Genomic DNA, 56,214 nt, shown 5'->3' with positions numbered 1-56,214 from the left:
TGGTGCCGGTGGCTCAACTGGACCAGGGCCTCGAAGTACGGCACCGAAACCCGCTGTGGTGCCGAGATGGACACCGCGGCGCGCAGCCGCCCATCCGCCGCGCCGTGCCAGCGGGAGAACAGATACTCGTAGCAGTTCAGCAGGTCAGCGGCCGCCATCGGAGCGGGGGCGTGCACGGCGTCACGCCACGGCGTGGCGGCCGCAATCTCGCCCAGAAAGGGCAGTTTGTCGGCGTCGGGCAGGTCGGGTTGGTCCAGAGCCACCGTCGCCCGGATCCCGCTGTCGGCGTATGCCGCGAGCATGGCATCGATCGCGTCTGGATCCGGGCCTGGCATCAGGAACGCGTCGTCCTGCACCGAGGTGGTGCCGTGGTTCAGCATCTCGATGGCGCCCAGCATGGTGCGCAGGTAGATCTCACGCGGTGTAGGTCGCAGCGCCTCGTCGGCAGGCGACTCGAACAGCATGAAGAGCTCCAGCGGCAGGCTGGGCAGCGAGCCCTTGAGGTGGTTGGCGGGTGAGTGGAAATGCGCGTTGATCAGGCCGGGGATCACCAGATGCCGGCCCGCGCCGGCAACCACGCGCGCGTCCGGCGCGGCAAGTGCACGAGCGTCCGATCCGATCGCCGCGATGAGCGGCGCGTCCACGAGGAGGTCGGTGGGCGCCGGCGTCGGCCCGGCACCGATCCAGAGGTAGACATCGGTGAACAGCGTCTGACGGGTCACCGCCGTCTCACCGTCAGGAAAGCTCACACCGAGAACAGTATACCGTTTGCCGTTTCGGGCATGTTAGAGGCGGTGACGTTTGAGTTTCACAGCAGATCAGACGCCACTTGCTCAGCCCGAGCCTTTCAAACAGTATGCAAAATGACTTATCCGGCCTTCTGCCTTCGTAGCACTTCCTTGCGCAGCCCGTCGGTGGCGACGTCGAGGGCGCCCTTCATCACCTTCTTGAGGATGAATCCGGGCAGCGGGATGGCGAGTTCGACGGTGATGTCGAACCGCACTCGCGTCTTGGGGTCAGTTCCCCCCAAGGGGGCCAGCGTGTAACTGCATTTCTGCGATTTCAGCTGGCTCGCCTTGACCAGCTCCCAGCTGACCTTGTCCGGCTCCCAGGTGTACTGGACGGTCAGTACGTCGGTGATGCCGACCGTCTTGATGGTCTGCTTCACCACGCGGGGGCGGCCCTCGTCGTCGGTGTCGACGACCTCCGCCTTCTGATACTGCGGTGACCACGTGGGGGTCGACTCGACGTCGGCGACGACGGCGAAGATCTCGTCGGGTGTCGCTTCGATGACCACTTCACGGGAGTCACTGGTTGCCATGGGGTGACCATAGCCACCCGCTACCGGCCGGCGGTCACAAATCAGCGCCTCGATGTCGTGCAGAGTTCACAATCTGATGGAAGCATCGGCCGAGTGGCCGCCACCTTGCCAGACAACCCGCAGACCATCGCCTATCCCGCGCCGGGCGCCCGCCCGCATCGCCGCGACGGCGATCCGCTCGAGCCGCACGTCATCGTCCTGTTCGGGGCGACCGGCGATCTCGCCAAGCGCAAGCTGCTCCCGGGGATGGCGTACCTGGACCAATCCGAGCTCGCGCCCAATATCCAGGTGGTCGGGACCTCCCTGGAGGATCTCACCGACGACGAGTTCCGCGCGCTTGCCAAAGAGGCCATCGAGAAGTTCGGCACCCACAAGCTGACCGATGAGCAGTGGGCCAACTTCGCCAAGATCGTGAGCTATGTGCCCCAAGGCGCGGGCCCGGAGGCACTGGCGGCGGCGGTCGCCGACGCAGAAACCAGGCTGGGCGGCAATGCTCAACGGCTGCACTATCTTTCGGTACCGCCCAAGGCCGCGCGTGCGGTGATCACCATGTTGCGCGAGGCCAATCTGGTGGAGCGCTCACGGGTGGTGATGGAAAAGCCGTTCGGCACCGACCTGGCCAGCGCGGTCGCGCTCAACGATTTCGTGCACGAAACCTTCAAGGAACGTCAGGTCTTCCGCATCGACCACTTCCTGGGTAAGGAAGCGGCACAGAACATCCTGGCGTTCCGGTTCGCCAACGGCCTCTTCGAACCGATCTGGAACCGCAACTTCATCGACCATATCCAGATCGACATCCCGGAGATGCTCGGCCTGGACGAGCGGGCCAACTTCTACGAGAGCACCGGCGCGTACAAGGACATGGTGGTCACGCACCTGTTCCAGGTGATGGCCTTCGTGGTGATGGAGCCTCCGACCGCGCTGGAGCCCCGGGCGATCAGCGAGGAGAAGAACAAGGTCTTCCGTTCCATGCTGCCGATCAAATGCAGCGACGTGGTGCGCGGCCAGTTCGCCGGCTACCGCGAACTCACCGGTGTCGCAAGAGATTCGGACACCGAGACGTTCATCGCCCTGAAGGTCGGTATCGACAATTGGCGCTGGGCCGGTGTGCCCATCTACCTGCGCACCGGCAAGAAGATGGCCGAGGGGATGCGCATCATCTCGATCGCCTTCAAGGAGGCCCCGCGGACGATGTTCCCGGCCGGCTCCGGTGTCGGCTCACAAGGACCGGACCACTTGACCTTCGATCTGGCGGACAACTCCAAGGTGTCACTGTCGTTCTACGGCAAGCGGCCGGGGCCCGGGATGAAGCTGGACAAGATGTCGATGCAGTTCTCGACGACGGAGATCGCGACGAACGGCGACGTGCTGGAGGCCTACGAGCGGCTGATCCTGGACGCCATGCGTGGCGACCACACCCTGTTCACCACCGCCGAAGGTATCGAATCGCTGTGGGAGCGCTCGAAACAGCTACTGGAGGACCCGCCCCCGGCCAAGGTCTATCAGCCCGGAACATGGGGCCCGAACGCCATCCACCAGCTCATCGCGCCGAACGCCTGGCGGCTGCCGTTCGAGCGGGCCTGGCGCGAAAAACCCGAGTAATCCCGCCTACCGCCCCGGTGGCACCAGCATCGACTGCCACGTCCGGTTGCCCGGGTTGGCGAGGTCGCCCTGGGTGTAACGCCGGCCGTCGGGGCCGATGTAGTCCCCGGTGGCCGGGTCGTAGGGCACGGCCACCACGGGTGGCGGTAGTGACACTGCGGCCGCACCCTGCGCGGCACCTTCCGGCGTGGACGCCGGTGGCGTGCCGGGCGGGTACTGCGGAATGCTCTGCCCGGACAGCGTGGCGTTCGGATCGCCCTTCCAGTTGTAGCCGTCGTTGAGCGGGACGTACTCCTGGTCGCTCTCGCACATCTCGACCGTCGGCGCCCGCTTCCACGGCTTGGCCTCACATGGGATATTGCGCGCCCCACGGACATTGAGGTCGGAGTCCTGCGGAACCCGGCAGTACAGTTCACCGGCGGTGCGGTCCGGATAGTCCTGCAGCGACGGTGCGCGCTGCTGTTTGACCGGCAGGAAGCCCGTATTGCAGGGCGGCGGCAGGTTCAGGTTGAGGTTGAAGTCCAGATAGATCCCGTTATAGGCCTGCTTGACGTTGGCGTCCGCGGCGGCGATCGCCGACATCACCGCCGTGCCCTGCGGGAACAGCACCAGCAGCTGCTCGATGTCGTTGCGGTAGGTCACCGCGATATCGCCCAGACTGACCAGATTGGCCAGCAGCACCGGCAACGCGGGCGCCACCCGGCCGAAAAGTTGTCTACCTTCGTTCAGCGCCGGGGCGCCCTGCTCCAGCAGATCGGCGAATGCCCGGTCCTGGGCTTTGAACTGGCCGAACAGTGACGCGGTGTGCGCCGCCCAGGTCCGGATCGAATCCGCGGTCTGCACCTGTGAATCCAGCACCGGAGGCGCCTCATCGATGAGCCGGCCCAACTGCTCGGTCGACTTACCGCCCTCGATGGCCAACGCGGTCGAGCCATCGACGATGCGCGACAATTCCGGCCCCAGCCCGCCGACCGCCTTGGCGGCCTCATCGACCACGGTCTTCAGGTTGTCCTGCGGGATCGCCTGCAGCGCACGGTTGGTGGCATCGAGCAGGTGGCCGATATCGGGCGGCACAGACACCTTGCCGACCGGGATCACATCGCCGTCATGAAGAAGAGCCGCCGCGCCCGATCTGTCCACGCCGGGGGTGAGTTCGACGAACTGCTCGCCGACGGCAGAGCGGCTGTGCACCGCCGCGGACACATCGGCGGGTACCGGCGTCGACGACTTCAGGGTCAGTTCGGCCCGCACCCCGTCCAAGGTGGCGTCGACACTCGTGACCCGCCCGATTTCGTCACCGCGATAGGTCACGACCGAACTCTCGTACAGGCCACCCGAGGTCGGCAGATCCAACGACACCGTGTACCGACCGTATCCCAGCAGCGCGGGCACGTTCACGATGCCGAAGGCCATGACGCCCACCGAGATCAGCGTGACGGCAGCCAGGATCGCCAACTGGATCCACACCTTGCGATGCAGGCGCAACATGTCAGTACCCCCCGAAGTGGTAGGGGGCGACCAACGGGTTGCCACCGGTATAGGGGCTCGGCATCTGCCCGATGGTCCGGCCCCACTGCATCTCGAGCTCGGTCAGGTCGCCCTCCCAGCGGGTGCCGGTGAAGATGCTGCTGTCCAGCCGGCTCAGCGTCAGGTCGAGCACCAGGGTGATGTTGGCGAAGTCGCCGCGGAACCACTTGGACAGATTGCTCTTCACCCACGGATAGGTGGACAGGAAGTCCAGTCCCCTGGTCAGCGACGGGCCCGCATCGGCCAGTGAACGCAGCACCGGGCCGATATTGCGCAGGTTGTCCACCAGCGCCTCTTTGCTCTGCCGCACAGTCGAATTGGCGACGGCACTGAACTTGCCAAGCCCGTCGATCGCGTCGGCCAGCTTGGTGCGGGTGTCGGCCAGCACAGCCAGCGCCTGCGGCAGGGTGGTCAGCGCCTTGTCGACGGTCGCGTCGCCGGCGGCGAACTTCCCGGCCAGCGAGTTGAGATGCTCTGTCGCGGTGATGATGTCGTCGGTCTGTGCATTGACCTGGGTGATGAACGTGTCCAGCTGGGTGAGCAGGCTGCGCATGTCGTTCTCACGACCGGAAAGCGCCTTGGCGAAAGTCTGGTTGATCTCCTGCAACTCCCCCAGCCCGCCACCGTTGAGCAGGACCGACACCGAGGCCAGCGTCTGCTCGGTGGTGGGATAGGTGGCCGCCGAGGACAGCGGGATCAGTGACCCGTCGTGCAGCTGCCCCTGCGGCGCTTCGTCGGTCGGCGGGGCCAGTTCGATGTGCATGGAGCCCAGTAGGCTGGTCTGCCCCACCTTGGCGGTGGCGTTGGCGGGCAGGTGCACGTCGCCGTTGATCCGCATGGTCACCAGCGCGTGCCAGTCCTGTACCTCGATCTTGGTGACGTTGCCGACGTTCACATCGGCGACCCGTACCCGGGTGTTCTGCTGGATCACCACGACGTCCGGCAGCTGCGCCTGGATGGTGTAGGAGCCGTCCCCGGCCCCCTCGGTGCCGGGCAGGCTCAGAGAGTTCAGGCCGCGCCATTGGCATCCGGGGATCACCGCCAGGCAGGCCACCAGCAGTACCGCGAGCAGGGGCCGCCTCATGGGGTACCGCCACCGGGGACCATGAGGCCGGGCAGCCCGGCCGCTGGGTCGGGTGTGGCCGTGGGTGGTGCTTCGGCGGCGAGCAGTCCCACCGGGTCGACTCCAGACCCCGTCGCTTCGCTCGCCCCGACCGGGGGCAGAAGCGGATCTCCGGGAGGCCGCAGCCGGTCCTCGCTGTAGGTGATCTCGTTCGGTCGCGCCACGGCGCCCACGAAGGGGTTGCCGCCGATCGGGAAGAAGTTCATCTGGCGGTTCTTGACGATGGGTGCCAGGTACTGCACGCACAGCTTGGCCGACTGTTCGGAGTTCAGCCGTGACGCGGCCTGGACTGCGCTGCAGAGGAATTGGACGGTGTCGGCGAAGTTGACCGGCGCGAGGATGCCGGTGATCGCACTCTGGGCGGGCTGATAGATGTTCACGAAGTTCTGGAACACCGTCGGCCCGATGTGCAGCACCTGCTTGATATCGGTGCGGCTGTCGTTGAGCGCGGTGGTGATCTGGTTGAAGTGGTCGAAGGTGGTGCCCAGCGCCTCGCGGTTCTCGGCGACGAAGCCGCGCAGATCTCCGACAGCATTGTCGAGACCCTTTGTCGCATCGGCGACTTCGTCGGGTGTGTTGGTCAGCACCGTACTGACCTGGGCGAAGTTCTGATTGAACGCAGCCAGTAGGTCACTGCTGGACGACAGGGCGGACACCAGCAGTTGCATGTTGCGCACGGTGCTGAAGATGTCGGTGCTGTGGTCGCCGAGCGCCGAGAGCGCCTGCGACAGTTTGATCACCGTGTCGCGAGCCGTGTCACCCTCGCCGCGCAGGTTGTCGGCAGCGCTGCTGATGAACTCGCCGACCGAATTGGGGCCGCCGGGGCTCTGTGGTTGCAGGGCGGCGGTCAGCTTCTCCAGTTGCTGCCGGAAGTCGTCCCACTCCACCGGGACGGCGGTGCGGTCCTGCGGGATCGACGACCCCGCAGCGAGTTTCGGTCCCCCGTCGTAGGCGGGTACCAACTGGATGGCACGCGCGCTGACCAGCGACGGGGACAGGATGGCCGCCTTCACGTCGGCCGGCACCGGATATTGCGACTCGACGGAGAAGGTCACCTTGGTGGATTGCGGTTGTGGTTCGATCTTGTCGACCGTGCCGACGGCCACGCCCAGGATTCGCACCTCGTCGCCCTTGTACAACCCGTTGGCGTTGGCGAAGTACGCGCTGAAGGTGTCCTTGGCGAGGTGTTTCCACCAACCAGATCCGGCCGGCGTCGCCACCACGCTGATACCGGCGGCCAGAATGACCACCAGCAGAACCCCCGTTAGAGAGCGGGCCTTGGAGTGTGTCACGGCTGACCTCCCGGCTCACCGGGTGCGGGCACCAGGACCGGCGTGGGTCCGGTGTACGGCACCGGCCCGACGATTCCGGGCGGCGCCAGGGCCGGCGGTCCAGGGGGCGGACCACCCGGCGGCGGGGCCGGCAGCGGTTCGCGATAGGGATAGCGCGGATCGCCCGGATTACCCGTGATGGCGTCGGGCAGGAAGAGTTTGGGATCCCCACCCTGGCCGGTGCGCGGGAAGGGGGACGGCAGGGCCGGGGTACCCGGTTGCCCGATCGCGGGGTCGACCAGTTCCGAGGGCAGTTTCACGTTCGGGTCGAGCCCGAGGTCGGAGAAGGCCGAATCGATGAACGGCTGGACGAATTGCCCGGGCAACAGGTTGACCAGGGAGGCCTTGAAGTACGGTCCCGAACCCAGCACCTCGCCGAATGACATCGCGTATCGGCGGAACAGGGCGACGGTGCGCTGCAGTTCCTTCCTGCGGTTGTCCAGGATGGACAACACCCCGTTCACCTTGTCCAGGGCCGGTGTGAGCTGGGTGCGGTTGTCGGCCACCAACCCGGAGATCTGATGTGACACCGCCGTCAAGTTGCCCATGAAGCTGTCCAGGGCGCCTTGCTGGGCCACCAGTTCGGAGAGCAGGGCGTTGGCGTTGACCACGAGCCCGGCGATCTGGTCGCTGCGCTTGGCGAGCACGGTGGTGACCTTGTTGGCGTTGCCGAGCAGGTTGCGCAGCTGCGCGTCGCGCGCGTTGAGGGTGTCGGAGAACTGGGCGACACCGTCGAGGGCCAGCTTGAGGTCGCCCGGGGTCTGTTTGAACGTATCGGCCAACGTGGTCAGCGCCGAGGACAATTGGGTGGTGTCCAGGCCGCTGACGGCGGTGGTCAGGTCACCGAGTGCGGTCGGCAGGTCATAGGGCGAGGTGGTGCGTTCCAGCGGGATGGTGCCGGTGAGGTGGCCGTCGCCGCGCGGGGTGATCTCCAGCATCTTGGTGCCGAGCACGGTTTCGGTCTTGATCGCGGCCTCGGTGCGGTCGCCCAGTTCGACACCGTCCTTGACGCTGAAGTCGACCCGGACCTTGGTGCCGTCGAGGTGGATATCGGACACCCGCCCGACGGACAGGCCCGAAACCCGCACGTCACTACCGGGTTTGATGCCGCCGGCTTCGGAGAAGAAGGCGGAGTAGTCCGATGTCCCCTTGATGAACGGCAGCCGGTCGTAGGAGAACGCGGCGATGACCACCACGATCAGGATCAGGGTGCCGACCACGCCGACGACGATCCGGTTGCGCTCGGCAAGGGGTTTGATGTTGGGGCGCTTCAGTTTCAATGTCATCACCTTCCCCCGTCGCTGCGCTCGCCCTGCTTGGGTGTGCACCGTCCTGTGTCCTGTCCGGCGAGTTTGATGAACACGGGTTGGCCGCCTTTGCCGTTGACCTTGAGAATCGCGTCGCACAGGTAGAAGCCGAAGTAGTCACCGTAGAGCCCGTTGCGCGCCAGGATCTGATAGGCGTCGGGCAGCGTTTTGACCAGGTCGTCCACGTAGGCGTGGTCGGCCTCGATCTGACCGGACACCCGATCTGCCTGTACCACGGCCTCTTTCAGCGGGGGTCGCATATCGGTGAGCAGGTCGGCGACGGTGGCCGTCGCCGCGCTGATGTGCGCCACGCCGTGTGCGATATCGGTCCGGCGGTCCGACAATCCCTGCACCAGTTCCGAGAGTTTGTCCAGACCCGCCGAGAACTGTTCATCGCGTTCGCCGAAGGTGCCCAGCACGGTGTTCAGGTTGGTGATGACCTGACCGATGAGTTGGTCACGGCCCGCCAGCGTGGTGGTCAGTGCCGACGTCTGGGCCAGCACCGAGGAGATGGTGCCGCCCTGGCCCTGGAACACCTTGAGCAGTTCGCCGGACAGCGCATTCACCTGATCGGGGTCCAGCGCCCGGAACAACGGGCGGAACCCGCCGATCAGCGCGTCCACATCCAGAGCGGGTGAGGTGCGCTCCTTCGGAATGGTCTCCCCCGGCGTCAGCCGGTGCACCGACCCCGCACCTTCTTCGAGCGCCAGATACCGGTCGCCGATCAGGTTCTCGTAACGGACCGCCGCGGTGGTGCCCTCGGTGAGGGCGAGGTTCTTGTCGATGGAGAAGTCGACGTGGACGGTGCCGTCCTTCTGCAGCGTCATCGTGCCGACCTTGCCGACCTCGACGCCGGCGATGCGGACGAAGTTGCCCTCCTTGAGTCCCGACACATTGGTGAACACGGCGTGGAAGGTGGCCCGCGAGTCGAACCGGAACTGCCCGAACACCGTCACCAGCGCGAAGAGGAAGACCAGGCACATGGCGGTGAACAACGCCACCCGCACCACCGTGCCGGTGAGGCCTTTTCGTCGCATGAGTCGTCCTAGGGGTTCGCGGGCGGAGGAGGTACGGGTACCGGGTCGGGCGGCGGGGGCGGTCCCGGTGCGAACTGCGGTGGGAACGGTCCAGGTGCGGGCGGGCCGTTGTACCGGATGCTGGGCGGTTCGGGGACCGCCCGGGTGACCGGCAGGTAGTTGGCCCAGCCCGGGAATCCGATACCGGGGTTGGTGCGGATATCCGGCCCGGTGCCGAACCCGGTATCGGTGACCAGGTATTTGACCGGGAAGTTCTTGGTGACGTCGGGCAGCGACCCGCAGCTCGGCCTACCTCCGGGCCCACCCTTGGCGTTCACGATGGGCAGGTTGTCCGGGAAGCGGTACGGGTCGTCGCCGGCGAGCAGCGCGGCGTCCATGATGACGGACTTCCCGTTGCCGCCCATGGCATCCCGGCCGCCGTGTTCCAGGAACCACTGCGCCCCCTGGAACAGGCAGGTATAGGTGGGTGAGTACTTCAACAGCAGGCTGGTGGTCGGGTCCAGGATGTTCATGGCGCGCACCAGGTTCTGCTCATTGCCGCCGATCACGTCGACCCCGGTCTGGGCGAACCCGATCGCCGACAACAGCACGTTGTCCAACGCCTGAGCGTGCGTGGTGATCGTGGCGCTCGTGGTGGCCGCCGAGTCGAGGATCGACAGGATGTCGTCGGCGGCATCGGAATAGGCGGCGGTGGTCTGGCCGAACAGTTGCCAGTCCCGCTGCACCGTGGGCATCCGCGGGTTCACGGTGAGCAGCAGGTTGTCGGCCGACGTGATGGCTTCGCCGATGCGCTCGCCCTTGCCGCGCAAGGACTCCGCCACCGCCGACAGCACGGAGTTCAGTTTCGCCGGGTCGATGGCGTGCACCACCGACTGCAGGTTCTCGAAGACGGTGTTCACCTCGACGGTGACATTGCGGGAGTGCAGCACTGCGCCCGGTTTGAGCGATTCCGGACTGGCGTTGTCCGGCACGATGAGGTCGACGTATTTGGCCCCGAAAGCGGTGCTGGACTTGATCTCTGCTTCGACATTGCTGGGCAGGTACGTGAACGGCCCGGGGTCGAGTTTGAGGTTCAGTGACGCGAGTCCATTATGTGTGCCGATGGCACCGACCTCACCCACCTGCACACCGCGCAGTTTGACCTTGGCGCCGTTCTCCATGACCAGACCGGAACGGTCGGAGATCAGGGTGACCGCGACGAAAGACCGCAGCGTCCCGTTGAACAGCACGGCGGTGAGTGCGATCAGCGCGCCGATCAGGATGAAGAGGATGGGCGCGTACCAGATCGGGTCGATCTTTTCGCGGCGGGCACCGTTGGTCATCCGGGTCAGCCCGAGAGGTGGAAGTTGCCGGACTGTCCGTATACGGACAGCGTGATGGTCAGCAGCACGAACACCGTGGCAGTCACCGACGTGCGGACCGCCCGTCCGACGGCCTCCCCTACGCCGGCGGGCCCGCCGGTCGCGGTGAAGCCGTAGTAGGTGTGCACCACCATGACCGCGGCGGCCATCGACAGGGCGGCGATGAACGACCACACCAGGTCCATCGGGCGCAGGAAGGTGGAGAAGTAGTGCTGATACACACCGTTGGACTGGCCGTAGATGACCGTGGTGCCGAACTGGGTGGCCAGGAACGACATCAGCACGGCCACCGTGTAGAGCGGGATGACCACGACCACGCCGGCCACGATGCGCGTCGACACCAGGTAGGTGATGGCCCGGATGCCCATCACCTCCAGCGCATCGATCTCCTCATTGATCCGCATGGCGCCCAGCTGTGCGGTGGCGCCGGCGCCGATGGTGGCTGCCAGGGCGACCCCCGCGGTGGCGGGGGCGATGAACCGGACGTTGAGGAAGGCCGACAGGAAGCCCGTCAGTGCCTCGATGCCGACGTTGGACAGGGTGTTGTAGCCCTGCACCGCGATCAGCGCACCCGTGGACAGGGTGAGGAAGCCGATGATCACGACGGTGCCGCCGATGACGGCCAGCGCGCCGGTGCCCAGCCCCATGACGGCGATGAGCCGGAGCACCTCACCGGGGTAGCGCCGGATGGCATCACCGATGTGCAGCAGCGACTGGCCGTAGAAAGCGGTCTGCTCGCCGATCACCCGGAGCCGGTCGGCCGGGGTGCGCTTGCCGGCTGTGGCGTCACTCATCAGGGCGCGACCTTCACGCCGAGCGCAGTGGCCAGGATGTTGATCAGGAACAGCGCCATGAACGCGAACACCACGGTCTCGTTGACCGCGTTGCCCACACCGGTGGGGCCGCCGCCCACCGACAGGCCTTTGTAGCAGGCGATCAGCCCGGCGGACAGGCCGAACAACAAGGCCTTCACCAGCGACACGATCACCTGGGGCAGACCGGTGAGCAGGGTGAGCCCCGCGACGAACGCGCCGGGGGTGACGTGCTGAACGTAGACGACGAAGATGTAGCTGCCGGTGAGGCCGACGACAGCAACCACGGAGTACAGCATCAACGCCACGAAGGTGGCGGCGATGACGCGTGGAACCACCAGGGCCTGAACAGGATTGACGCCGATCACCTTCATCGCGTCGATCTCTTCGCGGATGGTGCGGGCGCCGAGGTCCGCGCACATCGCCGTGGCCCCGGCGCCGGAGACGACGATGGCGGTGACGACGGGCCCCACCTGGGTGACCGAGGCCAGCGCCGCCCCCGCGCCGGAGAGGTCGCCGGCCCCGATCTCCAGCAGCACGATGTTGAGGGTGAAGACGATCAACACGGTGTACGGGATGGACAACATGATCGTCGGGAAGATGGACACCCTGGCGACGAATGAGATCTGTTCGAACAACTCGCGCCAGGCGAACGGCCGCCGGAACATGGCAGCGAAGGTCTCGGCGCTGAGCACGACGAACTCGCCCACGGCATCCATGGACCGGGCGGCCTGCCCTGGCAGGGGTCGAGCTGTCATCGCGCGGACGTTAAGGCCACCGAAGTTAGCTGTCAAAAGCAGTGCTCACAGGAATGTCGACGTCAATATCGGATTTTGCTGGTGGACATGACGAGAATAGTTTTGCTCAGCGTGATCTGATCTCATCGATGCAAACGCTTGCCGCACAGTAAGCTCGCCTTATGACACCTGCCGATCCGGAAGCCCAGCCGGACGTCGACCCGAACGCGACACCCAGCGGTACCGGTTGCCTGGAATGCGATGCGGCGGGCGGCTGGTGGGTACACCTGCGCCGCTGCGCCGCCTGCGGGCATATCGGCTGCTGCGACGACTCGCTGTCCCGCCACGCGCAGGCGCATTGGCGTAGCACCGGGCATCCCGTCATCCGCAGCTTCGAACCGGACGAGGACTGGTTCTGGAACTACGACACGAACGAATACTACGACGGCCCGGAACTGGCCGACCCGCAATGCCACCCGCTGGATCAGACGGTTCCGGGGCCGCGCGGGCGAGTGCCCAGGGACTGGATGGCCCAGCTCCAGGCCAGGGGCTAACCCAGCACCGCCTGCGCGGCGTTATAGCCCGGAATGAACGTGATGCCGGGCCCGCCGTGGCAGCCGGCACTGCCGAGGTACAGACCCTCGATCGGAATCGGTTGGTCGGCGTAGCCTTTGGGGCCGGGCCGGTTGGGGCCCATCTGCTCGGGGTGGATCAGCCCGTGGCAGTAGTCGCCGCCGGGCGCGCCGAACATGGTGCCCATATGCCGCGGGGTGAAGGTGGTGTGCCGGGTGATGAGTTGCTCGAAATCCGGCGCGATGCGGGTGATCTTCTCGATCACCCGCCGCCCCATCTCGGCCTTCGATTCCCCGTAGGACGCCGAACCCGCTTCGATCGGAAACCACAGCGCGAACGCCGACACCGCGTGCTTGCCCGGTGGCGCCAGGTCGGGGTCGTGCACGGACGGCATCTGCATGGCGACGGCGGGATCGGCGGGCACGATGCCGCGCCGACTGTCCTCCCACTGCTGTTGCAGTTCCTCGGGAGTGCTGAAAAGCCCGATGGCCGCCTGCATCTCGGGGTTGTTGAGCATGCCGTAGGGCTCGGCGAAGGTGGGGAGTCCGTCCAGCGCGAAGTGCATCTGCAGGTAGCTGCCGCGGTGATCGATGCGGGCGAAGCGTTCCCTGATATCGGCGGGAACGGCGCCGGGGTCGATCAATCCGTTGACGGTGAGATCGGGTGCGATGCCAGAGACGACGACCGGCGCACTCACCACGGTGCCATCGGCCAATCGCACTCCGGTGACCCGCCCGCCGTCGACCAGGATCTCGTCGACCTTGGCTCGCAGGCGCACTTCGCCGCCGGCCGTGGTGAGCCGGCGCACCAGGTGATCGGTCAGCGTCCCGATGCCGCCGCGCAGCTTCTTCATCAGCACGGCATTCTCGTCGGGCACCGCCAGCCCGAACGCCAGCGCCGCGGCGCTGCCCGGGGTGGCAGGACCGCGGTAGGTGGTGTTGACGGCCAGGAAGGACAACATGCCGCGCAGTGCGCCGTGCTTCTCACCGTCGGGCAGATACCGGTCCAGCACGTCGGTGACCGAGCCGAACAACATGTCGCTGATCGCCGCACGTTCGAATTCGTTTGTGGCACAGCCGTACATCTCGTCGAGTGTGCGGGGCGGCTTCCCGGCGTCGAAGCGCCCGAGCGCCCGGGTGGGCGCCTGGCTCCAGGCCATCAGGCCGGCCATACCGTTGACCGCTTCGGCGCCGTGCACCTCGTTGAGGTGGGTGAGCAGCTTCATCGGGTCGGTGTAGTAGATCACCGGCTCGTCGCCAATCCCGCGCAGTGACACCGACATCACGTCGACGTCGACACAGGGCAGTTCGTCGAGACCGAGTTCCGCGCTGACCACCGCGGAGGTCGGGAACTGCAGTGAACCCGCGATCTCGAATTTGTAGCCGTCGAAGAGTTCGACGGTCGAGGCCATGCCACCGGCGTAGAGCTTGGAATCCAGACAGAGGGTGTGCAGTCCGGCGCGTTGCAGCAAGGCGGCGGCGGCCAGGCCGTTGTGGCCCGCGCCGATCACGATGGCATCGAAATCCGTGGAATCCGGCATCAACCGAGGCTGGCAGCCGAGGAATGTTTTGTCAATATTGACAAAACTAGGACGGGAGGAGGCCCGTCTCCAACGAGTTCAGCGCACTGCGGGTCAGCCGGGCCAGTTCGGGAAGCGACCGCTCGCCGAGCATCCACACCTCCATGGCACCGAACACCGCCGCGGCGATACACCGGGCCGCCACCGTCACCCGCAGTCGGGCGTCGGTACCCGGCCGGGGCGGGTAATCGCGACGCAGATGTTCTTCGACGACTTCGGCGAAATCGGCCTCGACCTGCCGGATGTGGCGCACGATCCGGCCGGGCTCCAGTTCCTCGGCGCGCAGCGCGGCGATCTTGGCCACCGCCTCCACGTCGTACGGTGACGCCAGGATTGCCGAGTGCACCGACTCCACGATCGACTCGCCCGAGTTCCGTTCGGCCAGGGCCGCGCGGAACCACTCCAGGCCGGCGTCGTAGTCGACGAAGAGCAGATCGTGCTTGGACGAGAAGTGGCGATAGAACGTCCGCAGCGACACCCCGGCATCGGCGGCGATCTGCTCGGCCGAGGTCTCCTCCACCCCCTGAGCGAGAAATCGCACCAGGGCCGCCTGCCGCAGCGCTTCGCGGGTGCGCTCACTTCGCGCCGTTTGGGCTGGCCGGACCATCATTTCAACGTACCGCAGCGCCCACGTCACACCCCGAGGCTGACAAAGTGCACCGTTTGACATGCTTGCCGGGGTTGCCCACAAAGTCGCCGCTGCCAAGGAGCTTTTTCCCGGCATCGTGCTGGTGTCGCTACCCGGGCACACCCGCGGCCACGCGTGCGTGGCCGTCGACGCGGGGCAGCGCTGGATCCTGCACGCCGGTGACGCGTTCTACCACCACGGGACGATCCGGGGCGCGGCTGTCCCGCCGATGTTGAGCCGGATGGAGAGTTTCGTCTCGTTCGACCGGAACCGCCTGCGGGACAACCATGCTCGACTGGCCGAACTGGCCGGCCGACACGAGCCCGACCTGTTGATCGTCAACGCGCACGACCCGGTGCTCCTCGAACAAGCCCGGGTCAGCGGCGGGCACGCCGGCGGAGCACCGATTCCACCCGGCTCATGACGTCGTAGTAGTACGTCGGCGTGATGCGCGTGAGCGCGTCGAACACGTACGCGTCGGGCCCCACCAGGACGCGGGCCTTCCCGGCCTCCACGCCGCGGTGGATGATTGCGGCCGCCTCGTCGGGTTCGGTCATGGTGAGCGCGGCGAACTCCGCCACCATCTCATCGTGCGTACGCCCCCGGCGGTCGGGGTCCTTGCGGACCCGTGCATTGCGCACGATATTTGTGTTGATCCCACCCGGGTGCACGTTGACCGCCGACACCCCGGTACCGCGTAACTCCTGGCGCAACGCATCGGTGAAGCCGCGCACCGCGAATTTCGCAGCGCAGTAAGCACTCTGGTTGGGCATGCCGGCCAGGCCGAACACGCTGGACGTGTTGACGACGACCCCGCGATCCTGCCGCACCAGGATGGGCAGGAAGGCCCGCGTGCCGTTGACCACACCGTGGAAGTTGATATCCCACAACCAGTTGTCGTCGTCGGTGTTCGCTTCCAGCACACTGGACGACACGGCCACGCCGGCATTGTTGAACACCGCGCCGATCGGTACCGGCGCCCACGCGGCGACCTCGGCCGCGAAGTCGCGCTGAGCTTGGGCGTCAGCGACGTCGAGCACCTTGCGCAGCACCGGACCGGACAGCGCGGCCTCGGTCTCCTTGAGTCCCGCCTCGTCGATATCGGAGATCGCCACCGGACAGCTGTGCGCCGAAAGCCGCTGCGCCAATGCACGTCCGATCCCGGACGCGGCACCGCTGATGACCGCGGTGCGGCCACTGATGGTTCTACGCATGGACTTGCTCACGTTGCTCCTCGTGTGGTGTCTCGGCCGGCGTGCGACGCCGGAAGACCACGGCGCGCCCGCCCGCGCCGGGGGCCATCGCGACGCCGCGCGAATGTTGTGGTTCCCCGGCTGCGGTGGTGGTGCCGAAAGCGAAGTCCTGCAACAAGGTACGCAGCGTCACCGTCATCTCCATGTTGGCGAACGCCGCGCCGATACAACGCCGGATGCCACCGCCGTAGGGAATCCAGGTGTAGTTGTCGGGATTGGAGCCGAGGAACCGGTCGGGGTCGAACGCCATGGCATGGCGGAAGTTGGACTCGCAGCGGTGCGACAGGCCGAAGCTCGCGATGACGGCCGTACCTTCGGGAAGGACCCAGTCGCCCAACCTGATTCGGGTGTCGACGATGCGCGCGGTGAACTCCACCACCGGCCGCGTGCGCTGCACCTCCCAGATGACGGCCTGGAGTAGCTCGCCGTGGTCGTGCTCGAGGCACTCCAGCACCGAAGGATGCCGGCGCAGTCGTTCGATCACCCACGACAGTGTCGTCGCGGTGGTCTCGTGTCCGGCCGCGAGCAGGGTGAGCAGTTCGTCTGCGACATGATCGTCGGCGATCGGCGAACCGTCCTCGTAGCGTGCGCTCAACAGCAGCGCCAGCACGTCACTGCGGTCTTCGAACCGGGGATCGGCGCGGGCCTCGGCGATCAGCCCGGCGATGATCTCGTTGTAGCGGCGCCGGGCCCGCTGCACCCGGCCCCATGGACTCCACGGCCCGAGATCCCGCCGCAGCGCCCGGGGCAGGATCGCCATCTTCGATGCCAGCGGGACCATCGGCGGCAACAGCTCGCGCAACTCGTCCAGCGCGGGGCCCTGTGCGCCGAAGACGGTGCGCAGGATGGCACTCAACGTGATGCGCATCATCGGCTCGAGCGTCGCGAACTCGACACCCTCGGGCCACGTCGCCGTCTCCCGACGCACCTCTTCCTCGATGATGGCTTCATAGGAGGACATCCGCTTGCCGTGGAACGGCGGCACCAGCAGCTTGCGCCGTTCCCGGTGTTCGTCACCGTTGAGGCTGAAGGTGGATCCGGGGCCCAGCACCGAGCCCAGATTCGCCGGCCTGCTGATCAGGTCCGGTCCGGTGGTGAACAACTCCTTGATCAGCGCGCGGTCGCTGATGACGACGGCGGTGCCGAAGATCGGCACTTTCACGGTGAAGGCCGTGCCGTACCGCCGCGCGGCGGTGTCGAGCACCCACCGCCGGGCACTGAGGAACGCCAGGCCCTGCACCAGTGGAGGCAGCCGCGGACCGGGGGGCAGCCGGATCGGGTCGGTCGTCGCTTCGGCCATGTCCACACACCCATCAAGTTGGTACTGCGATGTACCGACTACGGTACGTCCAAGTACCGGGCTCCACAAGAACGTGTCAGGACATCGGCGTGATGAGCGCGATGGTCGCCTCGACCGCCTCCTCGGTGAAATCGCTCATCCGGCCGCCGTTCTCCACCGTGACCGCGGTGAGCTCGCGCAACCCGCCCAGCAGCATGATCAGCCGCTGCCGTGAGATCGGGCCGATCCCCGCCTCGCGGAACTCGGACCGGTCCACCAACTGGTTCACCATGCCGACGAACTGCTCCATGGCGTCACGGACGAGCTGACGGCCCGCCGCCCCCAGCGAGGGGCCGTCGCGTATCCAACTCAACGTCAGGTCGGGCCGGGATTCGGCCGAGGCGATCCAGGCTTCGATGGCCTGGCGGGCTTGCTGTTGCCAGGGCGCCCCGGGATCGACGGCCGCGGCGATCTGCTGCACCTGTTCGGCGTTGGCCTCGGCCAACAACCGCACAAAGCACTCCTCCTTGCTGGCGAAATGCTCATAGAACGTGCGACGCGACGTGCGGGCCCGCCGCACGATATCGGCGATCGTCGTCTTGGCATAGCCAGTCTCGGCGATCGACTCTTCGAACGCCGTGAGCAGTCGCTGACGGAAGTCGGGCGCAGCGGGTTCGGTCGTCACCAGGTCCACCTCATATCGGGCAGTCATCGTACTGCCCGATAACGCGCAGGTGGTGCACAGCAATCGCACGCATACTGGCCGCCATGTCTTTGGCGGTGGCACCGCTGACGCTGTCCACCGCGGTGACATCGTGGACCGTCGATGCGGCTTCGACGGCGCTGCTTGTGCTGGCAGGCAGCGCCTACGCGTGGTGCTGCCGGCGCGCCCACGCTGCCGGGGCGCCGCTGCCGGCCCCCAGACGGGCCGGATTCTGGAGCGGAATCGCGGTCTGGGCGCTGGCCACCATGAGTATGGTCGGCGTGTACGCCCCGGTGTTGTTCTGGGTGCGCGCTCTCCAAGTTCTGCTGCTGCTGTTCGTGGTGCCGATGTTGTTGGCGCTGGGCACCCCGCTGACCGCGCTACGCGCGGCGGGCGGCGCCGCACTCGTCGACAGGGTGCTCGCAGGCAAGGTCGCCCGCGTGCTCACCCATCCGGCCACCACCTCGGTGCTCATGTTGGCCACGCCGTGGCTGCTGTACCTGACACCCTGGTACGTGGCAGCCCTGACCAACCCGGCCATCGAGTCACTCACCCGAATCATCTTGGTACTCATCGGTTTCTGCTACTTCTATGCGCGCATCCAGGCCGACCCGGTGCCGCGGCGGTACCCGCAGATGATCTCGGTCGTGATCAGCATCGCCGAGACACTCGGCGACGGTCTGTTGGGCCTCGTGTTGTGGCTGGGACCGCTGGTCGCCACCGACTACTACCTGGCACTGAACCGCACCTGGGGCCCCAGCATGCGGGTGGACCAGTCGATCGGCGCGGGCGTGTTGTGGATTCTCGGTGACGTGCTCGGTGTGCCGTTCCTGATGGTGCTGATGCGCGCGATGTCTTCCGACGAGAAGGCGCAGGCTGCGGTGCTCGACGCCGAACTCGATGCGGCCGAAGACACCTCCGGTGAACAGACCTCACCCGCACTGTGGTGGGAGGCCGATCCGCAGCTGCGGGACCGCTTCCACCGCCGAACAACCGAATAGGCGTAGATGCTGACCTATCTGCAGGCCGTCGTCATCGGCGCGCTCCAGGGTGTCACCGAACTGTTCCCGATCTCCAGCCTGGGCCATTCGGTGCTTGTCCCGGCCTGGCTCGGCGGGTCCTGGAGTCAGCTTGTGACACAGGGCAATTCCCACGGCCACACCCCGTACCTGGCCTTTGTGGTCGGGCTGCACGTCGCGACGGCACTGGCCCTGCTGGTGTTCTACCGGCGGGACTGGGTGCGCATCATCGGTGCGTTCGTGACCTCGGTGCGAATCCGCAGGATCGAGACGTCCGCGCAGCGGCTGGCCTGGCTGTTGGTCCTCGCGACCATCCCGACCGGGCTGCTCGGGCTGGCCTTCGAACATCCGCTGCGCACGCTGTTCGCCACCCCGCTGGTGGCGGCCGTGTTCTTGACGCTCAACGGTGTGATTCTTGCCATAGCCGAACTGTGGCGAAGGCGGCTGCCGGGCACACGAACCCTCGACGACCTCAGTGCGGTGGAGGCCGGTGGTATCGGCCTGGCGCAGAGCCTGGCACTGCTGGCCGGGATCAGCCGGTCCGGGGTCACGATGGTCGGCGGGCTGATCCGGGGCTTGGACCACGAGGATGCCGCCAAATTCGCGTTCCTGCTGGCCACGCCGATAATCCTGGCCGCAGGCGTGCTCAAGTTGCCGGAACTGGCCGAGCCGGCCAGCCGGGGCATCCTGGGCCAGGTGCTGGCGGGCTCGGCCGTCGCCGCAGCGGCGGCCTACCTCTCCGTACGCTTCCTGACCCGCTATTTCGAGCACCGCACGCTGCTGCCGTTCGCGGTCTATTGCGTTATCGCAGGCGCGGCCTCGGTCGTACACTTCGCCTGATATGCCCGACGCCGCCCGGCACCGATTGCCTGAACCGCCTCGGCGCCGGCTCCGCTGGGCCCGCGTCGTCCTTGCTGTGTTGTCCACCGCATTGGTGGCGGTGTCCGGGGCGGCGTGGTGGACCACCCGCGGCGTGCTGACCGGATTCACCGTGTCACACGCGCTGGCCGACTCGGCGCACATCAAAGGCGGCCCGATCAACATCCTGCTGATCGGGCTGGACTCCCGAAAGGACCAGCACGGCAACGACCTGCCGCAGGAAGTGCTGGATCAGTTGCATGCCGGGGATTCCGAGACCGGCGGCTACAACACCAACACCCTGATCCTGGTGCACGTTGACGCGGACAACAAGGTGACCGCCTTCTCCATCCCGCGGGATGACTATGTCGACTTCCACCGCCTGCCCGGTTACACCAATATCAAGATCAAAGAGGCCTACGGGCTGACCAAGTTCTACACCGAACAGCACCTGGCCGATGAGGGGATCGGCGACCGCGAAACGCTCGAGATGGCCGGACGCGAGGCCGGCCGCGCCGCCACCCTGAGCGCCGTGCGCAGCCTTGTCGGGGTACCCATCGACTACTTCGCCGAGATCAACCTGGCCGGCTTCTACGATCTGGCGTCCACCCTGGGCGGCATCCAGGTGTGTCTCAACCACGCGGTGGACGACGAATATTCGGGGGCGAACTTCCCGGCAGGCCACCAGACCCTCAACGCCGCGCAGGCGCTGGCCTTCGTCCGGCAGCGGCACGGTCTGGAGAACGGTGACCTCGACCGCACGCACCGCCAACAGGCCTTCCTGGTCGCGGTCATGCGGCAGCTGCAGGAGTCCGGCGCCTTCACCGATATCGGCAAGCTCAACGAGTTGATGGCCATCGCCCACAAGGACATCGTGTTGTCCAGCGGCTGGGACTCCGATCTGTTCCGCAGGCTGGGCTCGATCAGCGGTCAGGATGTCGTCTACAAGACCCTGCCCGTGGTGCGCTACGACACCCGCAACGGCCAGGACGTCAACATCATCGACCCCGACGCCATCAAGGCACAGGTGCGCGCGGCGTTCTCCGACGGCACTCCGGTCGCCACCACTGCTCCCACTACCGCCGAGGCCGTCCCGACGAACCCCGTGCAGGTGGTCAATGCCGACAGCAACTGGACGGCCTCGACCGTCGCGACCGCCCTGGAGAAACGCGGCTTTCACGTCGAGACGCCCGATATCCAGCTCGAGGACAAGCCCGCACTGACGACCATCAGCTACGGCGCCGGGGCCGACGACGTCGCCCAGGAACTCTCCGGTCTGCTCGGTGCCGTGGTGACCGTCGCGGACAAGGAGCTGCCGGCGGGCCAGGTGCGGGTGGTGATCGGCAACGGTTATCTGGTTCCGGCCAAGCTGACCGCGCAGGATTCCACGTCTTCGACGTCCAGCACCACGCCCAGCACTTCCGCCGCCAGGACCGCCACCACATCCACGCACCGGCCGTGGTTCGGCACCGAGGAGGCCGGGTCCAGCGACCCGACCCCCGACCACGGTCTGCCGGTCAGCGGCGACCGCACCCCGTGCGTGAACTGAGGCCCACAGCGGGTTGACATCCGCGCCGGAGTCAGGCCCCAGCGCCGTTTCCTAGCCTGGCGCGACAATGACGCTGCCATTTCTGGGCCCGATCACGCTGGCGGGCTTCGCCCACGCATGGTTCTTCCTGTTCGCACTCGTCGCCGCGGCGGTGGCCGTGCTCTACATCGTGATGCTGCGCAAGCGCCGGATCCGGGTGCTGCGCTTCGCCAATCTGCACATCCTGGACAAGGTCGCACGCCCACGCACCGATCGCTGGCGACACCTGCCGGCCGTCCTGCTGGTCGGTGCTCTGCTGCTGTTGAGCTGTGCCTTGGCCGGGCCGACCCATGACGAGCGCATCCCGCGGGACCGGGCGGTGGTGATGCTGGTGATCGATGTCTCGGAGTCGATGCGCGCCACCGACGTGTCCCCGAGCAGGCTGGCGGCCGCCCAGGCGGCCGGGAAGAAGTTCGCCGACGAACTCACCCCGGGTATCAACCTCGGCCTGATCGCGTACGGCGGCACCGCAACGGTCCTGGTGGCCCCGACCACCAACCGCGCCAAGATGAAGAACGCCATCGACGGACTCAAGGCCGAGGAGCGTACCGCCACCGGCGAGGCCATCTTCACTGCGCTGCAGGCGATTTCGACGGCGGACGCGGTGATCGGCGGCGGCGACGGACCGCCGCCGGCGCGCATCGTGCTCGAATCCGACGGCAAGGAGACGGTGCCCTCACAGCCCGACGAGCCGCGCGGCGCGTTCACCGCCGCACGGGCCGCCAAAGACCAGGGCGTGCCCATCTCGACGATTTCGTTCGGTACCCCGGACGGTTATGTCGACCTCAACGGGATCCGCCAGCCGGTGCCGGTGGACGATGCCACGCTGAAGAAGATCGCCGAACTGACCGACGGCCAGATGTTCTACGCGTCGAACCTCGACGAGCTCAACGGGGTGTACGACAAGCTGCAGCAGCAGATCGGGTATCAGACGGTACCCGGCGATGCCAGCGCCGGCTGGCTGCGGTTGGCGGTGCTGGTGACGGTGGCGTCCGCGGTGGCGTCGCTGACGCTGAACCGCCGAATTCCGGCCTGAGGGAAGCGGAAAACCCGGGAAGTCATTGTTCGGTCGCGGCGACTCGGGCATGCCTGCGGTTGCCCAGCCACATCACCAGGCGTCGTACGCCTTGGATCACGAGGAACACCGTGATCACCGTCGGGATGGCCAGGATCAGCGTCGGTCCACCGAAATGCGCACCCAGAACCAAGACCACAGCCCACACTGCGGAGGCGATCACCGAATAACCGACGAACCGCCCGAAAGGTCGTCGTGCCGTGCCGAGTGAGGCCGGCACGAAACCGCGCGCCGGGGGCACCCAGCGCTGAACGATCATCGCGCCCAACACACCTCGGCGCTGCACGGAGTGATGCGCGCCGTAGACATGTTTACGCGAACGGCGCACGAGCCTCGTCTTGAGCAGCCTCGGTCCGAGCGTCCGGCCGAGCCAGTAACTCACCATGTCACCGACGACGGCGGCCCCAATCGCGACCGCGAGCAGCTCAGGAACGGACAGATCTTGATCGGTCGCCAGTATCACGGCGACCAGAATCGGTTCGGCGGCGATCACGATGCTGAATACCGGCACCGACGAGCCGATGACGACCGCTGCCAACACCACGAAGGTCAGCGGCCCGACGGGTATTTCGGGCAGGAAGTTCAGTGGGAACACGTATCCGCTGTCCTTACTCGCACGAGGTGAACAGCGTGGGGTGCCACGGATCTGGCGCCGAGGTCACCGGTGACCTCGGCGCTGTCACCCGTCCACAGGTCGCGCACGCTGTAACAGGACGCCGGCGGCAGTCCCACTGCGGCGGCCGTGGTCGCGATATCCCCCGGCACGCTCGAGGGATTGAACAGCGCGACCGCCACCGAGGAATCGGCGAGCCGCTTGGCCCAGATCCGCCCATCGCCGCCGACCTGACGGGCCTTGGCCATCAGCGGGTCCTGATCGACCGCGATGACCTCGCGGTTGGTGAGGATCGACAACGTGGTCGGCGACATTGCCCGTAAGTCGTTACCGGCCAGCAACGGGGCGCCCAGCATCGCCCACAGGGAGAAATGGCTGCGCTGCTCGTCTTCGGTCAAGCTGGGCTGAGTGGCGGCAATCCACTGCGCGGTCCGCGCCGGCATGGCCAACATCGGTTCGATCAGCGCGCGTTGGTCGGCGGTCAGGGGCTGCGATTTAATGTTGTTACGCAACAGTTCTCGGTGCCGGAGAAAGAAGTCGCTCCACGTCACCCCGACCACCAGCATGTCCGGGTCGCTGCGATATGCCGGGCGGTCATTTGCCGCGGCGGCATCCGCGAACTGGTCGGGGACGCCGCCGAACATCCCGGAAGCGAACGGATCCACACCACCCGGAATGGTTAACACATTGTGCCACAACGGAACCAGGTCGCCGGACGTGCGGACCACGTCCGCGATTCCGGTCCAGTCGAAGCGGGCACCCGCGGCGGGGTCCCCGGAACTGTTGGGGTTGATGCTGTAGACGATGCGTCTTCCGCTGTCCCGCAGGGCCGACCCCATCGCGCCGAACACCTGAACCTGTTCGTCGTGGTCGGCGGCGACGCTGCACCAGTCGTACTTGAGGAAGTCGATTCCCCACGCCGCGAAGGTCGCGGCGTCCACGGTTTCGTGGCCGAGGCTCGCGGTGCCCACACCTTGTCCGCAGGTCTCGTTGAACGGACTCGAGTACAGACCGAACTGCAGTCCGCGTTCGTGTGCGTAGTCGACCAGCGGTGTCAGCCCGAACGGAAAGCGCTGGGGGTCGGGGACCAGCTCACCGCTGGAATTGCGTTCTGGTGCAGCCCATCCCGCATCCAGATTGACACACGTGTATCCCGCATCTCGCATCCCGGAGGACACCATCGCGTCGATGGTGTCCCTGATCGACTGGTCGTCGATCTCCATTCCCGAGTTCCACGAGTTCCATCCCATCGGTGGCAGCGGTACAGGTGGAGCGGCGATCACGACATCGGCGGGATACGAACACCCGGAAACCACAGCGGCAACTCCCAGCACGCACAGCAAACGACGCAAGACCCCGACCTCCCCGTGGCGGACGACTAGGACACGGCGGATTGCGGCTGAACCGCGTCGCGCCAGGCCAGCGGGTTCAGTTGACGGAAGGGGTCTTCGGCGCGGATGTCCTGCAGCTCGCGCAAGATGCTCTCCACCGCCGTCTGGGTGGTCTTCTTGACGGTCTCCACCCACTCGGCGTCGGATACACCGGCCGGCTGTGTGGTGTCGATCGGCTGACCGAAGCGCAGGTAGTTCCGCTGCGGGCTGGGAATCAGCGTCGGGCCGATCCCGCGCACCAAGGGCATCGTCATGTCCGGCTTTCCGGTGACGGCCAGACCCAACTTCTCGGTGAGCCTGCCCAGCATGCTGTCCCGCGGGGTGATGCTGTGGTAGATGTCGTCACCGCCGACATAGCCGAAGGGGACGATCGGATAGTCGTTGGCGATCGCCACCCGCGCGAAGCCGGCGCGCCCTTGCCACTTGAGTTGGTATTCCTCGCCTTTGAACTTTCCGATCTCGCGGCCGCCGCCGGGAAACACCAGCAGTGTCTCGTTGTTCTGCATCAGCTTGGTGGCATTCTCCGGCGTTCCGACGACCCCGCCGCACGCGGCCAGAACGTCTCCCATCGGCCCCGGCATGCTTCCCATCCCCCGTTCGGTCAACGGCCGGACCCGGGTGCCGATCGCCCGCCGTACCGCCAGGCAGGTCAGCCACGCCTCGCCCATCCCGGTCTGGGTGTGGTTGCCTACCAAGAAAAACCGGCCGTCGCGCGGGAGGTTCTCAGTGCCGTCGATGTACGGCCGGGACAGCTCGATCGCCGGCCATAGGCCGTCCGCGGTGGCTTCCACCAGTTTTCGCAGCGCCCGCACCCGTGCGGGCTGTTCGATGATCTGTTCGGTTCTGGCGGCGGCGTTCTTCATTCGGACGTTCCTTCCTTGGCCGGGGCGGGGGTGCAGGCGCGTGGCCCCCGGGAGAAGACGGCGGTCATCGACGGCGGACCGAACCTCGAGCGTGGTGGTCGAAGAAAGTCGATGTTCATCTGCGGGTCGGCGGCCTTGCCGAGCGCGACCAGCGCCGGCGCCGAGTAGGCGCGCAGCGAGCTGATGATGCCGTCGTGCATGGTCGGCAGGATGGACCTGCGCGGCATGATCGCCAGTGACATCGGCACCATCACGATCGGGGTGAGCAGCATCCCCCACGGCGAGGCACGCTTGAGGTCGATCACCAGGAAGCGGGAGGCCACCCGCGTGGCCTCGGCGATGGCGCGATACGCCGTCGCGGGCGGCAGGTGATGGAAGGCCAACGCGAACACCACCAGGTCATAGGAGGCAACGTCGGCATCGATGGCGGTGGCATCGACCACCTGGGTGCGCGCCCGGGGATGAGATCCCAGCGGGCCCGCCGCCATGTTGGCCACCGACGTCGGGTCCAGATCGCTGGCGGTCACGGTGGCGGTGGCGTGCAGTTCCAGAATCCGCGCCGATAGCCGGCCATGGCCGGCGCCGATCTCGAGAATGCGCGGGTTGGCGATATCGGCGACGACCTGAAGTGCCGTCCTCGCGTGTTGATCGTGAAGGCCGCTCCGTTCACCCATCGCGTCGAGCCCCTCGATCACCCGTTGCTTGAGCTCGTCGGGGACGTCCTGCCGATCGGTGTATTCCAGGACGTTCGTCTGCATCAGCCGATCCAGTCGTGTGGCGTCGGGGCCGCCGCGCGGCATCGACGCAATCGACGACGTTGCGGTGTTCTGCTGGGTCATAGTCCCGAAAGTACCAAACGAACTGTTTCGTTTGGTTATGATCTTCCTGTGAGAAGTACAGCCGAACTACGCGACGTGATCATCGACGCGGCACGCGCCGAGTTCGCCCGATACGGACTGGCCGGCGCCCGGATCGACCGGATCGCCAAATCCGCGAACGCCAGCAAGGAGCGGCTCTACGCGCATTTCGGCGACAAGGAAGCCCTGTTCCGACAGGTGGTCGCCGCCGACAGCGCGGAGTTCTTCAGTGCGATCGCTGTCCGGCCGGACGCTGTCGCCGAATTCGCCGGAGACCTCTACGACCTGGCCACCAGCAAGCCGGAGCATCTCCGGATGATCACCTGGGCACGGTTGGAAGGCGTACCGCTCGAGGAACCCGAGCTCGACGGCCACAACATCCGCGAACGCGACACCGCTTCCATCATCGCCGCCCAGGAAGCCGGCCACGTCGACCGGCGATGGGAACCCCACCAACTGCTGATAATTATGTTCGGCATCGGGATGGCCTGGGCTGCTTGGCCGGAAGTCGGACCCGTCGACGCCGATACCCACGCCACCAGCCGCGCCGCCGCGGTCGAGGCGGCCGCCCGCATTGTTGCCCCACGGGAACCGGCGGCCCTGCAGACGTGAGTTAGTCGGTTCACCGCCATTGCGTTGTGGCGCCAAGAACATGGTGCGACGTTGGCGCGCGGACGCAAGACGCGCCGCCCGTGCTCGGGCTGAAATGGCTTGGTAATTCGCCACATTGCGACCTTTCGAGGAGCCACCATGACCGACGTCCGACTCAACCTGCGACCGGGAACCGGCTACCCGGATATCCCCCTGTTCCAGGGCTGGGGCGCACCCAGCCGTATCGAGGCCGACGTGTACGAACTGGAGTCCTACGGCCAGGTGCCGGCCGACCTCAACGGGCGTTACTACCGCGCCGCGTACGACTGGGCGTTCCCGCCGATGACAGACGATGAACTGTTCATCAACGGAGACGGTATGACCGCGATGTTCCACTTCCAGAACGGCCACGTGGACTTCAAGTCGCGATTCGTGCGTACCGAGAAGCTCCGGCTGGAACGCGCCGCCCGGCGCGCCCTGTTCGGGCGATACCGCAACGTCTACACGGCCGACCCGAGCGTTCGTGGCCAGGTCCGCTCGACGGCGAACACCCATGTCGTCTGGCACGGCGGCAAGCTGCTCATGCTCAAAGAGGACGGCCTGCCCTGGGAGGTGAACCCGGAAACCCTGGAGACAGTGGGCCAATGGGATTTCTACGGGGCGATGACCAGCAAGACCTGCACGGCGCACCCGAGCTTCGACCCCGACACCGGAGAGATGTTCCTGTTCGGCTACGAGGCCAAGGGTGAGGCCACCCGCGATATCGCCTACTACGTCGTCGACGCGAGCGGGCATGTCACGCACGAGGCGTGGTTCGAGGCCCCTTACCCCGCCTATATCCACGATTTCCGGGTCTCCCCCAGTCATGCGGTGTTCCCGATCAGTCCGGCCGCGACCGACCTGGACCGGCTCAAAGCCGGTGGTGCGCACTGGCAATGGGATTCGTCCAAGGCGTCTTACGTCGGGGTGCTGCCACGGTATGGGCGTGGTGAGGAGATCCGGTGGATCGAGGTGCCGACCCATGCCCCGGGCCATTTCGTCAATTCCTACGACGAGGACGGTGTGACCGTCGTCGACGTCTGCCAGGGCAAGACGGGGCCGTTTCCGTTCTTCTTCCCCGACGTGCAGGGCAACATGTTCGACCCGGCCGATATGGCCACCTACCTCACCCGGTGGCGGATCGACCCGAGCGATCCGGCCACGCCGGTCCGGGTGGAGCGCCTCGACGAGGTCGTCTGCGAATTTCCGCAGATCGACGCCCGGCGGGAGATGTCACGGCACCGGCATGGCTACTTCTTGGTCATGAACGCCGGCATGCCCGCCGGCCGGCTGCTGGAGGCGCCCGGCGACCCGGCATTCCCGGACGGCGCACCTGAGATGGTTCCCGCGTCGCCGGCCATGAACGGGATCGGCCACTACGACTTCGACAACGGGCAGTTCACCGTGCACGCCCTGCCTCAGGGCGATACCGCGCAGGAGGTCGAGTTCGTCCCGGCATACCTGGGCGCCCCCGAAGGGGTCGGCTATCTGCTGGCGCTGGTGAACCGGGTCGCCGAGCGCCACAGTGACCTGCTGATCTTCGATGCCGAGGACGTCGGGGCGGGTCCGTTGGGTGGGTACAAGCTGCCCGTGCGGCTGAGCACGATCCACGGGACCTGGATGCCCGAACACCAGCTCGGTCTGTAGCGCATCGGCTTCCGGGCGGATCTCAGCCGAGCAGGGCAGGGAAGTCTCGGGCCAGGCTGAGGGCGACGACCATGGGCGTGGGATCGTCGAGGGCCGGCCGTTCCAGACGTTCGTCGGCTTGGCGCACCCGGTAGGCGACCGTGTTCGGCGCGATGTGCAGCTCTTCGGCGGCCGCGAGTCTGCTGCGTCCGTGCCGCAGGTAGGCCCACAGTGTTTCGCGCAGCATCGCCGACTTGGCGTCACTGCCGGTCAGACCCTTGAGCACGTGGCGGACGTACCTGCCGGCGGCCTCGGGGTCGGCGAGCAGCACCGCTTGCAGCCCGACATCGTCGTAGGTCCATGCGCCCTCGCCCTGGTGCTGCCCGCCCACGAGCGCGGCCTGCCTGGCCCCGAGCAACGAGTTCTGCAAGCCGGCCACGTCCCGACCGACCGGTCCGAACGCGACGATCGATCCGGGCGGGTGCGGGACACGGTCCGTGACGGCCGAGACCGGGTCCCGCGGCGCCGCGGACAGCGACCAGATCACCGTGGAGCCGTCCGGCTGGTCGAGGACCAGACTGTTGACCGCCTCGATCGTCGCGCTCACCGCTGCGACATAGCGTGTGATGCTGCCGTCCCATCCGGTCGGCGGGGCCGGGTCGACCGACCGGATCACGGCGGCCAGATGGTCACCGCGCAGGCGGATCCCGAGGAGTTGTTCGCTGCCCTCCGGGGCAGTGCCGTGCTCGACGATGTGGTCCATGGTCTGGCGGCGCAGTGCCGCCACGCGGCCGTGCCATGCCGCGCGTTCCTGGTCGTAGGCCGTGGCGAGCTCGCGGACGAGGCCGTCGACGAATTCGAACAATCCCTCCGAGACCGCGCGCAGTTCGTCGACGAGCCGCTCGGCCGGCACCTCGCGGGACAGCACCTCCAACAGCGCCGTTTGAAGGGCGGTGTGGCTGAACCACACGACTCGCAGGATCGTTTCGATTCTGGCGCCTTGGCGCACGGCCCGCCGGACACCCTCGAAGCCTTCCGGCGGCGCCGGGGCGTCGGCCCGCCCGGTACGCAGGTTGACCAAGACCGTCAGGAGCGCGGCCTCGCACGCCACCCGATCCAGCCCGTCGACGGTGATCGTCGGATCAGCCCGGGCGGACGCCTCGTAGGTGTCGCAGATCTGCTTGGCGCGCTGGATCGCCCAGGCCGTCGGCTCGTCGCCGAGGACGGCGCGGGCGCGGGCGACGGTCTCCGGCAGGCTCACCGGCTCGAGGTCGTCCCTCGTCGCGGGTTGGGAGGGCCGCAAGGCAGACATCCAGGCCGACATCGGCGGACGCCCTCCTTCCGGTGGCAGTTCATCGCCATTCGTCCGAGTACGAAACCAGGCGGGACCGGCGCTCATCCGGTGGCTGGCTACGACAAGAAACGTATATCAAGCTAGAGCCGACGATTGAGAACACCGCGAGTAGCTGGTAGCCAACAGCTTTGGCAGACGGTCGGAAAGCTCGCCGGGAAAAGGGGGTGCTGAACCGCGATGAAGCTTGGTGGCCAGGGCCGGGATCGAACCGGCGACCTTCCGCTTTTCAGGCGGTTCAGCGTGCGACTCAAATCTGTTTTCGCTGTTCAGAGTCGGTCCGCGTGGCCGAGTTGGACGTCTCAGAGCACCTGTTCCGAAAGTTTGGCCCTATTTTGGCCCTATGAGTTTGGACTCCATCATCTCACCGCCATGGCACCCACCAAACCTGATGCTCAATCAACCGCAACGGAGGACGCCTGAAATAGCGTGGCTCTGGTCGCCCTCGAATCGTTCCATTCGCTGACTAACGTCTCACGTTTGATGGGTGGCGGAATCCCCATGCTGCCCATGGGCAGCATGGGCGGACCCAGCGCTGGCGCGGGCAAGGACCGCGAGCAGGCAACCACTGCGGCGAGCGGGAGCCCTGAGTCCGATGTACTCCACGGCCGGCGCGCTGCAGCGGAGGCCGTCCCCGGCGGCACCATCGCTCGACGCGGGGACGGGCGACGGAGCGGACCGGGGACCGAGGCCGCGTAGGCAGGAACCGATCGTCGAGGCCCACTTCATGCATCGGAAGCGGTTCTGGCGCGCGGCGCGGGTAGCTTTGGACAGCCATGCTTGATGACTCAATGCTCATGCCCTGGTTCCTCCACGATGAACTGGCGACCGACATCATCGGACCCAGGAACGCCGCCCGACTTCCCTTCCGCGCCAGCGAGTAGTCAGTCTCGAAGTCGAACGGCGGCACCCATGAGTACCGACCGGCGTCGCCGCGGCGAAGGTCGACGAGTTGTAGCGTCACGGTCAGTGCTGGAGTTCGAATGGCGCCAAGGAGTAATACCGGTCGAACTCGCGGTACTCCGCGATGTCACTGAGTAATCGCGCTACAGCCAACTCATACTGCGCAATCCGCAGCCCCTGGTGCCCGCCGCCGAGAGGAAGGATGACTGCCGTGACCGCACCCGCCACGCGGATGATAGTTTTCTTCCACTCGGTGCACGCCATCTTGGTCAGCCGCGGTCAAAATTCTCAAACATGTTGGCTTCACCAAGGTTTGGGTCCGAGATAGGCGGCGATCGCCGCTAACAGATCAGCTCCTTGGCGTGAAGTCAGCGCGCGGTGAGCTGCGACGCTGGTTGAACTCTTGAAATCGTTGTCTATAAGGGTGATCGCCTGTTGGAAGAAGTCGGAGTGCTGCAAGTAGTCTTCCTGCGTCGCGCGCCCCGAATCCGCGACAACAAAATCGAGAAAATCGGTGAATGCCCGCCGCGCCGCGAGTGCTTGCTGACTATCGGACACCAGGACGACGTTAACGCAAGCGTAGACCGCCGAAACAACTGATCCCAGCGCCTCTGTCTCCCAGGTAAATTCAAGGTTGGGATCTTGGTCGTTGGGGATGTTCGCCAACAAGTCGGCATTGATCGTCGCGAGCTGGGACGTGTCAACATCGGTTCCTTGCGCGGCGGTCCAGGCTTGATCTAAGGCAGGCGTGAGGAGGTCGTCGAAGTACTGCCATTGGCCATCCCGCACACCCTCGAATACGACGAGTAGTCGCTGGGCGTATCCGGCCGCGAAGGCGATCTTGTGACAGGGTTCCATCAGGTCGATGAGTCCCGCCAAGGCGTCTTCGTCTTCAGGTAGGTCCCGTGTCATGGTCGCCATGATGCAGTCAATCCGTCAGGAAGAACAGTTCCGCCCGCTTCGGTGATGGCAGTGACACAGTTGTCGCAGATCTTGCGCGTGACCGCCATTAGGTCTGGCGTGAGGCCTTCGACGCCAGCTTGATGCAGCGCCGTCACCTCAGCGTGGGCGCGGGACAGTGCTGCAAGGACATCGGTCGCGTCTTTCAACGCCTTCTGTCCGCCAGTTAGGTCCCGGCCACCTGATGCAAGAATATCGAATCCTTCCTGAGTTCCAAGGACGGCCGTGGTTCGCCGATTTTGGGCGATCTGGTCTAGGACCGAGTGAATCTGGCTGGCGCGAGCAGCGAGGCGTTCGAGTTCTGCTGTAGTGCTGGCGATGTCGGCGCCAGCTTGGGCGGCGCGCAGAACGTTTGCGAGTTCGGTGAGGGTGCTCGTTGCAGCTCGCGCGGCCGGAACGAGGTCGGCAGCGAAGAGCGCGGTGTCGGCGACCGCGCCCATCTGGGTGCTGAGGTTGTAGCCGTCGGTGCTCAGTACATGCCAGTCGTAGGGCACGTTAGGCACGACGGACAAGTTTTGGCGGAACCAGGATTCGATACCGGTGCCGGCTCGCAGAATAGGGTCGGTGACAGTGTCGGTCGACTGGCTGAAGGGCAACATCCCGCTGACGCCGGGGATCTCGGTGGTGGTGGTTTCGATATCGCGGGTCCAGTTTCCGGCCGCGTTGTATAACGAGGTGGTCACCAGAGTGTTTTGGAACTGCATGTCCTTAGCCAAGGTGTCGGTGACCTGAGCGGGTCCGGTGACCGAGAAGCCGCTGAGCCGCCCGTCCACCGCCTGGCTCATCACCACGGTGACCGGATTGCCGTTCAATGTTCCGGTCCAGCTGCCATCGGGTTGGGCCAGCGCACGAGCGATGGTGCCGGCCGACCCCAGATTCAGTGTGGTTGTCCCGCTGGTGGTGTCGCGGAACGCGGTCACTGGGCTACCTGATCCACCCAGGAAGGTGGTGACCCCGCGAGGGTCGCTGATCTGGCGGATCTCGGCGGAGCCCGGCCAGTACTCGGTGGCTGTCTGCGATGGTGCGTCGAACCACACCGGGCGGTCCAAACCTTCCACCAGTTGTGCGGTCGCCGGCGATCCAGGTGGCGGCGGCAACTGCGACACTGGGGTTCCCGATATCTGGCTGGCCACACTGGCCAAGTAGGGAGCCTGAGCCTGCTCCACGGTGGCCTGGGACGTAGCCGAGGTCAGGTTCGGGGCCAGTGCTTGCTGCCACCCCTGAGCCGGGCTGGCAGTAGGCGCTGACGTGGGCGCACCAAGCAGGCTTTGCACTGTGGTGCCCGCAGCGTTGGACCCCGGAACGCTCGCCGGATTCGCCAAGGCTCCTGCGAGATTGTCCGCAGTAACGTCAACCCCGTCGGGGTCTTGGGCCGGTGTTTGAGGTATGTGTAGGTCCCAGGCCGGTCCGCCAAGTGGGGTGCCGTGGTCCCAGTTGTCGGCAGGGTTGGGTGACGTGCTGGCTGGTGTGCCAGGTGAACTTGTGCTGCGGCGTCGGGATGCCGCGACCGCGGTCGCACCGATCACTAGGGCTGTTGCCGGGCCCACGGGGTTGCTCGGACTGCTCGGTGTGGCCGGGGGCGTGGTCGCCGCAGTTTGGGTGCTCTGCGCTGCCGTTGGGGTCGTGGTCTGCGCCGGCGGCGTGGCAGGAGCGGTGTCCCGTGGCGGTGGTGTGACTGTCTGTTGCGGGGTGCTCTGCGGGGGATTCTGTTGTCCCTGGCTGGGATTGGCGTGGATCACCTGACTGGGTGCCTGCGCCGGCTGCGGCGGTTGCGCTTGGCTGGGAATCCGGGTGTTCACACTGCGATTCGCGCCATCGGCGCTCCAGCGGTTGTTGGCGTTGGTCTGCTCAGAAAAACTCGACCCTGAACGCCGCGCACCCGAAGCGCTGCTGTATCCGTGAGAGGCGGACGATCCCCCCCGGTTGCTGTTGTTGTTGGACTTTTTCTTGTTGTCGGTCTTCTTCTTTTTCTTGTTGTCCCCGGGTTTGGAGTGATTCCCACCCGCAGACCCCGGTTTCGGTGTCGCAGAGGCCTGCGCCATCACCGCGGGATCAGCGCTGATCAGCGGGATGACCAGACCCGCGACCGGGACCAGCAGCGCGGTCATGCCCGCAGCCACACCGAGGCGCACCCAGCGGCCGCGATCACCGATCGATCGCACCGGCACCGCCCGGTGCCGCCCACCGGTGGCGGTGGCGCGCAGCGGACTGGTCACCGCATCTCCTGCGGGGGCCTGCACCGGTGCGACCAGCACCGATGGCCATACCGGGAAGCTGGTCGAGCAAAGATCCGTTCGGCTGCCGCGAGCCGCTGCGTGTGATCCTCGGCTACGCCGGCCACCCGTTGAATATCCCGTCATGACAACCCCCCAGTTGTTTCCCGCATCCCCAATTCGGCCAGCAATAATGGCCGAGGCTTACATGGTGTAGTCGGAAACCGAAGGCCAAACCGAACGTCACCCAGCGGTGATCTAGCACACAGAGCAAGCGTAGGAAAGTGCCGCTACGCTCCGACCACAGCAACATGTCCTGACCGAAGACGCGCAGCGGCGGGGCGCTCGAACACGTCAAGGGCTACGAACATCTACCTATCGGGGGATCATGCACACGTTCGGGGAACGCACACAGTTCGGATTCAAGGACCTGGCAGCACTGCTGGCCGGCCTGGCAATGCTCGTCGTCGGGTTCGCCGCGATCACCGCCCTGCCCGACTGGGTCACCAAGTGGGGCACCGTCACGGTGTATCTGACCTATTTCCTGTACATGTCGATCGCCGGGCGGCTGTTCTGGAAAGGCGCCGACGCCGCCTGGGACGCGCTCAAAGGCACTGCAGCACAACAGCGCTCCGCATCGCCATCGCGGATGTGAGTGGTCTTCTCGTTCAGCTGGCAACAGTGGTTGCGGTGCGGGCGTGGGCCAGGCGGTAGGAGTCGGTGCCGGTTTCGATGATGGTGCCCCCGAAGGTGAGCCGGTCCACGATCGCCGCACACAACCGGGGATCGGTGAACGTCTTGGTCCACGAACTGACAGCTTCGTTGCTGGCGAGGGCCACCGAATTCTTCTCCTCCCGCTCAGTCAACACCTGAAACAGCAACTCGGCGCCGCGTTTATCAAGCTCCATGCACCCGAGCTCATCAAGCAGGAGAAGATCAACGCGTCCGTAGCGGGCGATGGCTTTGGTGAGCTGCTCATCGTCGGCGGGTTCGACGAGCTCGTCGAAAAGCCGGGTGGCCAGGTCTAGCGCACCGAACTCGCTGGTTCTATCGGGGCTGTGTTGCTAAATTTGCCGCTTCACGCTGGCTCCACCTACCTCTCCACCGCCGAGGTGTCTGCCCTCGCCGAAGCCTGCGGGCGCCAGGGCGACGTTGTCATCCTGCTCGCCTACACCGGGATGCGTTTCGGCGAGCTCGTGGGACTCAGAATCGAGGACGTCGAACTCGACGCGCGCAGGATCCGCGTCCGCCGTTCTGTCACCCAGGTCGGCGGCAAGCTCGTGGAGGGCAATCCCAAAAGCGCCGCGGGGCGCCGATCGATCCCTCTTCCGCAGCTCCTATTGCCGATCCTCGCCGAACGTCTTGCCGACCGACCGCCCGGTGCACCGGCGATTACCTCACGGAACGGAAACCTGCTGGGCCTGGAGAATTGGAAGCAGTCCACACGGTGGAGGGATGCCATCGTGGCGATCGACCGGCCGGCCATGCGGGGGCATGATCTGCACCACACTTATGCGTCTTTGGCACGGCGATCAGGCGCCGACCTTCGACTGCTGCAGAAGACGATGGGGCACGCTTCGATCACGGTGACTGCTCATGTCTATGCGGATCTCTACGATGACGAGCTGGACGACGTGGCATCGGCTCTGGATGAGCTGGACGACCGTCCGCACGACTAGCACGCGAGTTTGGCCCTATTTTGGCCCCATAGATGCCTGCCGACTCATGCTCTGAGTCAGGGGATTTGCTCCGATAGTGGCGCTGAACAGCAACGATAGTGAGTGGCCAGGGCCGGGATCGAACCGGCGACCTTCCGCTTTTCAGGCGGACGCTCGTACCAACTGAGCTACCTGGCCGGAAGGCCCCGGTCTTTCGACCGAGCGAGCCTTACGCCGCAATACTGCGACCCTGACGGGACTCGAACCCGCGACCTCCGCCGTGACAGGGCGGCGCGCTAACCAACTGCGCCACAGGGCCTTGCTTTCCTGCATGCTCCGCGTTTCCGCGTTGCGTACCCCCAACGGGATTCGAACCCGTGCTACCGCCGTGAAAGGGCGGCGTCCTAGGCCACTAGACGATGGGGGCCTAATCCGAATTCCTCCGGGGTACTCGCAACTACGTTCCGTTGAGAGCTTCGATAGCTTAGGACACCACCGCCGGAAATCCCAAACGGGATCCCCCCGCCCAGCTCAGACCACCTCTGGGACCACCTGACGACGACCGTCGAGCGGCAGGCAGTATTCTGTTGCTCCACGCCCCTATAGCTCAGTCGGTAGAGCTACGGACTTTTAATCCGCAGGTCCCAGGTTCGAGCCCTGGTGGGGGCACCACCCGATTCAGGCGCTGCGCGCCGTCGCGATCTCGTCGGCCAACGGCGCGACAGCGCCGATGATCTCGGCCACCAGCTGCTCAGGTACCCCGGCGGCGGTCAGGCTGTCCGACAGATGCCCGGCGACCAGAGCGAAGTGGTGCGGGGTGATCCCACGACCCTGATGGACCTGGCGCATGGGTGCGCCGGTGTAGGGGTCGGGCCCGCCCAGAGCCGCGCCGAAGAACTCGGCCTGTCTGCCTTTGAGCCGGGCCATGTTCGTCCCCGTGAAGAAGCCCGCCAGCTCGTCGTCGGCGAGCACACGGACGTAGAAATCCTCGACGACGGTCTCGATGGCCTCCGCCCCGCCGATCTGTGCGTAGATGCTCATGTGGCAAGGACACCGCGCCGCCGTTGCCGCCCCGTTTCGGCGAGGTACCTGCCACGCTACAAGGACCTCACATCTTCATGTACGCGATTTCACCTGTCGCCGAACATATTTGACGACTCTCAGCCTTGGCCGTGTTTCGGCTTGTGCCCGTTGGTATTTCCCTTGCCGTTACCGCCACCGCGATCCTTCGGCGGCCCCTGCTGATCGGTGGGGACAGGCGCCGGTGACGGCGGCGGCACCACGGAAGTCGTTGGCGGCGAAGGCTCGGAGGTACCCGAGCCGGCCGGCTCGGGGGCGCTGGGCCGCGACGCGGAATCCACGACGAAGGCCAACACCACCATCACCACGACGGCGATGGCTCCGATCGCCGCGATCACCGGCCGACGCCGCCGGCGCTGCACCGGGACCACCCTCGTCGTCGGATCGACCGGTGGACTCTCCAGCACCCGGGTCGGCGGGCGCACCGGCAGCCCACCGGGCAACGCGGCACGCATCTCGGTTGCGCTGCCGAAGTCGCGCGCGAGCGCCCGCTCGATGACGTTCACCAGAGCGGGGTCCGCATCGGGCCGCAGAGCAGCCAGCGGCGCACGCAGCCCCTCGGAGATGGCACGGACCAGTTCGGCGAGATTCTCCTGCGGAAAGGGCAGTCGACCGGACAGCGCTTGGTAACCCACCACCCCGACGGCGTAGAGGTCGTCAGCCACGGTCGCCGGCCGGGCCGCGATCCGCTCCGGTGACAGGTAGGCCATGGTGCCGATGATCTGACCGGTCATGGTGTCCGCAGAATCGGCAAGCTTGGCGATACCGAAGTCGGCCACCTTCGCCGTTCCGTCTTCGGTCAGCAGGATGTTCGCGGGTTTGATATCGCGATGCAGCACGCCCGCCCCGTGCGCCGCCGATAGCGCGGACAGCACCTGGTCGAGCAGTGCCCGCACCGCATGGTCGGAAAGTGGGCCGTGGTCGAGCGCGTCGGCCAGCGTCCGTCCGGACAGCCGTTCCATGACGATGTAGGGGGTGGTCCGGTATTCACCGACATCGTGCACCGCCACCACGTGCGGATGACTCAGACCGGCCGCCGCCCGGGCCTCCACGTCGAACCGTCGCCGGCTGTCCGGTTGTGCACTCAGCGGCGCAGAGAGCAGTTTGATGGCGACCGCACGACCCAGCCTGACATCCCAGCCCGAACGAACCTCCGCCATACCGCCGCGGCCCAGCAGCTCCCGCAGTTCATACCGGCCGCCGAGAAGTTCCGGGCGCTGCATGTCCACCACGCTAACCTGCCCGCCACCCAGCGGAATCCACGGTCAGACCGAAGCCGACCGATGGCAGCACCCGAAGCCTGCGTCTAGCCGGGCCCGGCCGCGTTTTTGTAGATCGTCGTCGCCTGATCCATCGCCGTCATACCGTTCTTCACATCGACGCTGATCGCCTGGACCGCAGCCTGGCCGCCCTCCGGGGTCAGCGTGTCGCACTTCGCCCCGACCTGTTGGTAGCTGTCGACGGCACTCTGCAGCGCGGTCGTCATATCGCGCCGCGGGGCGGGCAGCATGGCCTCGATATCCCCGGCAGCCTTGGACAACCGGCTGCAGGAGGCCTGCATCGCGCCGAAGTCCTGCCCCTCGGCTGCCGCTTGCAGGCTCTTGATCGAGTCGTTGACGCGCCCCAAGGCCGGCATGAACTTCGTCACCCACTGCTGAGTGGCGCCGGCCTGCACCTTCATCGACACCGTGGGGTTGGCCGACATCAGCGCCACGCCGGCCTGTGTCGGGACGGGAGCCCCCGCCGCGGTGATCTGCGTGGGCTGAGCCAGCACACCCCCGGCCACGATGGCGCCGGCGCCCACCGCTAAGACCGCCGAATACCAGACGCGCAGTGACGTGGACATCCTTCTCCTGACACAACTAAGGCCCCGTCGGAACTGTCAAGCAAAGGCTACGCGACGGTCCCGGCTCTGGCCAGCACGGTCATTTCGGTCCCTGGGCTCGGCCGCGCCGATGGCCCACCACCCGCGATACCGTGGTCACGGCAGGTGTCAGGCCGTGCAGGCCCGCGCCGGTGCGTCACCCAGGGCGAATGCCGAACCGTGGTCAGCAAATTGATTGACGCCTGCGCAACCAGGACGATCGACAGTCCGCATGCCGCTGCCACGCCCCCGCAGTACGATTCAGCCCTGGTGTCAGCCGACCTTCGGGCAGTAGAAATTCGGGCTGTCGCGGTATTCGACCGGCGGCAGATTCCGTGCCGGGGTCTGCACGAGCGGCGAGTCCACCGGAATCCGGCCCGTCGCCCGGTCCATGGCGGAACGCTTCCGCGGATGCATCAATCTGCGCTTGGGACCGAACTTGGTGACCAGCGTGATCCCCGCGCACAGCCGGTCGTGCACCCATTGCTGACGGGGCGACCAGGTGTAACCCATCAGGTCACGGATCGGCGGGTCGTAGAGCGCCACCGTCATGAACGTCAGGAACCGTTGCATGATCTTGAGGTTCTGCGCCCAGAGCCAATCCGGAATCCATTGCAGCGAAGGATGTTTGGGCATGGTCGACAGGTCCATCACCTCACGCGCCGCATAGTTGTTCTCCAGTACGTTGCGGCACATGTGGTCCCAGTACTCCTGGAACTCCTCCCAACTCTTGGGGACCGGCCGCATGCTCATCCCGTACATGCGGTACCAGGTGACGTGCTCGGAGAACAGCTGACGTTTGTCGGCCTCGGTGATTCCACCGCCGAACTTCTCGGCGGCCAGCAGGGTCGACTTGAAGAACGTCGCGTGCGCCCAGTAGAAGACCTCCGGGTTCAGCGCGCTGTAGCGGCGGCCCTGCTCGTCGACGCCCTTGATGCCGATGTGGTAATCGCGCACCTCGGCGCCAGTCTGTGGCGCCCGATAGCCGTCGAACACCACGCCGCCGATGGGATAGATCGACCGCATCAGCCGCGGGATCCGTTCCATGAAGAAGATCGAGTGGTCCTTCACCGCCGCACCCAGCTGTGGATGCATATTCTGCATCGAACCCGCCCAGGTGCCCTGGAACAGGCCGGTCCATTGACCGAAGTACTTCCAGGTCAACGAGTCCGGGCCGAGCGGGACCGGCGGCGCGTCATAACCACCCGCAGACACCGGGCAACCCGCGGCGAGTGCAGCATCGTCGGCTGCCGGGCATGTCGGCGACGTCTCTTGTGCCACGGACGCCCTTTCCCTCAGGGGCAGCCATATTCTGACTACACTCGTTGTCACTATGGAGCTTAGGAGCAGTGCGCCGTCCGGTCAACGACGAGGTCGCTGGTCGGGCGTTCCCCTGCGCGACCGTCAGACGCTCCGGCGCAGCGAGCTGATCGCCGCCGGCGTCACGCTGCTCGGCGGGCCGGACGGGCCCAGCCTCACGGTGCGCGCGGTGTGCCGGGCAGCCGGTCTCACCGAGCGCTATTTCTACGAAAGCTTCAGCGACCGAGACGAATTCGTGCGCGCCGTGTACGACGACGTGTGCACCACGGCAATGACGGCGTTGGCGTCGTCGAGCACGCCGCGCGAGGCCGTGGAGGGATTCGTGGCACTGATGGTCGACGATCCGGCGCGGGGACGGGTGCTACTGCTGGCCCCGGAGCGTGAACCGGTGCTCACCCGGTCCGGCGCCGACTGGATGCCCACATTCATCGGGCTGTTGCAGAGCCGGCTGAGCCACGTGAGCGACCCCGCGCGCCAGCAGATGATCGCCACCGGCCTGGTCGGCGCCCTGACGGCCCTGTTCACCGCCTACCTGGACAACCGTCTGTCGGCCACCCGGCAGCAGTTCATCGACTACTGCAGTGATCTGGTGTTACGCCGCGCGGCGACGCACTGACCCCCGACTACTGGTCGGGGGTGCTGACCTGCGCGAGGTCCTGCTCCTGCTGGGAGGCGGCCTCGAGTTCGGCCTGCTTCTGCTCGGCCTCAGCCTTGGCGGCGGCCTCGTCGGCAGCAGCCTTCGCGGCGCGGCCTTCCGGGCTGGCGATCGAGGAGCCGGGGTTGGTGGCGGTCGCGTACGAGCCTGCGCAGTTCAGATAGAACTGAACCTGGCTGGACACATGAACGCCGTCATTGGCACTGGCGAAGGGCGCGGTCTGCGAGCGCGTGACGATGCAGTCACCCTCGCTGAGCTTGTCCCCGACCCGGGCCGCGACGACGACCGTCTGGCCCGCATCACTTGCCGCGGAGCTTGCATCGCTGTAGGTCTGCCCGGCGTACGAATCGGCAGCGGCCACACCGGTACCGAAAAGCGCGGTGGCGGCCGCCAGCGCACCGACTGTGCCCGACCCCAAAACGATCAGCTTTTTCACGTGTGGCCCTACTCCCATTACTCAGGGTTTTGTTGTAATCGACAGAGCGTAACGTGCCTTGTAGTGGGCCGCATCCTTCCCGTCGACGTCGACGGGATTCGCAATCGTGTGAAAACCGTTACACGACGGCTCGGGCCATGAACTTGATGTAACCGGAGTCCACAGATATATTGAGTGCTACCAACAGGTACAGATAACTGGGAGCGAACGTGCCGCAAGATCTACCCGACGTGCAGTTATTGCGCGAACTTGAGCCCGTCGTCGAACAGAACATCAACCGGCATCTGTCGATGCGCAAGGACTGGAACCCACACGACTACATCCCGTGGTCGGACGGCAAGAACTTCTATGCGCTCGGTGGTCAGGAATGGGATCCGGAGCAGTCCAAACTCTCCGAGGTCGCCCAGACCGCAATGGTGCAGAACCTGCTGACCGAGGACAACCTGCCCTCGTATCACCGCGAGATCGCGATGAACTTCACCATGGACGGCCCGTGGGGCTGGTGGGTGAACCGCTGGACCGCCGAGGAGAACCGGCACGGCATCGCCCTGCGCGACTACCTGCTGGTCACCCGCGCCATCGATCCGATCGAGCTGGAGGAACTGCGCGTCGAGCAGGTCACCCGCGGCTTCTCACCCGGCCAGAACCAGCAGGGCGACCTGTTCGCGTCGACCCTCTTCGATTCCGTCGTCTACGTGACGTTCCAGGAACTGGCCACCCGCGTCTCGCACCGCAACACCGGCAAGGCCTGCGAGGAGACCGTCGCCGACCAGCTGCTGGGGCGCATCTCCGCCGATGAGAACCTGCACATGATCTTCTACCGCGATATCAGCGCCGCGGGCCTGGACCTGGTCCCCAACCAGGCGATGAAATCGCTGCACCGCGTGCTGCGCAACTTCAAGATGCCCGGATACACGGTGCCGGAGTTCCGCCGCAAGGCCGTCATCATCGCCGTCGGCGGTGTCTACGACCCGAGGATCCACCTGGACGATGTGGTGATGCCGGTACTGAAGAAGTGGCGCATCTTCGAGCGCGAGGACTTCACCGGCGAGGGTGCCCGGCTGCGCGACGACCTGGGGCTGCTGGTGCAGGAGCTTGAGGAGACCTGCGTGAAGTTCGAAGTGGCCAAGGAACGCCGACTGGAACGCGAGCGCAAGATGGCCGAGAAGAAGGCGATGAAGAACCTCCTGGTGTCGACCTCCGCGGCAGGATGACTCTCACCACCCACCGTCCGACGTCGGCCCGATCCCTGCGGATCGGGCCGATCTCATTGCGTTCCCCCGTCGTGCTGGCCCCCATGGCCGGCGTCACCAACGTGGCGTTTCGTACCTTGTGCCGTGAGCTCGAGCAGGCCCGCGCCGGGACGGTCAGCGGCCTGTACGTCTGCGAGATGGTGACGGCCCGCGCGCTCGTCGAACGCCATCCGGTCACCCTGCACATGACGACCTTCGCGCCGGAGGAGTCCCCGCGGTCGCTGCAGCTCTACACCGTCGACCCGGACACCACCTATGCCGCGGCGAAGATGATCGTCGACGAGGGCATGGCCGACCACATCGACATGAACTTCGGCTGCCCGGTACCCAAGGTGACCCGACGCGGTGGCGGTTCGGCCATCCCGTACAAACGCCGGCTGTTCGGTCAGATCGTCGGTGCCGCGGTGCGCGCAGCCGAAGGTTCCGGCGTTCCCGTGACGGTGAAGTTCAGGATCGGCATCGACGACGCCCACCACACTCACCTCGATGCCGGCCGGATCGCCGAGCAGGAAGGCGCGGCCGCGGTCGCGCTGCATGCCCGCACCGCCGCCCAGCGCTATTCCGGCGCCGCCGACTGGAGTCAGATCGCGGCGTTGAAACAGCACGTCACCACCATTCCGGTGTTGGGCAACGGCGACATCTTCAACGCCGACGACGCACTGGCGATGATGGAACAGACCGGATGTGACGGAGTAGTCATCGGTCGCGGCTGCCTGGGCCGACCCTGGCTGTTCGCCGAATTGTCGGCGGCGTTCACCGGCCGGCCGATCGCCACCCCGCCCACCCTCGGCGAGGTGGCCGACATCATGCGCCGCCACGGCGCCCTCCTGGCCGCGCACTTCGGCGAGGACAAGGGCATGCGCGATATGCGCAAGCACATCGCGTGGTACCTGCACGGCTTCCCGGCCGGCGCCGACGTCCGCCGGGCGCTGGCACTGGTCAAGACCTTGGATGAACTCGACACGCTGCTCGGCGAGCTCGACGGCGAGGTGCCGTTCCCGCCCGCTGCGTCCGGCCCGCGCGGCCGTCAGGGCTCACCGTCCTCGGTGACGCTGCCCGAAGGCTGGCTCGACGATCCGGACGATCTCACGGTGCCCGAAGGTGCCGATGTGATGCATTCCGGCGGCTGAACCGACCCCTCACATTGTTGCGTCTGAAACGATATTGAGATGGCCCTGTCACTTCCTCGGGCTGGCTGACGCTCAGGTTGTCTCAGTACGATGAGGGCCCACTTCACCCCGTCCGGCTGGCGGAAGGGGGTACCGGGCTGCTAGACAACAATGCAGCCCCCACGACCACGCGTGTGCAACGGCGCGCACGTCCCCGCGAACGTCGAAGGCCGGTACGACATGAGTGACGGCGACAACGCCACTCCCGGTCTTTGGGGTCCCGCGGAGCCGTCCGATGAGGACGGCACGAAGCCCTCGCAGCCTTCCCAGCGACTTACCCGGTCGACCCCGCCGGGACCAGGCGCCGCGCCGTGGGAGCGCGCCCAGGGTGTGCTGCCGCCCGATCGGCGGCCCGACGTGGAGGGCACCGGTAACCACACCGACGGCGTTGCCGTTGCCGACCTGATCGCCAAGCTCGCTAACGAGTCGGGCACCGGTGGCCGGCGCCGGCGGCGCCCCGCACCCCAACCGACGGCACCGGAGCCGACCGTCGAGGAACCGGCGGCCGCGACCCCCCTGCTCGATGAGGACCAGGACCCGGTCGCGCCGGCGGACTCGGGTGCTACGGACGACTCGGACACCGAGGTCATCCACATCGCGTCGGCCTACGCCTCCGATTACACCTCCGTACTTCCCGATCTGGCCCTGGCCCACCCGGACCGGCCGGCCCACACCACCGCCGCACCCGCGGCTCCGCGGGGCACCCACCGCCGCGCCCGCATCATCGGCCGGGTCGCCGCGGCGCTCATCGCGGTATGCGCGCTGGCACTCACCGGCGGGGCCTGGCAGTGGCAGTCGATGAAGAACAACAGCCTCAACAAGGTGTCCGCACTGGACCTCAACTCGCGCGACATCGTCGACCCCACCGCCCAGTTCGGGGACGAGAACTTCCTCATCGTCGGCGTCGACAGCCGGATCGGCGCCAACAGCGATATGGGCGCGGGCAGCACCGACGACGCCGCAGGCGCACGCTCGGACACCGTCATGCTGGTGAACATCCCCGCCAACCGCAAACGGGTGGTGGCGGTGTCGTTCCCGCGCGATCTCGCCATCACGCCGATCCAATGCCAGGCGTGGGATCCGTCCACCGGAAAGTACGGCCCGGTCTATGACGAAGAGACCGGCGAATACGGTCCCGACGAGGTCTACACCGAGACCAAACTGAATTCGGCGTACGCGTTCGGCGGCCCCAAATGCCTGGTCAAGGTCATCCAGAAGCTGTCCGGCCTGTCGATCAACCGATTCATGGCCGTCGACTTCGCCGGCTTCGCCAAGATGGTCGACGCCCTCGGCGGGGTCGAGGTGTGCAGCACCACCCCGCTGGAGGACTACGAACTGGGCACCGTGCTGTCCACTGCCGGTCGGCAGATGGTGGACGGGCACACCGCGCTGCAGTATGTGCGGGCCCGCCAGGTCACCACCGAGGTCAACGGCGACTACGGCCGCATCAAACGCCAGCAGCTGTTCCTGTCCTCGTTGCTGCGTTCGCTGATCTCCAAGGACACGTTCTTCTCGCTGAGCAAGCTCAACAACGTCGTCAACATGTTCATCCAGGACAGCTACGTCGACAACATCAAGACCAAGGATCTGGTGGACCTCGGCCAGTCCATCCAGGGTGTGAACGCCGGGCGGATCAGCTTCATCACGGTGCCCACCACCGGGCAGACGGACTCGGACGGCAACGAGCCGCCGCGCACCGACGACGTCCATGCGCTGTTCGACGCGATCATCAACGACGATCCGCTGCCCGAGGAACGCAACGCCGACAACACTCCCGTCCCGCAGACCCCGGAAGCGCCGAGCGCGCCCGCACCGGGCACCGCCGAGGTGGTCGACGCCGTGGCCACCGACCCGAGCCTGGTCACCGTCCGGGTGTCCAACTCGACCGGCGAGAACGGCCTGGCCGCCGATGCCGCCTCAGCCCTGCAGCAGCACGGGTTCAACGTCGACGCTCCCGACGACTATCCGGGGCCGCTGAACTCGACGACGGTGTTCTTCGCTCCGGGCAATGAGCAGGCGGCCGCGACCGTGGCGTCCTCGTTCTCCAACGCCACCATGGAACGGACGACCGGCCTGGGCAGTGTGGTGCGCGTTGTGCTGGGCTCGGACTACCGCACGGTGACCCCACCGCAGCCGAGTGGCTCGGCAGTGCAGGTGCATCTGGTCCACGGCGTCGCCACCGAGCCGACTCGCCTGCCCGAGGACCTGACCGTCACCAACGCGGCCGACACGACCTGCGAATAGCCGCACACCGCCGCCTGCGGCCATTCATCGCGAGTTCACCTGCGGCATCGTGACGATCCCGCATCGCAACCGTAGGCTTATCGCCATGCGTACCGCGTACCACGAGCAGCTTCAAGGCCTGAACGATCGACTGGGCGAGATGTGCGGCCTGGCAGGTCAGGCGATGGAACGCGCCACTCAGGCCCTGCTCCAGGCCGATCTGGTGCTCGCCGAGCAGGTGATCACCGACCACGAGCGCATCACCGAGATCAGCAAGGAAGCCGAGGAAGAGGCGTTCGTCATCCTGGCACTGCAGGCCCCGGTCGCCGGTGACCTGCGCGCGATCGTCAGCTCCATCCAGATCGTCGCCGACGTCGACCGGATGGGCGCGCTGGCCCTGCATGTGGCCAAGATCGCCCGCCGCCGCCACCCGCAGCATGCGCTGCCCGAAGAGGTGAACGGCTACTTCGCCGAAATGGGCCGGGTTGCAGTCGAATTGGGCAACAGCGCCCAGGAGGTGCTGCGCACCCTGGATCCGGAGAAGGCGGCCCAGATCCGCGAAGAGGACGATGCGATGGACGATCTGCATCGCCATCTGTTCTCCGTCCTGATGGACAAGGAGTGGCGCCACGGTGTCACCTCGGCCGTCGATGTGACACTGCTGAGCCGGTTCTATGAGCGCTTCGCCGACCACGCGGTGGAGGTGGCCCGCCGGGTGATCTTCCAGGTCACCGGTGAACTGCCGGCGGACGACGAGGTCACCCCGCGCTGAGCGGTTTCCCGTCGCTGCGCTCGCCCTCGATCATTCCCCGTCGCTGCGCTCGCCCCGGGCGGCGACGATTCGCACCCCGTCCTTGCGTGCGGCCAGCAGGTCCCGCAGCACGGTCTCCAGCACCTGCAGATCCGCATTGCTGTAGCGCTGCAGGAATTCGCGCATCCCGCGGTCCATCTCGTCATGCAGTTCGCCGTGTGCGGCGGTGACCAGCTCCCCGTCGGCGGTGAGGCCGAGCGCAATCTCCTTGCGGTTGCCGGGCACCGGCGTGCGCTCCACCAGCCCGGCCTCGACCAGGCGCTGCACGTGTTTGGACACCGTCCCCTTCAGCTGACCCGACCGCGCGGCCAACCCGACCAGACTGAGCGGGCCGTCGGCGATCGCGGCCAGCAGGTGCATCGACAGGGTCGGTAGCGCGCGGACCGTACCCTCCAACCGCTTCGGGCAACGGGCGGCGATGAAATCGCGCTCCGGGTCACCGTCCTCATCGGTGTCGAACTTGTCGCCGACAGCGCCGATCAGCGCGTTGATCGCGTCGACCAGGGCGGCCTTGGTTTTCATGGAAACAATCTTGCCATCCCGGCCCCATCGGCATACATTGTTTCCTTAGAAACCATTTCTATCGAAACTCGAGGAGCGCCATGAAAGCAGCCGTCGTCACAGCATTCGGCCAGGTTCCCGCCTACGCCGACTTCCCCGATCCACAAGCCGGCGAGGGGACGGTGACCGCCACCGTCGAAGCCTCCGCACTGACCAATCTCACCAAGGGATTGGTCAGCGGAAAGCACTACGCCAGTGGCGAACTCACCCTGCCCACCATCCCCGGCTTCGACGGGGTGGCGCGCCTGCAGGACGGGCGACGGGTGTACACCGGAGCGGTCGCGCCCTACGGCATGATGGCCGAGCGCACCCTGATCAGCACCCACGGCGCCATCGAGTTGCCCGCCGCAGTCGATTCGGTCACCGCGGCCGCCGTCCCCAATCCCGGCATCTCGGCGTGGACGGCATTGGAACACGCGGCGGCACTGCGCCCCGGCCAGCGCGTGCTCGTGCTCGGCGCCACCGGCGTCACCGGCTCGATGGCGGTCCAGCTGGCCAAGACGGTGTTCGGCGCGGGCCGTGTGGTCGTCGCCGGCCGCGACACCGCCCGGCTGGACTGGCTGCGCACCGTCGGGGCGGACGAGGCGATCGCACTGGGCGAGGACGACCTCAGCGCCCGGGTGTCCGCGCTGCACGCCGAGCAGCCCTTCGACGCCGTGTTGGACTACCTGTGGGGACAGCCCGCGGAGACGGTGCTTTCCGCCCTGGCCGCGAGCCACCCCTCGGCGCATTATCACGCCACCCGGTTCATCCAGATCGGATCGATGGCCGGACTGACCTTGACGCTGGCCGCCGGGATCCTGCGCGGTACCGGCATCGTGCTGTCCGGTGTCGGTATCGGCAGCGTCCCGCCCGAGGTGCTGGCGCGGGTGCGCACCGAGGCGTTGCCCCGGTTGTTCGACATGGTCGCCGCCGGCACCATCGAATTACGCACGACGACAAGGCCCTTGGCCGAGGTAACGCAGGCCTGGACCGCCGCCGAACCGTCCGGTACCCGGGTGGTGCTCGTCCCCTGAGTGGCTCGCTCTAGCCGAAGCGGCCCGAGATGTAGTCCTCGGTGGCCTTCTGCGTCGGGTTGGAGAAGATCTTCTCGGTGTCGTCGATCTCGATCAGCCTGCCGGGCTTGCCCGTTGCTTCGAGATTGAAGAACGCGGTCTGGTCGCTCACTCGGGCGGCCTGCTGCATATTGTGCGTGACGATCACGATGGTGAAGTCCTGCTTCAGCTCCGAGATCAGGTCCTCGATGGCCAGTGTGGAGATCGGGTCCAGTGCAGAGCAGGGCTCATCCATCAGCAGCACGTCGGGCTGAACGGCGATGGCGCGGGCGATACACAGCCGCTGCTGCTGACCACCGGAGAGGCCGCCACCCGGCTTGTCCAGGCGGTCCTTCACCTCGTTCCACAGGTTGGCACCCTTGAGCGAACGCTCGCAGACCTCATCGAGGGTCTTCTTGTTGCGCACGCCCTGCAACTTCAGGCCGGCCACCACGTTGTCGCGAATGGACATGGTGGGGAACGGATTCGGGCGCTGGAACACCATGCCGATGGTCTTACGCACACCCACCGGGTCGACACCGGCACCGTAGATGTCCTCGCCGTCGAGCAGCACCGAGCCCTCGACGCGGGCGCCGGGAATGACCTCGTGCATGCGGTTGAGGGTGCGCAGCACGGTCGACTTGCCACAGCCCGACGGACCGATGAACGCCATCACGCTGCGCGGCTGAACCGACAGCGAGACGTCGGCCACCGCGTGGAACGACCCGTAGTAGATATTGACGTCTTTGAGATCAAGCCGTTTTGCCATGGCAGTTCACTCCTCTAAACCTTCTTGGGGGCAAAGATCTTGGCGACGAGTCGCGCGCCGATGTTGAGTACGGCGACCAGCAGGATCAGGGTGAGCGCCGCTCCCCACAGCCTGTCAGTGGGCACCGGGTTGGCGCCGGCGCCGGCCGAGATCTGGTCGTACATCATGCCGGGCAGCGATCCCATGAACCCGCCGAACATGTCGAAGTTCATCGCCTGGGCGTAGCCCACCAGGACCAGCAGCGGTGCGGTCTCCCCCATCACGCGGGCCAGGGCCAGCATGACACCGGTGACGATGCCCGACAGTGCCGTCGGGATGACGATCCGCATGATCGTCTTCCACTTCGGCACGCCCAGTGCGTAACTCGCCTCGCGCAGGTCCATCGGGACGATGCGCAGCATCTCCTCGGTGGCTCGCACGATGACCGGGATCATCAGCAGCACCAGCGCGAGCGACACCGCGAAGCCGGACCGCTCGAAGCCCAGCGTGGCCACCCACAAGGCGTAGATGAACAGCGCGGCGACGATGGACGGCACACCGGTGAGGATGTCCACCATGAAGGTGGTGAGCTTGCCCAACCGGGTGCCGCCGCCGTACTCGACGAGATAGACGGCCACGAACACACCGATCGGGATCGAGATCAGCGAGCACACCAGGCCTTGCAGCAGCGTGCCGACGATCGCGTGGTAGACGCCGCCGCCGGCGCTGAACGTCGTCATCCCGGCCTGGGAGTTGGTGAACCACGTCGGCGCGGTGATGGCGTTGAAGCCCTTGACGATCACCGAATACAGCACCCACACCAGCGGTACCAGGGCCACCAGCACCGACCCCGTCACCAACACGGTCGCCACGTTGTTGGTGACCTTGCGGCGCGCACTGACACCCTGGAAGGCGGGCGCCTTGACCGGCTTTTCCAATGTGGAGGTCATCGTGTTCCTCTGTTCTTCGCGCGAGCGCTCATCACTTGGCACCCCGGCCTGCGACCGCGGCGCGGGCCAGCGAGTTCACGATGAAGGTCAGGATGAACAGCACCAGGCCGGCGGCGATATAGGCACCGGCCTTGTACTGGTCGTTGAATTCGCTTGCGGTGGCGGCGATCTTGCTGGCGAAGGTGTAGCCACCGTCGAACAGCGACCATCCGAACGCGGTCTGCGTGCCACGCAGGATGATCAGCAGCGCGATGGTCTCACCGAGCGCACGGCCGAGGCCGAGCATCGCACCGCTGATGTAGCCGGACAGACCGAACGGCAACACCGTGGTGCGCACGACCTCCCAGCGGGTGGCGCCCAGCGCCAGCGCGGCCTCGATCTGGCCGCGGGGCGTCTGCATGAACACCTCGCGGCTGACGGCGGTGATGATCGGCAGGATCATCACCGCGAGCACGATGCCCGCGGTGAAGATGGTGCCGCCGCCGGCCACCGACGCGGTTCCGGTCTTGAACAGGAACAGCCAGTTCAGGTTCTCGTTGAGCCAGATCGCGAAGGGCTTGAGCACCGGCGCCAGCACGTACAGGCCCCATACGCCGTAGACGATGGACGGCACCGCCGCGAGCAGGTCGACCATGTAGGCCAGCGGGCCGGCCAGTCGTTTCGGGGCGTACTGGGTCAGGTAGATCGCGATACCCAGTGCCACCGGCATGGCGAGCACGAGGGCGAACAGCGACACGAAGACCGTCACCTGCAACAGGTCGAAGATGCCGAAGTGCATCGCCGAGGTGTCGGTGGTGACCCAGTTGCCGCCGTAGGTGAAGAAGTTCTCTTTGTTGCGGGCCAGCGCGGGGATGGCCCGCCACAGGAGGAACACCCCGATCGCCGCGATGAGCGCGACGATCAGGATGCCCGATCCTTCGGAGAGACCACGGAAAATGCGGTCTCCCAAGCGTACTTTCGCACCCTTGGAGGGGTTGGTGGAGATGGGCTCCGGCGCCGGGATGGGTGAGGCGATTACCTCACCCGATCCCGCGTCGGCTGGATTAGGTGTCGTCACTGTTATCCCGTCAGGGACCTGGTTGGTCATCGGTCCGCAAGTCCATCCTCACCGCAATTGTGGTTACGCGCCAGCCGTCAGGAGATCGCCGAAACGGAGGCCAGCAGGCGCTGCTTGAAGCTGTCCGGGAGGGCGACGTAGCCGGCCTGGGACAGGCTGGCCTGGCCCTGGTTGGCCGACACCGTGAGGAAGGACTTGACGGCCGCAGCGGTGTCGGCGTCGTAACCCTTCGAGCAGACGATCTCGTAGGTGGCCAGCATCAGCGGGTAGACGCCGGCGTCCTTGGAGGCGTACAGCGCGTTCAGATCCAGGGTCAGATCCTTGCCCTCGCCCTTGAACTTGGCGGCGTCGACGGCCTTCGCGGTGGAGTCATCGGTCAGCGCCACGGCACCGGCACCGCTGTCGATCTGCGCGGTGTGCAGGTTGGCTGCCATGGCCGGGCTCTTCTCGACGTAGCCGATCGAGCCGGGGGTGGCCTGAATGGCCTGCACGACACCGGAGGACTTCTGCGCCCCCTCGCCGGCGCCACCCTGGAACTCCTTGCCCGCACCCTTGGTCCACGCCTGCGGCGCGGCGGCGGCCAGGTACTTCTGGAAGTTGTCGGTGGTGCCCGAGGAATCCGAGCGGTAGATCGGCTTGATGTCCGTGTCGGGCAGCGTGGTACCCGAGTTCAGCGCGGCGATGGCCGGGTCGTTCCACTTCTTGATCTCGCCCTGGAAGATCTTGGCGAGCACCTCGGGGTTCACGACGAGGTTGTCGACACCCTCGATGCTGTAGGCCAGCGCGACGGGGCCGAACACCAGCGGCAGGTTCCAGGCGTCGTTGCCACCGCAACGCTCCTTGGCCTTGGTGATCTGATCGTCTTTGAGCGCCGAGTCGGAGCCGGCGAAGTCGACCTGCTTGGCGATGAACTGGTCCACACCCGCGCCGGAGCCGGTCGGGTTGTACGCCAGGGTCTTGCCCGAGCAGACCTGTCCCCACACCTTGTTGAACTCGGCGATCGCGTTCTGCTGGGCGGTCGAGCCCTCGGCGGTCAGGCTGTTCTTGCCGGCGCAGTCAGCGGCGGAGGCGGCCGAGCTGCCGGAGGCAGCCGAAGAAGAGGAGCTGCCGGAGTTGTTATCGCTACCGCACGCGGTGAGCGACAGTGCGGCGACGGCGGTCATGGAGAGCGTCGTGCCAAGGACCTTGCCAAAGCGATTGAGCTTCACTTATCCCACTTTCGGTTGACGGCTTCAGGCTCTCCGGCAACGTATGCGGTGGTAGTGGACTCTTAACGGATGGAAAGTGAACGGAAGGTGAATAGGTCCAGGGGGTTCACAGGATGCTGAGAAAGGCCATCAAGCAGCCCGTGCAGCCTAGATTCCGTAGGCCACGTCGGCGCTGAACACCGTGAAACCCAGGCGCCGGTAGGTCTTCACCGCCGCCGTGTTGTCCCCCTCCACATACAGGGTCACCTCGGCGCCGGGACCCAGCCGCTGGGCCAGGTGGTGCAGGCCCACCAGCGTCAGCACCGCACCCAACCCGCGGCCCTGCGCGGCCGGGTCGACACCCACCACATAGACCTCACCCAAACCTCGGTCGTGCACATCCCCGCGGGGCGCGGAATGGATTTTCGTCCAGTGGAAACCCAGCAGCCTGAAACCACCCCCCGAGTCGCTGCGCTCCAGCCCGTCGGAGCCCTCGAACACCATGAACAGCCCGGCCGGGTCGAACCAGCTCTCACCGCGACGCTCGGCGATATCGGCCTCGGTCCACCCGCCCTGCTCCGGATGCCAGGAGAACGCGGCGTTGTTCACGCGCAGCAGCTCCGCGTCATCGGACGGTCCGGCGTAAGTCCGTAAGCCCTCCACCGCCGGAAGCGCCGGCAGGTCGGCCAGGCCGCGGCGCATCTGGAGCAGCTCGCGCTTGGGCACCAGCTTCAGCGCGGCGGCCAGCGCTCGAGCCGGTTCCAGGTTGCCGTGTGCCCAGACCCGGATATCGTCTCCGGACTCGGCCAGACCGGTGCGCGCCAGCGCGGACCCGATACCGCGCCGCCGGGCCTGCGGGTGCACCACCAGCTCGGCCATGGCGGGAGCCAGGTTGAGGTAGCCGACCAGTTCCCCGCCATCGAGGGCGAGCAGGTGGCGGGTGTCGTCGCGCGGAAGCTCGCGCAACACCTGATCACCGACCGGCGCGACGCCATCGTGGGCGGTGGCCGCGTCGATCAGCGCCGCGATGCGCTGCTGTTCGGATACCGGCAGTCCGGTCTGCCACGAGATCACTGACTGTGCAGCGGATCGAACGCCTCAGACGCCGAACCGAAATCGTCGTCGTCGAACACGTCGTCGTCGTCCGCTTCGGGTGCCGGGGCCCGGCCTCGAGCGGGACGCACCGCCTTGTATCCGACATTGCGCACGGTGCCGATCAGCGATTCGTATTCGGGACCGAGCTTGGCCCGCAACCGCCGCACGTGCACATCCACCGTGCGGGTGCCACCGAAGAAGTCGTAACCCCACACCTCCTGCAGCAGCTGGGCCCGGGTGAACACCCGCCCGGCGTGCTGCGCGAGGTACTTGAGCAGCTCGAACTCCTTATAGGTGAGGTCGAGCGGGCGGCCACGCAACCGCGCGGTGTAGGTACCTTCGTCGATGACGAGCTCACCGAGGGTGACCTTGCCCATGCTCTCCTGATCGGAGACCCCGCCGCGCCGGCCGACCAGCAACCGCAGTCGGGCGTCGATCTCGGCGGGCCCCGTGCCGGGCAGCAGAATCTCGTCCAGACCCCACTCCACGTTGACCGCCACCAAGCCGCCCTCGTTCACCACGGCCACCACCGGGATCGATGTTCCGGTGGTGCCCAGCAGTCGGCACAGCCCCCGGGCCGCCGCCAGATCAGTGCGCGCGTCGACGATCGCGACGTCGGCGGTACTTGCCTCCAGCAGGGAGGAAACCTCAGTCGGTGCGGAGCGAACGTTGTGTGCCAGAAGGGACAATGACGGCAGCACGGACTCAGGATTCGGGTCTACGGTGAGTAGCAAAAGCTCCAAAAGGCCCTCCGGCGCCCCAGAGGATTCCCAGGACAACGTTGTCGAAGGTCATCTTCCAGATTCATGGCTGACACGTGGTCGTTACGACCGACGATGGGTTAACGATAGCGTGCTACCTGCTGATTAGCTGAGTTGAACGGAGCGCCGCCAACTCCGCGCCCCGCCGGGTACGCCAGAATGTCCGGGTGCGCAAACTGCTCGCCGGTCTCATCGCGACTCTCACCACGCTGGTGCTGGGAGCCGTCGCTGTCGACTTCGGCGCGGCGATCTACGCCGAATACCGCTTGGCCCGCAGCGTTCGCACCGCCGCTCACCTGCCCTTCGATCCGTGGGCCAGCATCCTGAGCTTCCCGTTCATCTCCCAGGCCGCCAACCACCGCTATCGGGAGGTGGAGATCCGGGCCACCGGGGTGGACCACCCGATCACGGGCAAGGTTTCGCTGGAAGCCACGCTGCACCGCGTCGACCTGCACGACTCGTCCTGGCTGATCGGTCCGGATGCCACCCTGCCGGTGGGCAAGCTGGAAAGCCGGATCATCATCGACTCCAGGCACGTCGGCGATGTCATGGGCATCAAGGACCTGCAGGTCGAGGCCCCGCCACGAGAGTCCAACGACGCGACCGACAACACCACGGAGTCGGGCATCTCCAGCGGCGACGGGCTGGTGTTCACCGGTACCCCGGCCGCCGCCGGTTTCGACAAGCGGGTCAGCGTCTCGGTCGATCTCACCCTCGACGGCCCGAACCAGACCACCCTGGTGTTCACCCCGACCAACGTGCTCACCGGACCCGGCACCGCCGATCAGGCCGTACCGCAGGACCGCACCGCCGCGGTGCTGGCGGCCTTCACCTCGCAGGTGCCCGGCCAGAAGCTGCCCTTCGGTCTGACGCCCACCTCAGCCGGAGTCCGCGGATCCGACATCATTGTGGAAGGCATCACCGAGGGAGTAACCATCACACTCGACGGGTTCAGACAGTCATGAACAGTTCCATGGCCCTGGTCATCGTCATGGTGATCGCCGTCCTGGGTCTCGGCTACATCGTCGGGCGCCTGATGACCCTTCGCGCCGGCATGCTGCGCGCCGCGGCCGAGGACGCCCCCACCGAGGATGTCGACACCTCCGATCTCGGGCTGTCCGGCACCGGACCCACGATCGTGCATTTCACCGCCGTGTGGTGCGGGCCGTGCGCCGCTGTGCGCCGCGTGGTCAGCCAGGTCTGCGCCGAACTGCCCGCGGTGGCGCACGTCGAGATCGATATGGACGCCAATCCGGCCGCCGCCCGGCGCCTTTCGGTGCTGTCACTGCCGACGACCTTCATCTTCGATGCCCAGGGCCGGCAACGCTTCCGTGCAACCGGGGTTCCCAAGGCCGCTGACCTGCGCTCGGCCCTGGAGCCACTATTGGCTTGACCGCAGGGTCAACAGGTATTGTGTGCGACGTGTCCGCCCGCCTTGAGCTGCTGCTCACCAAGCGCCGCGCAGTCGATCTGTGCCGCGTCGCGGGTTGTTGCTGTTGTTGTAGCTGCTGAGTAGCCGCGCTTCTCTCTGCGCCGCGCTCGGGGCCAGGCCACCAGGCCGGAATGTGCCCCTTCAGCCCCAACCCCAGCCCAGCAACAGGAGCACAGATATGTCCACGACCACCAGCACCATCACAAATCAGGGCCTCGACCAGGTCGATGTCCGCGGTCCCCGCTTCGTCGCCTGGGTCACCACCGGCGTGCTCATCGTCACGCTGCTGGTGTCTGCGATCAGCGTGCCCGCCGCGGCGGTCATCCTCGCCCTGCAGGCCGTGGTGTTCGCCATCGGCGCCACGCTGGGCCCCCGTAAACACCCCTACGGCCGGGTGTTCGCCGCGCTCATCGCACCGCGACTGGGCCCGGTCACCGAGAAGGAACCGGTGCCGCCGCTGAAGTTCGCCCAGTTGGTCGGCTTCCTCTTCGCCGTCGTCGGCGCCGCGGGCTTCGCTTTCCAGGCGGCGCTCGGCGGCCCACTGCTCGGCCTCATCGCCACCGCGTTCGCCCTGTTCGCGGCGTTCCTGAACGCGGCCTTCGGCATCTGCCTGGGCTGCCAGATCTACCCGTTCGTCGCTCGCCTGCGACGTGCAACTCCCGCCACAAGCCGATAACCGAAAGGAATCACTCCATGGCACGCTCCGACGTCCTGGTCTCCACCGACTGGGCCGAGAGCAATCTCGACGCGCCGAACACCGTCTTCGTCGAGGTCGACGAAGACACGTTGGCCTACGAAGG

At 66.4% G+C, this 56,214-nt stretch carries 55 protein-coding genes, 5 tRNA genes and 2 pseudogenes (2 of these 62 cut by a window edge); 23 read left to right on the top strand and 39 right to left on the bottom strand.

Translation table 11 applies throughout. From position 1 onward, the window contains the following. Both QN239_RS06215 and QN239_RS06210 read right to left on the bottom strand, forming a co-directional pair. On the bottom strand, positions 1-749 hold the 5' end (the start) of the coding sequence (locus QN239_RS06215; RefSeq protein ID WP_499008736.1) for an amidohydrolase family protein. It extends 796 nt beyond the left edge of the window; only the first 749 of its 1,545 coding nucleotides appear in the window; its start codon is at positions 747-749; its stop codon lies beyond the left edge, outside the window. 119 nt (positions 750-868) lie between these two features. Further along, positions 869-1,321, bottom strand: a complete 453-nt coding sequence (locus QN239_RS06210; RefSeq protein WP_499008734.1) for an SRPBCC family protein — start codon at positions 1,319-1,321, stop codon at positions 869-871. 93 nt (positions 1,322-1,414) lie between these two features. On the opposite strand from QN239_RS06210, the gene zwf reads away from it, so the two are divergent. Continuing rightward, complete coding sequence (gene zwf / locus QN239_RS06205) at positions 1,415-2,923, top strand: glucose-6-phosphate dehydrogenase (protein WP_499008733.1); 1,509 nt, start codon at positions 1,415-1,417, stop codon at positions 2,921-2,923. Between the two features lie 6 nt (positions 2,924-2,929). Here the strand turns inward: zwf and QN239_RS06200 are convergent, their stop codons facing one another. From QN239_RS06200 to QN239_RS06165, 8 genes are read right to left on the bottom strand one after another with little or no spacing between them, the layout of a single operon-like run. Further along, complete coding sequence (locus QN239_RS06200) at positions 2,930-4,411, bottom strand: MCE family protein (protein ID WP_499008731.1); 1,482 nt, start codon at positions 4,409-4,411, stop codon at positions 2,930-2,932. A gap of 1 nt (position 4,412) precedes the next feature. After that, positions 4,413-5,534 carry an MCE family protein gene (locus tag QN239_RS06195; RefSeq protein ID WP_499008729.1) on the bottom strand — a complete coding sequence of 374 codons (1,122 nt, stop codon included), beginning with the start codon at positions 5,532-5,534 and terminating at the stop codon, positions 4,413-4,415. Further along, the gene (locus tag QN239_RS06190) at positions 5,531-6,865 is read right to left on the bottom strand and encodes an MCE family protein (RefSeq protein ID WP_499008728.1); all 1,335 of its coding nucleotides are present in this window, start codon (positions 6,863-6,865) and stop codon (positions 5,531-5,533) included. The genes QN239_RS06195 and QN239_RS06190 overlap by 4 nt, the downstream gene beginning before the upstream one ends. Next, complete coding sequence (locus QN239_RS06185) at positions 6,862-8,190, bottom strand: MCE family protein (RefSeq protein WP_499008726.1); 1,329 nt, start codon at positions 8,188-8,190, stop codon at positions 6,862-6,864. The genes QN239_RS06190 and QN239_RS06185 overlap by 4 nt, the downstream gene beginning before the upstream one ends. Beyond that, positions 8,190-9,248, bottom strand: coding sequence for an MCE family protein (locus tag QN239_RS06180; RefSeq protein ID WP_499008725.1), 1,059 nt, complete (start codon positions 9,246-9,248; stop codon positions 8,190-8,192). The genes QN239_RS06185 and QN239_RS06180 overlap by 1 nt, the downstream gene beginning before the upstream one ends. An 8-nt stretch (positions 9,249-9,256) precedes the next feature. Beyond that, positions 9,257-10,570: an MCE family protein gene (locus tag QN239_RS06175; RefSeq protein ID WP_499008723.1), complete on the bottom strand. Its 1,314-nt coding sequence runs from the start codon at positions 10,568-10,570 to the stop codon at positions 9,257-9,259. Between the two features lie 5 nt (positions 10,571-10,575). After that, positions 10,576-11,403 (bottom strand): ABC transporter permease, encoded by an 828-nt coding sequence (locus QN239_RS06170; protein ID WP_090354550.1) that lies wholly within the window; start codon positions 11,401-11,403, stop codon positions 10,576-10,578. Beyond that, entirely contained in the window at positions 11,403-12,179 is a 777-nt protein-coding gene (locus QN239_RS06165; RefSeq protein ID WP_499008722.1) for an MlaE family ABC transporter permease, read from the bottom strand. Before QN239_RS06165 ends, QN239_RS06170 begins: the two co-directional genes overlap by 1 nt. A gap of 161 nt (positions 12,180-12,340) precedes the next feature. Here QN239_RS06165 and QN239_RS06160 point away from each other — a divergent pair, with 161 nt between their 5' ends. Continuing rightward, positions 12,341-12,712, top strand: coding sequence for a UBP-type zinc finger domain-containing protein (locus QN239_RS06160; RefSeq protein ID WP_499008720.1), 372 nt, complete (start codon positions 12,341-12,343; stop codon positions 12,710-12,712). On the opposite strand, the gene QN239_RS06155 is transcribed toward QN239_RS06160, so the two are convergent. Then, positions 12,709-14,271: a phytoene desaturase family protein gene (locus tag QN239_RS06155; protein WP_499008718.1), complete on the bottom strand. Its 1,563-nt coding sequence runs from the start codon at positions 14,269-14,271 to the stop codon at positions 12,709-12,711. The genes QN239_RS06160 and QN239_RS06155 overlap by 4 nt on opposite strands. Positions 14,272-14,317: 46 nt before the next feature. Further along, positions 14,318-14,917 (bottom strand): TetR/AcrR family transcriptional regulator, encoded by a 600-nt coding sequence (locus QN239_RS06150; RefSeq protein WP_499008716.1) that lies wholly within the window; start codon positions 14,915-14,917, stop codon positions 14,318-14,320. Positions 14,918-15,005: 88 nt separating this feature from the next. Between QN239_RS06150 and QN239_RS06145 the strand changes: the two are divergent. Next, positions 15,006-15,362: pseudogene (locus QN239_RS06145) on the top strand (MBL fold metallo-hydrolase); the annotation flags it as partial. Here QN239_RS06145 and QN239_RS06140 read toward each other — a convergent pair. The 3 genes from QN239_RS06140 to QN239_RS06130 all read right to left on the bottom strand — a co-directional run bounded on the left by QN239_RS06140 (position 15,316) and on the right by QN239_RS06130 (position 18,155). Continuing rightward, on the bottom strand, positions 15,316-16,152 hold the full coding sequence (locus QN239_RS06140; protein ID WP_499008714.1) for an SDR family NAD(P)-dependent oxidoreductase: 837 nt from the start codon (positions 16,150-16,152) through the stop codon (positions 15,316-15,318). The pseudogene QN239_RS06145 and the gene QN239_RS06140 overlap by 47 nt on opposite strands. Continuing rightward, positions 16,145-17,491: a cytochrome P450 gene (locus tag QN239_RS06135; protein WP_499008712.1), complete on the bottom strand. Its 1,347-nt coding sequence runs from the start codon at positions 17,489-17,491 to the stop codon at positions 16,145-16,147. The genes QN239_RS06140 and QN239_RS06135 overlap by 8 nt, the downstream gene beginning before the upstream one ends. Positions 17,492-17,567: 76 nt before the next feature. Beyond that, positions 17,568-18,155, bottom strand: coding sequence for a TetR/AcrR family transcriptional regulator (locus tag QN239_RS06130; protein WP_499008710.1), 588 nt, complete (start codon positions 18,153-18,155; stop codon positions 17,568-17,570). 83 nt (positions 18,156-18,238) lie between these two features. Here QN239_RS06130 and QN239_RS06125 point away from each other — a divergent pair, with 83 nt between their 5' ends. From QN239_RS06125 to QN239_RS06110, 4 genes are all read left to right on the top strand, one after another. Continuing rightward, positions 18,239-19,174, top strand: a complete 936-nt coding sequence (locus QN239_RS06125) for a cytochrome c oxidase assembly protein (RefSeq protein WP_499008708.1) — start codon at positions 18,239-18,241, stop codon at positions 19,172-19,174. A 6-nt stretch (positions 19,175-19,180) separates the two neighbouring features. After that, complete coding sequence (locus tag QN239_RS06120) at positions 19,181-20,032, top strand: undecaprenyl-diphosphate phosphatase (protein ID WP_267292555.1); 852 nt, start codon at positions 19,181-19,183, stop codon at positions 20,030-20,032. Between the two features lies 1 nt (position 20,033). Next, a complete protein-coding gene (locus tag QN239_RS06115) occupies positions 20,034-21,599 on the top strand; it encodes an LCP family protein (protein WP_499008705.1) in 1,566 nt (521 codons plus the stop codon). 67 nt (positions 21,600-21,666) lie between these two features. Beyond that, positions 21,667-22,674 carry a VWA domain-containing protein gene (locus tag QN239_RS06110; protein WP_499008703.1) on the top strand — a complete coding sequence of 336 codons (1,008 nt, stop codon included), beginning with the start codon at positions 21,667-21,669 and terminating at the stop codon, positions 22,672-22,674. 22 nt (positions 22,675-22,696) lie between these two features. Here the strand turns inward: QN239_RS06110 and QN239_RS06105 are convergent, their stop codons facing one another. Genes QN239_RS06105 through QN239_RS06090 form a run of 4 tightly spaced genes read right to left on the bottom strand, consistent with a single transcriptional unit; the run spans position 22,697 to position 26,419 of the window. Then, positions 22,697-23,308 carry a DedA family protein gene (locus tag QN239_RS06105; protein ID WP_499008702.1) on the bottom strand — a complete coding sequence of 204 codons (612 nt, stop codon included), beginning with the start codon at positions 23,306-23,308 and terminating at the stop codon, positions 22,697-22,699. After that, positions 23,296-24,678, bottom strand: a complete 1,383-nt coding sequence (locus QN239_RS06100; protein ID WP_499008700.1) for a glycoside hydrolase family 27 protein — start codon at positions 24,676-24,678, stop codon at positions 23,296-23,298. The genes QN239_RS06105 and QN239_RS06100 overlap by 13 nt, the downstream gene beginning before the upstream one ends. A 26-nt stretch (positions 24,679-24,704) precedes the next feature. Then, a complete protein-coding gene (locus QN239_RS06095) occupies positions 24,705-25,580 on the bottom strand; it encodes a lysophospholipid acyltransferase family protein (protein WP_499008699.1) in 876 nt (291 codons plus the stop codon). Then, the gene (locus tag QN239_RS06090; protein ID WP_499008697.1) at positions 25,577-26,419 is read right to left on the bottom strand and encodes a class I SAM-dependent methyltransferase; all 843 of its coding nucleotides are present in this window, start codon (positions 26,417-26,419) and stop codon (positions 25,577-25,579) included. Before QN239_RS06090 ends, QN239_RS06095 begins: the two co-directional genes overlap by 4 nt. A 48-nt stretch (positions 26,420-26,467) precedes the next feature. On the opposite strand from QN239_RS06090, the gene QN239_RS06085 reads away from it, so the two are divergent. Next, positions 26,468-27,049, top strand: a complete 582-nt coding sequence (locus QN239_RS06085) for a TetR/AcrR family transcriptional regulator (RefSeq protein WP_499008695.1) — start codon at positions 26,468-26,470, stop codon at positions 27,047-27,049. A 138-nt stretch (positions 27,050-27,187) separates the two neighbouring features. Beyond that, entirely contained in the window at positions 27,188-28,714 is a 1,527-nt protein-coding gene (locus tag QN239_RS06080; RefSeq protein WP_499008694.1) for a carotenoid oxygenase family protein, read from the top strand. A 22-nt stretch (positions 28,715-28,736) separates the two neighbouring features. On the opposite strand, the gene QN239_RS06075 is transcribed toward QN239_RS06080, so the two are convergent. From QN239_RS06075 to QN239_RS06060, 4 genes are all read right to left on the bottom strand, one after another. Beyond that, positions 28,737-30,017 carry a PucR family transcriptional regulator gene (locus QN239_RS06075; RefSeq protein WP_499008693.1) on the bottom strand — a complete coding sequence of 427 codons (1,281 nt, stop codon included), beginning with the start codon at positions 30,015-30,017 and terminating at the stop codon, positions 28,737-28,739. Positions 30,018-30,232: 215 nt separating this feature from the next. Next, positions 30,233-30,313 (bottom strand) — tRNA-Phe (locus tag QN239_RS06070). Positions 30,314-31,250: 937 nt separating this feature from the next. Continuing rightward, positions 31,251-31,868 (bottom strand): hypothetical protein, encoded by a 618-nt coding sequence (locus tag QN239_RS06065; protein ID WP_499008691.1) that lies wholly within the window; start codon positions 31,866-31,868, stop codon positions 31,251-31,253. After that, complete coding sequence (locus QN239_RS06060) at positions 31,856-33,049, bottom strand: cytidine/deoxycytidylate deaminase family protein (RefSeq protein ID WP_499008689.1); 1,194 nt, start codon at positions 33,047-33,049, stop codon at positions 31,856-31,858. The genes QN239_RS06065 and QN239_RS06060 overlap by 13 nt, the downstream gene beginning before the upstream one ends. A 1,459-nt stretch (positions 33,050-34,508) precedes the next feature. On the opposite strand from QN239_RS06060, the gene QN239_RS06055 reads away from it, so the two are divergent. Continuing rightward, complete coding sequence (locus QN239_RS06055) at positions 34,509-34,775, top strand: hypothetical protein (protein ID WP_499008687.1); 267 nt, start codon at positions 34,509-34,511, stop codon at positions 34,773-34,775. 13 nt (positions 34,776-34,788) lie between these two features. On the opposite strand, the pseudogene QN239_RS06050 reads toward QN239_RS06055, so the two are convergent. Beyond that, positions 34,789-35,142 (bottom strand): annotated as a pseudogene (locus tag QN239_RS06050) (ATP-binding protein); the annotation flags it as partial. Between the two features lie 36 nt (positions 35,143-35,178). Between QN239_RS06050 and QN239_RS06045 the strand changes: the two are divergent. Beyond that, positions 35,179-35,799: a site-specific integrase gene (locus QN239_RS06045; protein ID WP_499008686.1), complete on the top strand. Its 621-nt coding sequence runs from the start codon at positions 35,179-35,181 to the stop codon at positions 35,797-35,799. 103 nt (positions 35,800-35,902) lie between these two features. Here the strand turns inward: QN239_RS06045 and QN239_RS06040 are convergent. The 3 genes from QN239_RS06040 to QN239_RS06030 form a co-directional block, all read right to left on the bottom strand. After that, a tRNA-Phe gene (locus tag QN239_RS06040) sits at positions 35,903-35,976 on the bottom strand. A 47-nt stretch (positions 35,977-36,023) separates the two neighbouring features. Next, a tRNA-Asp gene (locus QN239_RS06035) sits at positions 36,024-36,097 on the bottom strand. 35 nt (positions 36,098-36,132) lie between these two features. Next, positions 36,133-36,205 (bottom strand) — tRNA-Glu (locus QN239_RS06030). Between the two features lie 169 nt (positions 36,206-36,374). Here QN239_RS06030 and QN239_RS06025 point away from each other — a divergent pair. Then, a tRNA-Lys gene (locus tag QN239_RS06025) sits at positions 36,375-36,450 on the top strand. Between the two features lie 6 nt (positions 36,451-36,456). On the opposite strand, the gene QN239_RS06020 is transcribed toward QN239_RS06025, so the two are convergent. The 4 genes from QN239_RS06020 to QN239_RS06005 form a co-directional block, all read right to left on the bottom strand. Next, a complete protein-coding gene (locus QN239_RS06020; protein WP_499008684.1) occupies positions 36,457-36,819 on the bottom strand; it encodes a group I truncated hemoglobin in 363 nt (120 codons plus the stop codon). A gap of 119 nt (positions 36,820-36,938) precedes the next feature. Beyond that, positions 36,939-38,081 (bottom strand): serine/threonine-protein kinase, encoded by a 1,143-nt coding sequence (locus QN239_RS06015; protein WP_499008682.1) that lies wholly within the window; start codon positions 38,079-38,081, stop codon positions 36,939-36,941. A gap of 83 nt (positions 38,082-38,164) precedes the next feature. Further along, a complete protein-coding gene (locus QN239_RS06010) occupies positions 38,165-38,704 on the bottom strand; it encodes a hypothetical protein (protein WP_499008681.1) in 540 nt (179 codons plus the stop codon). A 291-nt stretch (positions 38,705-38,995) separates the two neighbouring features. Further along, entirely contained in the window at positions 38,996-40,003 is a 1,008-nt protein-coding gene (locus QN239_RS06005; protein WP_499008679.1) for an oxygenase MpaB family protein, read from the bottom strand. A gap of 52 nt (positions 40,004-40,055) precedes the next feature. Here QN239_RS06005 and QN239_RS06000 point away from each other — a divergent pair, with 52 nt between their 5' ends. Beyond that, a complete protein-coding gene (locus QN239_RS06000) occupies positions 40,056-40,658 on the top strand; it encodes a TetR/AcrR family transcriptional regulator (protein ID WP_499008677.1) in 603 nt (200 codons plus the stop codon). A gap of 7 nt (positions 40,659-40,665) precedes the next feature. Here the strand turns inward: QN239_RS06000 and QN239_RS05995 are convergent, their stop codons facing one another. Then, positions 40,666-41,133 carry a hypothetical protein gene (locus QN239_RS05995; protein WP_499008675.1) on the bottom strand — a complete coding sequence of 156 codons (468 nt, stop codon included), beginning with the start codon at positions 41,131-41,133 and terminating at the stop codon, positions 40,666-40,668. A 209-nt stretch (positions 41,134-41,342) separates the two neighbouring features. Between QN239_RS05995 and QN239_RS05990 the strand changes: the two genes are divergently transcribed. The 4 genes from QN239_RS05990 to phoU all read left to right on the top strand — a co-directional run bounded on the left by QN239_RS05990 (position 41,343) and on the right by phoU (position 46,550). Next, positions 41,343-42,347 carry an acyl-ACP desaturase gene (locus QN239_RS05990; protein ID WP_090354493.1) on the top strand — a complete coding sequence of 335 codons (1,005 nt, stop codon included), beginning with the start codon at positions 41,343-41,345 and terminating at the stop codon, positions 42,345-42,347. Beyond that, the gene (dusB, locus tag QN239_RS05985) at positions 42,344-43,516 is read left to right on the top strand and encodes a tRNA dihydrouridine synthase DusB (RefSeq protein ID WP_499008673.1); all 1,173 of its coding nucleotides are present in this window, start codon (positions 42,344-42,346) and stop codon (positions 43,514-43,516) included. Before QN239_RS05990 ends, dusB begins: the two co-directional genes overlap by 4 nt. 219 nt (positions 43,517-43,735) lie before the next feature. After that, a complete protein-coding gene (locus tag QN239_RS05980) occupies positions 43,736-45,799 on the top strand; it encodes an LCP family protein (protein WP_499008672.1) in 2,064 nt (687 codons plus the stop codon). Positions 45,800-45,884: 85 nt separating this feature from the next. Continuing rightward, positions 45,885-46,550, top strand: coding sequence for a phosphate signaling complex protein PhoU (phoU, locus tag QN239_RS05975; protein ID WP_499008671.1), 666 nt, complete (start codon positions 45,885-45,887; stop codon positions 46,548-46,550). Positions 46,551-46,580: 30 nt separating this feature from the next. On the opposite strand, the gene QN239_RS05970 is transcribed toward phoU, so the two are convergent. Continuing rightward, on the bottom strand, positions 46,581-47,111 hold the full coding sequence (locus tag QN239_RS05970) for a MarR family winged helix-turn-helix transcriptional regulator (RefSeq protein ID WP_499008670.1): 531 nt from the start codon (positions 47,109-47,111) through the stop codon (positions 46,581-46,583). An 80-nt stretch (positions 47,112-47,191) separates the two neighbouring features. Here QN239_RS05970 and QN239_RS05965 point away from each other — a divergent pair, with 80 nt between their 5' ends. Then, complete coding sequence (locus QN239_RS05965) at positions 47,192-48,166, top strand: quinone oxidoreductase family protein (RefSeq protein ID WP_499008669.1); 975 nt, start codon at positions 47,192-47,194, stop codon at positions 48,164-48,166. A gap of 10 nt (positions 48,167-48,176) precedes the next feature. On the opposite strand, the gene pstB is transcribed toward QN239_RS05965, so the two are convergent. The 6 genes from pstB to QN239_RS05935 all read right to left on the bottom strand — a co-directional run bounded on the left by pstB (position 48,177) and on the right by QN239_RS05935 (position 53,964). Further along, the gene (pstB, locus tag QN239_RS05960) at positions 48,177-48,953 is read right to left on the bottom strand and encodes a phosphate ABC transporter ATP-binding protein PstB (protein WP_499008668.1); all 777 of its coding nucleotides are present in this window, start codon (positions 48,951-48,953) and stop codon (positions 48,177-48,179) included. 14 nt (positions 48,954-48,967) lie between these two features. Further along, entirely contained in the window at positions 48,968-49,882 is a 915-nt protein-coding gene (gene pstA / locus QN239_RS05955) for a phosphate ABC transporter permease PstA (protein WP_499008666.1), read from the bottom strand. A 31-nt stretch (positions 49,883-49,913) separates the two neighbouring features. Continuing rightward, entirely contained in the window at positions 49,914-50,969 is a 1,056-nt protein-coding gene (gene pstC / locus QN239_RS05950) for a phosphate ABC transporter permease subunit PstC (RefSeq protein ID WP_499008665.1), read from the bottom strand. A gap of 47 nt (positions 50,970-51,016) precedes the next feature. After that, a complete protein-coding gene (gene pstS, locus QN239_RS05945; RefSeq protein WP_499008664.1) occupies positions 51,017-52,102 on the bottom strand; it encodes a phosphate ABC transporter substrate-binding protein PstS in 1,086 nt (361 codons plus the stop codon). 192 nt (positions 52,103-52,294) lie between these two features. Continuing rightward, positions 52,295-53,200, bottom strand: coding sequence for a mycothiol synthase (mshD, locus tag QN239_RS05940; RefSeq protein ID WP_499008662.1), 906 nt, complete (start codon positions 53,198-53,200; stop codon positions 52,295-52,297). Further along, positions 53,197-53,964, bottom strand: coding sequence for a winged helix-turn-helix transcriptional regulator (locus QN239_RS05935; protein ID WP_090354470.1), 768 nt, complete (start codon positions 53,962-53,964; stop codon positions 53,197-53,199). Before QN239_RS05935 ends, mshD begins: the two co-directional genes overlap by 4 nt. A 185-nt stretch (positions 53,965-54,149) precedes the next feature. Here QN239_RS05935 and lmeA point away from each other — a divergent pair, with 185 nt between their 5' ends. From lmeA to QN239_RS05910, 5 genes are all read left to right on the top strand, one after another. Next, the gene (gene lmeA, locus QN239_RS05930) at positions 54,150-54,947 is read left to right on the top strand and encodes a mannan chain length control protein LmeA (RefSeq protein WP_499008661.1); all 798 of its coding nucleotides are present in this window, start codon (positions 54,150-54,152) and stop codon (positions 54,945-54,947) included. Then, positions 54,944-55,375, top strand: coding sequence for a thioredoxin family protein (locus QN239_RS05925; RefSeq protein WP_090354467.1), 432 nt, complete (start codon positions 54,944-54,946; stop codon positions 55,373-55,375). The genes lmeA and QN239_RS05925 overlap by 4 nt, the downstream gene beginning before the upstream one ends. A 20-nt stretch (positions 55,376-55,395) precedes the next feature. Beyond that, positions 55,396-55,494 carry an Ms5788A family Cys-rich leader peptide gene (locus QN239_RS05920; RefSeq protein ID WP_499008659.1) on the top strand — a complete coding sequence of 33 codons (99 nt, stop codon included), beginning with the start codon at positions 55,396-55,398 and terminating at the stop codon, positions 55,492-55,494. A 98-nt stretch (positions 55,495-55,592) separates the two neighbouring features. Continuing rightward, positions 55,593-56,090, top strand: a complete 498-nt coding sequence (locus tag QN239_RS05915) for a DUF4395 domain-containing protein (RefSeq protein ID WP_499008658.1) — start codon at positions 55,593-55,595, stop codon at positions 56,088-56,090. Positions 56,091-56,107: 17 nt separating this feature from the next. Then, positions 56,108-56,214: the start of a sulfurtransferase gene (locus tag QN239_RS05910; protein WP_499008656.1), read on the top strand. 727 nt of this gene lie beyond the right edge of the window; the window shows 107 of its 834 coding nt (coding positions 1-107); the start codon lies at positions 56,108-56,110; its stop codon lies beyond the right edge, outside the window.

The sequence above is a fragment of the Mycolicibacterium sp. Y3 genome (genome assembly GCF_051188035.1).
Taxonomy (GTDB): Bacteria; Actinomycetota; Actinomycetes; order Mycobacteriales; family Mycobacteriaceae; genus Mycobacterium; species Mycobacterium fluoranthenivorans.
This window is presented reverse-complemented; position numbering and strand designations above follow the sequence as displayed.

What these genes read in the sequence shown, in the direction of transcription:
- QN239_RS06210 (WP_499008734.1), bottom strand. Translation starts at nt 1,321, where the DNA reads ATGGCAACCAGTGACTCCCGTGAAGTGGTCATCGAAGCGACACCCGAC.
- QN239_RS06200 (WP_499008731.1), bottom strand. Translation starts at nt 4,411, where the DNA reads ATGTTGCGCCTGCATCGCAAGGTGTGGATCCAGTTGGCGATCCTGGCT.
- QN239_RS06195 (WP_499008729.1), bottom strand. Translation starts at nt 5,534, where the DNA reads ATGAGGCGGCCCCTGCTCGCGGTACTGCTGGTGGCCTGCCTGGCGGTG.
- QN239_RS06185 (WP_499008726.1), bottom strand. Translation starts at nt 8,190, where the DNA reads ATGACATTGAAACTGAAGCGCCCCAACATCAAACCCCTTGCCGAGCGC.
- QN239_RS06180 (WP_499008725.1), bottom strand. Translation starts at nt 9,248, where the DNA reads ATGCGACGAAAAGGCCTCACCGGCACGGTGGTGCGGGTGGCGTTGTTC.
- QN239_RS06175 (WP_499008723.1), bottom strand. Translation starts at nt 10,570, where the DNA reads ATGACCAACGGTGCCCGCCGCGAAAAGATCGACCCGATCTGGTACGCG.
- QN239_RS06170 (WP_090354550.1), bottom strand. Translation starts at nt 11,403, where the DNA reads ATGAGTGACGCCACAGCCGGCAAGCGCACCCCGGCCGACCGGCTCCGG.
- QN239_RS06165 (WP_499008722.1), bottom strand. Translation starts at nt 12,179, where the DNA reads ATGACAGCTCGACCCCTGCCAGGGCAGGCCGCCCGGTCCATGGATGCC.
- QN239_RS06160 (WP_499008720.1), top strand. Translation starts at nt 12,341, where the DNA reads ATGACACCTGCCGATCCGGAAGCCCAGCCGGACGTCGACCCGAACGCG.
- QN239_RS06155 (WP_499008718.1), bottom strand. Translation starts at nt 14,271, where the DNA reads ATGCCGGATTCCACGGATTTCGATGCCATCGTGATCGGCGCGGGCCAC.
- QN239_RS06150 (WP_499008716.1), bottom strand. Translation starts at nt 14,917, where the DNA reads ATGGTCCGGCCAGCCCAAACGGCGCGAAGTGAGCGCACCCGCGAAGCG.
- QN239_RS06140 (WP_499008714.1), bottom strand. Translation starts at nt 16,152, where the DNA reads ATGCGTAGAACCATCAGTGGCCGCACCGCGGTCATCAGCGGTGCCGCG.
- QN239_RS06135 (WP_499008712.1), bottom strand. Translation starts at nt 17,491, where the DNA reads ATGGCCGAAGCGACGACCGACCCGATCCGGCTGCCCCCCGGTCCGCGG.
- QN239_RS06125 (WP_499008708.1), top strand. Translation starts at nt 18,239, where the DNA reads ATGTCTTTGGCGGTGGCACCGCTGACGCTGTCCACCGCGGTGACATCG.
- QN239_RS06120 (WP_267292555.1), top strand. Translation starts at nt 19,181, where the DNA reads ATGCTGACCTATCTGCAGGCCGTCGTCATCGGCGCGCTCCAGGGTGTC.
- QN239_RS06115 (WP_499008705.1), top strand. Translation starts at nt 20,034, where the DNA reads ATGCCCGACGCCGCCCGGCACCGATTGCCTGAACCGCCTCGGCGCCGG.
- QN239_RS06110 (WP_499008703.1), top strand. Translation starts at nt 21,667, where the DNA reads ATGACGCTGCCATTTCTGGGCCCGATCACGCTGGCGGGCTTCGCCCAC.
- QN239_RS06095 (WP_499008699.1), bottom strand. Translation starts at nt 25,580, where the DNA reads ATGAAGAACGCCGCCGCCAGAACCGAACAGATCATCGAACAGCCCGCA.
- QN239_RS06090 (WP_499008697.1), bottom strand. Translation starts at nt 26,419, where the DNA reads ATGACCCAGCAGAACACCGCAACGTCGTCGATTGCGTCGATGCCGCGC.
- QN239_RS06080 (WP_499008694.1), top strand. Translation starts at nt 27,188, where the DNA reads ATGACCGACGTCCGACTCAACCTGCGACCGGGAACCGGCTACCCGGAT.
- QN239_RS06075 (WP_499008693.1), bottom strand. Translation starts at nt 30,017, where the DNA reads ATGTCGGCCTGGATGTCTGCCTTGCGGCCCTCCCAACCCGCGACGAGG.
- QN239_RS06065 (WP_499008691.1), bottom strand. Translation starts at nt 31,868, where the DNA reads ATGGCGACCATGACACGGGACCTACCTGAAGACGAAGACGCCTTGGCG.
- QN239_RS06055 (WP_499008687.1), top strand. Translation starts at nt 34,509, where the DNA reads ATGCACACGTTCGGGGAACGCACACAGTTCGGATTCAAGGACCTGGCA.
- QN239_RS06020 (WP_499008684.1), bottom strand. Translation starts at nt 36,819, where the DNA reads ATGAGCATCTACGCACAGATCGGCGGGGCGGAGGCCATCGAGACCGTC.
- QN239_RS06015 (WP_499008682.1), bottom strand. Translation starts at nt 38,081, where the DNA reads ATGCAGCGCCCGGAACTTCTCGGCGGCCGGTATGAACTGCGGGAGCTG.
- QN239_RS06010 (WP_499008681.1), bottom strand. Translation starts at nt 38,704, where the DNA reads ATGTCCACGTCACTGCGCGTCTGGTATTCGGCGGTCTTAGCGGTGGGC.
- QN239_RS06000 (WP_499008677.1), top strand. Translation starts at nt 40,056, where the DNA reads ATGGAGCTTAGGAGCAGTGCGCCGTCCGGTCAACGACGAGGTCGCTGG.
- dusB (WP_499008673.1), top strand. Translation starts at nt 42,344, where the DNA reads ATGACTCTCACCACCCACCGTCCGACGTCGGCCCGATCCCTGCGGATC.
- QN239_RS05980 (WP_499008672.1), top strand. Translation starts at nt 43,736, where the DNA reads ATGAGTGACGGCGACAACGCCACTCCCGGTCTTTGGGGTCCCGCGGAG.
- phoU (WP_499008671.1), top strand. Translation starts at nt 45,885, where the DNA reads ATGCGTACCGCGTACCACGAGCAGCTTCAAGGCCTGAACGATCGACTG.
- QN239_RS05970 (WP_499008670.1), bottom strand. Translation starts at nt 47,111, where the DNA reads ATGAAAACCAAGGCCGCCCTGGTCGACGCGATCAACGCGCTGATCGGC.
- QN239_RS05965 (WP_499008669.1), top strand. Translation starts at nt 47,192, where the DNA reads ATGAAAGCAGCCGTCGTCACAGCATTCGGCCAGGTTCCCGCCTACGCC.
- pstB (WP_499008668.1), bottom strand. Translation starts at nt 48,953, where the DNA reads ATGGCAAAACGGCTTGATCTCAAAGACGTCAATATCTACTACGGGTCG.
- pstA (WP_499008666.1), bottom strand. Translation starts at nt 49,882, where the DNA reads ATGACCTCCACATTGGAAAAGCCGGTCAAGGCGCCCGCCTTCCAGGGT.
- pstC (WP_499008665.1), bottom strand. Translation starts at nt 50,969, where the DNA reads ATGACCAACCAGGTCCCTGACGGGATAACAGTGACGACACCTAATCCA.
- pstS (WP_499008664.1), bottom strand. Translation starts at nt 52,102, where the DNA reads ATGACCGCCGTCGCCGCACTGTCGCTCACCGCGTGCGGTAGCGATAAC.
- QN239_RS05925 (WP_090354467.1), top strand. Translation starts at nt 54,944, where the DNA reads ATGAACAGTTCCATGGCCCTGGTCATCGTCATGGTGATCGCCGTCCTG.
- QN239_RS05915 (WP_499008658.1), top strand. Translation starts at nt 55,593, where the DNA reads ATGTCCACGACCACCAGCACCATCACAAATCAGGGCCTCGACCAGGTC.